We start from the raw sequence: 57671 nt of genomic DNA, 5'->3' as shown, positions 1-57671 counted from the left end.
CGTTCAACACCCAGATTGTATTGCTCACCTGCACACGCCACCCTTGATGCCATCAGTAGTGGCTGAAGCGATGATTGGTGCATTAAACCAGTCCATGGACTCATGGGATCAATCGTCTTCTGCTACCTATGTTGAACAGAAAGTGATTGATTGGATGTGTGATAAATACGAACTCGGCGCTCAGGCGGATGGTATTTTCACCAGTGGTGGCACGCAAAGCAACCAAATGGGTTTAATGTTAGCCCGTGACTGGATTGCCGATAAATTGAGTGGTCATTCTATTCAAAAGCTGGGCTTACCTGAGTATGCCGATAAGCTGCGTATTGTGTGCTCGAAAAAATCGCATTTCACCGTGCAAAAATCGGCCTCTTGGATGGGGTTGGGCGAGAAAGCCATTTTGGCGGTTGATGCGAATCCAAACGGGACAATGGATGTCACCAAACTGGAAGCGGTTGTTGCACAAGCGAAAGCGGAAGGTCTTATTCCTTTTGCTATTGTTGGAACAGCAGGCACAACGGATCACGGTGCGATTGATGATCTGTCGACGATCGCGGATGTAGCACAGCAACATGATCTCTGGATGCATGTGGATGGAGCATACGGCGGCGCATTGGTTCTAAGTAGCCATAAAGCACGTTTGCAAGGCGTTGAGCGTGCGCACTCGGTCAGCGTCGACTTCCATAAATTGTTCTTCCAAACGATCAGTTGTGGCGCGGTGTTGCTCAAAGATAAAAGTCACTTCAAGTATCTACTGCATCATGCGGATTACCTTAACCGTGAACATGATGAACTGCCAAACTTGGTGGATAAATCTATTTCTACGACCAAGCGTTTTGATGCATTGAAAGTGTTTATGACAATGCAAAACGTAGGCCCTAAGGCTTTGGGTGAAATGTACGATCATCTGCTAGAACAAACACTGCAAGTGGCAGATTTAGTTCAGCATCACGATGCTTTTGAACTCTTGGCTGAGCCTGCTCTCTCCACCGTGTTATTCCGTTCCGTGGATAAACAAGTGGTAGATTTTGACGAGTTGAACAAAGCGTTGCGTTTAGAAGCATTGACACGTGGTGTCGCGGTGTTGGGCGAGACGATTGTGGATGGCAAAACAGCGCTTAAATTCACCATTTTAAACCCATGCTTACAACTGTCAGATTTCAAAGCATTACTTAATAAGATTGAAGTACTAGCCTCTGAGCTAGCCAAGGCATAAAGGAATACAAACAACCATGTCTATTTTACAAATTGGCGCGGGAGGCGTTGGCTGGGTTGTCGCACATAAGGCGGCCCAAAACAACGACATACTCGGTGATATTGTTCTTGCTTCTCGTACTCTTGAAAAGTGCGAGAAGATCATTGAATCGATCAAAGGAAAAAATAACCTTAAAGATCCAACTAAAAAACTTGAGGCACGCACCGTCAAGGCGGATGACGTAGCCTCGTTAGTTGCATTAATTAAAGAAGTCCAGCCTGATCTTGTGATCAACGCTGGCCCTCCTTGGGTAAACGTGCCAATCATGGAAGCCTGTTATCAAGCCAAGGTTTCCTATCTAGATACATCGGTTGCTGTTGACCTTTGCTCTGAAGGTCAACAAGTGCCTGAAGCGTATGATCCTCAATGGGCATTTCGTGAAAAATTTAAGCAAGCAGGTATTACCGCTATTCTCGGTGCTGGTTTTGATCCGGGCGTGGTTAGCGTGTTTGCCGCGTATGCGGTGAAGCACCTCTTTGACGAAATCGACAGTATTGATGTGATGGACATTAATGCAGGCGATCACGGCAAGAAATTTGCGACTAACTTTGATCCAGAAACCAATATGTTAGAGATTCAAGGTGACTCTTTCTATTGGGAAGAAGGGCAATGGCAGCGTGTTCCTTGCCATTCACGAATGCTAGAATTTGATTTTCCTCAGTGCGGCCAGCACAAGGTGTACTCCATGTCGCACGATGAAGTACGTTCGATGAAAGAGTTTATTCCGGCCAAACGAATTGAATTTTGGATGGGTTTTGGCGATCGTTATCTCAACTATTTCAATTGCATGCGTGATATTGGTTTATTGAGCCCAAACCCATTGACGCTGCAAGATGGTACTGTGGTTCAACCACTTCAAGTGCTTAAAGCGATGTTGCCAGACCCAACCTCTTTGGCCCCTGGTTACAAAGGCCTGACTTGCATTGGTACTTGGGTGCAAGGTTGGAAGGACGGTAAACAGCGCAGTGTCTTTATCTACAATAATGCAGACCATGAAGTGGCATACCATGATGTAGAGCATCAAGCCATCGCTTACACCACGGGCGTTCCTGCCATTACTGCGGCATTGCAGTATTTCCAAGGGCATTGGGCACAAGCGGGCGTGTTTAACTTAGAACAGCTTGACCCTGATCTGTTTTTAGAAACGATGCCGAAATTAGGTTTGGATTGGCATGTTCAAGAGCTCGATATCGGGCAACCAGAGATTAAAATTCTAAAATAAGAGTTTTCGATAGTTAAGCCGATGCAGATGTGTCGGCTTTCTTCAATTTGAGAGTGATAAATAGATGCAAAAAAGCGAACTCCAAACGCCCTATTTTATGATTGATGAATCACAGTTGATCGCGAACCTAGAAATCGCGAAGCAGCTCAAAGAGATGTCGGGCGTCAAACTCGTCTTGGCTTTAAAATGCTTCTCTACTTGGGGAGTGTTTGACATCATCAAACCTTACTTAGATGGCACCACCAGCAGTGGCCCATTTGAAGTAAAATTAGGTTACGAAACGTTTGGTGGTGAAACACACGCCTATAGCGTTGGCTACAGTGAAGCTGATGTTAAAGAAGTGGCCGATATTTGCGACAAAATGATTTTTAATTCGCAATCCCAGTTGGCCGCTTATCGTCATTTAGTTGAAGGCAAGGCATCATTGGGTTTACGTTTAAACCCCGGCGTAAGTTACGCTGGGCAAGATCTTGCCAATCCCGCACGTCAGTTTTCTCGTTTAGGTGTTCAAACAGACCATATTGATAACTCAGTGTTCGATACTATCAATGGCGTGATGTTCCATATGAACTGTGAGAACAAAGATGCTGATGCGTTCATTGCGTTATTAGATTCGATCTCTGAGCGTTTTGGCCAATATCTGGATAAGTTAGATTGGATCAGCCTAGGCGGTGGTGTGTTCTTCACTTGGCCTGGTTATCCGCTAGAAAAATTAGCATTAGCGCTTAAGGCCTTTTCAGAAAAGCATCAGGTTCAGCTTTATCTTGAACCGGGTGAGGCGATCATCACGAAAACGGCTGATTTAGTGGTGACTGTCGTCGATATCGTTGAAAATGGCATGAAAACAGCGATTGTTGATTCGGCAACTGAAGCGCATCGTTTAGACACACTGATTTACAAAGAGCCTGCGGCTATCTTAGAAGCGAGTGCGAACGGTGAACATGAGTATGTCATTGGCTCGTGTTCTTGCTTAGCGGGTGATCAATTTTGTGTGGCTTCATTTGAACAGCCATTATCGATTGGCCAGCGGTTGCATATCATGGATAGCGCGGGCTATACCATGGTGAAATTGAATTGGTTTAATGGCCTTAAAATGCCTTCCGTGTATTGTCAACGCAGTACAGGAGAGCTTCAGAAACTGAATGAATTTGGCTATGAAGACTTTAAACGTTCATTATCTCAATGGTCGGTAAACTGATGACAATAGGCCTCACCATACAGTGGGTGAGGCCTATTTTTGTAAAATCACACCTTAGAGTTTAAAGCTTTTCATTCTTTCGTCTAATTGGCGTGAAAGAGCGGCCAAGGTTTCACTCTCTTCTGCCAAATAGTTTGCCGATTGTGACATCTCCAATGCCGAATCGTTAATACCACTGACGTTACGGTTCATTTCTTCGGCCACTGCACTTTGTTCTTCTGCCGCAGTGGCGATTTGAATTGCTTTATCACTCACATGCTGAATATGACTGACGATCAAGGAAAGATCGCTGCCTGCATTTTCTGCCCGCTCCACACTGTTATAAGCGAGATCTTGGCTTTTTTGCATCGCGTTTGATGTACTAACGGCCAGTTGCTGTAAGCGGTTAATGGTGGTTTGGATTTGGTCAGTGGAATGATGGGTACGGCTAGCTAAATTTCTGACCTCGTCGGCGACCACTGCGAATCCTCTACCTTGTTCTCCAGCACGTGCGGCTTCAATCGCTGCATTTAGTGCAAGTAAATTGGTTTGTTCAGAAATGCCGCTGATCACTGTGGTAACTTCACTGATTTGCATCACGCCTTCTTTGAGTTTGTGCACTTGCTCAGTAGCCACTTCCAGCTCTTTTGAGAGCGCTTTAATGCTGTCCACACTGGAATGTACGTCTTTATCGCCTAAGCCGGCTTCTTTGCTGGCATCCAATGTGTCTCTTGCTGTCTCTTCTGCATGGCCTGCAACATCGGCAACTGTCGCACTCATTTCATTCATCGCGGTTGCGAGCTGACTTAATTGGTCACGTTGACTGGTCACCGCTTGGCTAGTTTCTTCCGCAGAAGAAGCGATGCGAATGGCGGCCTCTGCAAGCAGGTTTGCTGAGGTGACCGACTCGATTAATGCTAAACGCACTGCACTTACGCTGTCATTGATACGACATGCCACAATGCCAATCTCATCTTCTCCCATTACTGGGACTTGTGCGGTTAAATCGCCACTTGCCACTTTTTTCATGACTTCTTTAATTGACTCTAACGGCATAATGATGGCTCGGCTGATGACCACCCCAAGCGTTGCCATCACAAACACAACTGCCAATGTCGCTCCTCCCATCTTGAGGATCTGTTTGTTGATTGCCTCTTCAATGTCATTGATGAGCATGCCTGAGCCGATAATCCAATGCCACGGCGCAAACCCGTGGACTGCCGATAATTTCTCTGCGGGTGTTCCACTGTTAGTCTGCCAAGGATATGTCAACGTGCCTTGTTGACCATTTTTGCCAAGTTCAACCATAGTGAACCAAAACTCGCCTTGCGTATCTTTTCCTGGGCTTCCCATCTGTTTGCCAACCAAATCAGTGCGAATCGGATGGGCAATGGTGTAACGAGACTCATCGATAGCAAAAAGATAGTTGTTGCTGTCAAAACGTGTGTTGTTGATGAGTATTTTCGCCTGTGATTTAGCTTCGTCTTCGGGGAGTGTTTTCTGAAGGTGTGAGATTTGTGAGAGGAGAGTATCGATAACTGCGTTCAACCTCGCTTCACGCTCTACGACTAAGTTACTTCTCAGCGCGCTAGTTGCAATGAACAGTAAGCTCAATAAGCCAACAATTGCAACCGCGATAATAGCGGTCAGCTTGTAGCTGACCTTAATATTTTCAAGCTTCAACATGACGTTACCACCATTAAAACAACCCAACCTTATTGCTGGGCATATTGGTTTACCTGTTGTACTTGAGGTTACCGTGATGTTGGTTACGTTGATTGCCAGAGTCACAAGGTTTGTTAATGCTCATTAGTAATCATCCGTTTATCCATCTGACGGCGTCTTCAAGTTATTCGGCATCTAGGATTTGCAGGCTTAGATTAATTATGGTTACCCGCTCTCTAATATTGGAATATGGTCGTCATTTCGCGAATGCAATTAGTTGATTTTGTTAACTGAATCACAACTTTAATCTTACTTAATAGATAGTGAGGTCGATAAAAAAGGAAGCATCAGCTTCCTTTTTTCGGGGGCGTAAACGAGATTACACTTCTAATATCACGCGCGTATCTTCACTGAGCGCTTCAAGCTCATCGGCTACGTCTTCAATTTGTATCGCAACTGGGAGCTTGATGGCTAGGTTGGCGGTAAATAAACTTGAGCTGACACCTCCGCCACCCGCAATAAAAACGCGTTGGCAATCCATATCTAAAATATTGATACCTTGATTATCAAGAAGGTGGGTGATTTCGTTGACGATGCCTGCACGGTCGTTTGCATCAATCCGCAGTTGGTAAATCGTTTCTTTTTCGTGTTGATGTACGTCAGAATCAACAATCTGCACCAGAAGATCGGGTTGTTCTCTAAATGCTTGTTGAACGATAACGGCATTTGAGGTCGGTAACTCTATTTTAATGACGGCAGCTACTTGGTTTTCAATAAAGTTCACTTTACTTATTAACCATTTTCCACCATTTTCATGAGTGATCGCGGCAAGATGTTTAATTGTGGCTGGTGTTGCACTGCCGACGAAATTGACAATAAATGTACTGTTCATAATAGGCCTCCCATAGCAAGCTAACGAAAGATAAATCGTTGATCTTGAATTCCTTTCACTTCAGTGTAGAGGCCTATCTTAGATAAGACTTGATGAGAGTCAATTTTTTACATTTACGCAGTCTTTTGCTTGTCAGTATTCATACTTGGGCCACAAAAATAGCCTTGGCTTTAGGCATTGGCCTTGTGTTTAGCCCTTTGTTTTTTAGAAACTGACTTTGAGGTTAAGGCCATAAAATTGCGAATCATAGCTAGCGCCTGAGTCCAAAGCAAACTTTGCGGCATCTTGGTTGCCAAACCAAGGCGTGCCATTAAATTCTACTTCGGCATCGCCTCCCCAAGCATTTGATACCCAGCCATGGATATGTCCAACAGGGTTGAGGAAGAAAAGTGTGACATCACCCAGAGTCGATGAACCCAACACTTCACCACCTGTGGTAACAATATCTTGTTCCGCTTCAAACATCAGCTCACCGACAACCGCACCAAAAAAGGGCGTAATAAATAAGTCTTGCCATGACGGTATCTCGGCAAACGATTCTACGCCATATTCCCAAAAGAAAGTCGACATAACACCGGAGTAAAGAAAAGATTCAAACTCATTAAATCCAGCATGTCTTGCGGCTGTGTAGTAAACGCCGCCAAAGTAGGGGTGCATAATGTAGTTGAGATAATGCTCATCTCTATCCCAAGTGGGGCCGGATGATACGTTATCTTTCCATTTACTGCCTATGCCGCTTATGCTGCGATCCTCTTCATCCCATTTAGTAATGGATGCAGGCAAAAATGTCATTAAACCAACGGTTGCTACGCTTAATCCTAAGATGGTATAGGTTTGGCCTTTGAGATAGTCCCAGTCTTTTGTATCTTGCACGGTAAGATATTTAGGCAGCGCGGGCTCTTCAAGGTTTAGCGGTTGCGACTCTGCTAAGCTTGCTAAAAATGGAGAGTTCGATTGGTAAATATTCGGATCGTCATTAAAACAAGAAATTTGATTGCAGTCGACCGTATAGGAAAACTCAATGTGTTGGTTGAAATCGTATGCAGTGGCACTAGCACAAGCCGAAAACGATAACATCAATGGTATGATGCTTTTCTTTGACACGGAGGGCTCCAAAGTTTTGTTTTTAATGATCAGAATCACAATTATCTATTAAAGCGGCGGTGATGAAAACAGCAAATTATGTAAATAAGGAAACTTATGAGAAAAATAGCATTCAAAGCGTTATATATTGCACTTTATTCTCTGCCGTATTGATTGATAGCACACCTGTAAGCGTACACAAAAGGACACCATGATATGTTGAAAATAGCAATGTTAAGCACGGGTGAGGAAGTGCTCCATGGCGATATTGTCGATACCAATGCTGCTTGGTTATCCAGTGAGTTCTTCCAGCAGGGTTTTTCGTTAGTAAAACGATCAACGGTAGGCGATAGCCAGCAAGCCTTGGTTGAAGAGTTACTGATGCTTAGTTTCAATAATGATGTATTGATCGTAAATGGCGGGCTCGGCCCAACGTCTGATGATTTAAGTGCGGCGGCGGCGGCTCAAGCGGCGGACCAAAAGTTGGTGTTGTCTGTGCTGTGGAAGCAAAAACTGGACGAATTTTTTGCGCAGCGTGGTGTTGTGATGCCAGAAAGTAACCTCAAACAAGCGATGTTACCTGAGTTCTCTGACATCATTGATAACCCAATAGGGACGGCTTGCGGCTTTAAAGTTCAGATTAATGATTGTGTTTGTTATTTCACCCCCGGAGTACCCAAAGAGTTTAAGTTGATGGTCTCTGAACAGATTTTACCTGACTTGCTAGCGACATACCCACAACAAACGGGATTAGAGTGCAGCCGTTTATTCACTCTGGGTTCATCGGAATCGGCCATTTCAGATAAGTTGGATAAATTAGTCTTACCGGAAGGGTATATACTGGGGTATCGTTCTTATCTGCCTTTTATTGAGGTGAAATTGTTTGGTCCGAAAAGTGATTTAGAACGCCGAGTAAAACTACTACAGATCATCTACCAGCATTTGGAACAACATGTTGTGAGTGTCGATGAACCTATGCTCACGCATATCGGTCATTTAATGCAAGACAAAGGATTATCGATCTCTATTGCAGAACAAGCGACCAAAGGTTGGCTCGCCAGTTGGTTGTTAAGTAACGAGCAGGTGGAAGCGTTGAGCGGTCACTGCTGGATTTTGAGCCGCAACGTTGAATCGGGCTTAGGCGATCAAGATCCACTCGCGGCGTCATTAGCGCTTGCTGGCGCAACGAAGGAAAAGTGTTCTACTTCGTTATCGCTCGTGACTGGTGTATTAAATGATGATCAATTTAGCCTAGCTTTATCGGCTCCGCAGGGAGAGTGGGGACAGATCCTCAAATTCAAGCGTCGTTACAGCGCCGATGAGCAGAGGGAGTTAATGGGGACCATCGCGGCTGATATGTTACGCCGCTATTTATCGAATAAGCCTATTTTTGCTCAGTATGGGGCATTGATCTCCGTCAAAGAGATGTTTTTACCTGCGAGCGTTATTGGCTAATTAACTCAATGTGTTAGCGTATTTTTAAATCTAAGCTGTTGATAATTAAGTGCTTTGCATTTAAATTGTATCGGGTGGTAACTGCATGATTTTTTGGCTTATTCCGTAGGTTCGGTGAGGTGCTTAGCTTATGATTATTTCGTCTAAAGACTAAGCTCATGATTTCACGCATCAGATAAAATTGTTTCAAAATTGGGTCTTTTTTACACATCTTTTCTCTGTACACTGTCAGTCCGCTCGATGAAATTCAGCAGGAGGCTGACATGTTTAACCAATCGAAAATTTTAGTTTGGTATAAAGTTGCAAGTCAAAAAGTGATCTTAGGTGAGGCATTGAGTAATGAAATGAGTGATGTTGTTTCTTTATGGCTCAACGCTCCATCAGACTTAGATACGCCTAGCTATCAAGGATATAGACTTTCATTGTTTGATGGGGATGGCAGAGAAATCGCTAACAAATCCGTATCAATGGGTACAGCTGATGGCATTCTTCTAGGAATGTATAAAGCCAGAGCATAGCTCTGGCTTTACCTTTTTAACGCGCCAATGTGTGATGCGTTAACAGTGCACTATTGGCAGATCGAGATTAGGCTCGCCTTGCTTTGGGTCGATAATTAACACCAGCAAGTTCCACGTGGCTTTTGGCTTTACAAATACAGGGCAATATTTCGTTGCGCTCTGTGTAAGCCATCGCAAAACCAACATATTCCACTTCGCCTTTAACGAGCGTGCAGCGACAGGCACCGCAGTGACCATCGCGACAGTTGTACTCTGGCTCTAGCCCCGCACTCTCCATACTTTCCAATAAAGTATTGGAAGAGTTTGATTCTATGGTTGTAACTTTGTTGATTTTAATGGTCGCCATTACAGCTCAAAGTCCTCGAAGTCATTGGCACGAACTTCATTGTCAATTTGGCCTACAAGGTAGGAGCTGATTTCTGCTTCTTGAGGTGCAACTTGTACGTTGTCTGAAGACAACCATGCATTAATCCAAGGAATTGGGTTTGATGTTGCGCCGGGGTAGGCGATATCTAAACCAACCGCTTGCATACGAACGTTGGTGATGTATTCAACGTATTGGCACAGAATGTCTTTGTTTAAACCAATCATCGAACCATCTTTAAATAGATATTCAGCCCACTCTTTTTCTTGTTCAGCAGCCGCTTTGAACAAATCAAAACACTCTTGCTTGCACTCTTCAGCGATTTGTAAGAAAGCGAAATCGTCTTGTCCATTACGCAGCAAGTTGATCATATGCTGTGTACCAGTCAGGTGCAAAGCTTCATCACGTGCAATCAACTTGATGATTTTGGCGTTACCTTCCATCAATTCGCGCTCTGCAAAGGCAAATGAGCAGGCGAAGCTGACATAGAAACGAATCGCTTCCAACGCATTGACTGACATCAAGCAAAGATAAAGTTTGCGTTTCAGGTCACCCAAGCTAATTTTGACGCTCTCACCATTAATCTGATGTGTTCCTTCACCAAAACGGTGATAGTCATTAGACAGTTGGATCAGATCATCGTAATAGTGTGCAATGTCTTTTGCGCGTTTCAATATGTGTTCATTTTCGACGATGTCATCAAACACAATACCCGGATCATTCACAATATTACGAATAATATGAGTGTATGAGCGTGAGTGGATCGTTTCTGAAAATGACCAAGTTTCAATCCATGTTTCCACTTCAGGAAGCGAAACCAGCGGTAGCAGTGCCACGTTAGGGCTGCGACCTTGGATTGAATCCAGTAGCGTTTGATATTTTAAGTTCGAGATGAAAATGTGCTTTTCATGATCTGGAAGCTTGTTGTAATCAATGCGATCACTCGATACGTCGACTTCTTCTGGACGCCAGAAGAACGAGAGCTGTTTTTCTATCAGTTTTTCAAAAATTTCAAACTTTTGCTGGTCGTAACGAGCCACGTTAACCGATTGGCCAAGAAACATCGGTTCTTTGAGTTGATCATTCTTTTTTTGAGAAAAAGTACTGTAAGCCATAAATGCCTCAATCCCTTTTAAGCTCCCCTGCGTGGGGAGCATTATTGAATACGTTGAGTGAAATAGAGTTAGATCTTACAACCGCCGCCCGCACAATCATCATCTTGTGCCTGTACTGCGTCTTTTTGATCATCCTTCGCGCCATCACGAGTGTTGTGATAGTACAAGGTTTTCACACCAAATTTATATGCCGTCAGCAGATCTTGCAGCAACTGTTTCATTGGCACTTTGCCACTTTCATAAGCGCTGGGGTCGTAGTTGGTATTAGCGGAAATCGCTTGGTCAACAAATTTCTGCATGATGCCGACTAGGTGCAGATAGCCGTTGTTAGAACCAATATTCCACAATAACTCATAGTTCTCTTTCAAATTAATGAAATCCGGCACGACTTGTTTCAAGATGCCATCTTTTGAGGCTTTTACTGAAACATAACCGCGAGGAGGCTCAATACCGTTGGTGGCATTGGAAATTTGCGAAGAGGTTTCTGAAGGCATTAACGCTGTTAACGTTGAGTTACGTAAGCCAAATTCCATGATCTCTGCGCGCAGCGCATCCCAATCATAATGCAAAGGTTCTGCGCAAATTTGGTCGACATCTTTTTTATAGGTGTCGATAGGCAGCAAGCCTTTGGCATAATTTGTTTCATGGAATAGAGGGCATCGGCCTTGTTCTTTGGCTAACGCGACTGAAGCCTTCAACAGGTAATATTGCATCGCTTCAAAAGTGCGGTGTGTCAAACCATTTGCACTACCGTCCGAATATTTCACGCCATTTTTCGCCAGATAGTAAGCGTAGTTAATCACGCCTACACCCAATGTACGGCGATTCATGGTTGACTTATAAGCGGCAGGCAGTGGGTAATCTTGATAATCCAACAGTGCATCTAGCGCACGAACCACAAGATCAGACAACTCTTCGAAATCATCCAGAGATTGAATTGAACCTAAGTTGAATGCCGAAAGCGTACATAGCGCAATCTCACCTTCATTATCTTCAACATTAGACAGCGGTTTCGTCGGCAGTGCGATCTCCAAACAGAGATTTGATTGGCGAACAGGCGCTACAGACGCATCAAACGGGCTGTGCGTATTGCAGTGGTCAACGTTCTGGATGTAGATACGGCCAGTGGAGGCACGTTCTTGCATCAATAGGGAGAACAGTTCTACCGCTTTCACCGTCTCTTTTTTAATCGAAGTGTCATTCTCATATTGAACATACAAACGTTCGAATTCGTCTTGGTTTTCGAAGAATGCGTCATACAATCCAGGCACATCAGAAGGGGAGAATAGGGTGATATTACCGCCTTGAACTAAGCGAGAATACATCAACTTATTGAGCTGAACACCATAGTCCATATGACGAACACGGTTCTCTTCAACGCCGCGGTTATTTTTCAATACCAGTAGCGACTGCACTTCACCGTGCCACAAAGGGTAGAAGACAGTGGCTGCGCCACCACGTACACCACCTTGAGAACAGCACTTCACTGCGGTTTGGAAATATTTATAAAAAGGAATACAACCCGTGTGGAATGCTTCACCACCGCGAATTTCCGAGCCTAATGCACGAATGCGGCCCGCGTTAATACCAATACCCGCACGCTGTGATACATAACGTACGATAGAGCTTGCTGTGGCATTGATTGAATCTAAGCTGTCACCACATTCAATCAACACACATGAGCTAAATTGACGGGTAGGCGTGCGCACGCCCGACATGATTGGCGTTGGCAGCGAGATTTTGAACATTGATGTTGCGTCGTAAAAACGCTTAATGTAATCGAGACGGTTTTCTTTTGGATATTTCGCGAATAAGCAAGCGGCGACCAAAATGTAGAGGAACTGGGCACTCTCATAAATTTGTTTCGTCACACGGTTTTGCACGAAGTACTTACCTTCAAGCTGTTTTACCGCGGCGTAAGAAAAATTAAGGTCACGTGCGTGATCGATATAAGTGTCGAGTTCTTCAAATTCTGCGCGAGTATAATCTTCGATAAGGTGCTTATCGTATTTGCCCATTTCAACCAAACGAGAGACATGGTTGTACAAAGTGGGTGGCTCGTATTGTCCGTAGGCTTTTTTACGCAAATGGAACACCGAAAGACGAGCCGCTAGATATTGGTAATCTGGCGTCTCTTCTGAAATCAAATCGGCAGCGGATTTGATGATAGTCTCATGGATGTCAGAGGTGGTAATACCATCGTAAAACTGAATGTGAGCTTTCAGTTCTACTTGTGATACAGAGACATTGTGCAGGTCTTCCGCAGCCCACGCGATTACACGGTGGATTTTCTCAAGATCAATTGTTTCTTTGCGTCCATCACGCTTGGTGACAGTAAGTTTTTGGTTCATTCTGCTTCATTTCCCTAACAAAACTGATTAAGGCCGTATTTTTGTAGAATTGTTGTAAATTTCATCGCGGCTTTGTGATCTGAATTTATCTATATATTGTAGTGCAAACACAACATATAGGGGTTCTTTGCTTTGCGAGTTACAAGATAGTGCTATCTGAAGCTCATTTCAAGTTACAGATCTGGGACAGCTTGTGGATAACTAGCAAAAATAAAAAAAACAGTTAGTACCCACTTACTGATGATCAAAGAGCCGATTTGATTGTAGAAAATTACCGTTTTGAGTTTGGTTTAGATGTAACCACAATCAAAAAAAAACTTCTTGATCTTTGAGGAAAAAAGGGAGCGATTTTCGATGTGGTTAAAATGGAATCTAGAGCACAAAAAACAGTCTAGAAACCGAGAAAAAATGTGCTATTCGGCTTAATTTTTAACGTGAGCAATACGCTATCGATAATGGCATATTAGATAACCACTGACTTTAAAAAAGCTGAGTATGAACGATGTAATTGACATCAACATTGCGCCCTAAACGGTAAGTATCGGTTAACGGGTTATAAAGTAGGCCTGTTATTCCTTGCTCTTGCAGGTTTGTTTTATCAATCATCTTAATCAGTTCCGATGGGCGGATGAATTTTCCATGATCATGTGTGCCTTCTGGAACAATGCGTAGCAACTTTTCTGCGCCCACGATGGCAAACAGGTAAGACTTAAAATTACGATTGAGCGTAGAAAAGAAAACATGACCGCCGGGTTTGACCAACGCAGAGCAGGCTTGAACAACGGACAATGGGTCTGGAACATGCTCAAGCATTTCCATGCAAGTGACAACATCATATGTGTGTGGGTTGTCAGCGGCGTGGTCTTCAATCGTACTTTGAATATAAGTGAGCTTTGTTCCGGTTTCTAAAGCATGTAAACGAGCGACTTCAAGCGGTTCTTTGCCCATGTCTAAGCCAGTCACTTGCGCATCTTCTTGCGCCATGCTTTCGGCTAAAATTCCGCCACCACATCCTACATCGAGCACCTTCTTGCCAAATAAGCCGTTGGCATTGACTAACACATAGTTCAATCTTAACGGGTTAATTTGATGCAGTGGCTTAAATTCACCATCCAGATCCCACCAGCGTGACGCCATCTCTTCAAACTTTTTAATTTCATTAAGATCAACGTTTTGTGCTTTAGTCATGTTAGATTCGCTCTTGCTGTCAAAATAGGCATCTTTAGTTGTGTGGGGTATTATAACCAGTTGATTATCACAGGCTACAGGTTATCTTTATTTCATTAATTTTTGGCTAAAATTTGGCCATTAATCAGCCGGGTATGGAATGAATGTGCAATTTCTCGGCACTTGATACACAACAAAGGTCACAACCTGATAAAAGGAAAGGGAAAGGGATGCCGAAGTAGTGAATTATGTGTTATATTTTTCGGCCTTGTACGTATCGAATATACGATCAAAAGATAGAGGGATAATGGCTCTATGAGCGATCTAGCTAGAGAGATCACGCCCGTAAACATTGAAGATGAGCTAAGAGGTTCATACCTAGACTACGCGATGTCCGTTATCGTGGGTCGTGCTCTTCCAGATGTGCGTGATGGCCTAAAACCAGTACACCGTCGCGTTCTATTCGCGATGAATGTGCTTGGTAACGATTGGAATAAACCATATAAAAAATCTGCCCGTGTTGTGGGCGATGTGATTGGTAAATATCACCCGCATGGTGATAGTGCTGTATACGATACGATTGTTCGTATGGCGCAGCCGTTCTCATTGCGTTACATGTTGGTCGATGGCCAAGGTAACTTTGGCTCGATCGATGGTGACTCTGCGGCAGCAATGCGTTACACCGAAGTACGCATGTCAAAAATTGCCCACGAACTGCTTGCCGATCTCGACAAAGAAACGGTCGATTATGTACCGAACTATGACGGTACAGAACAGATCCCTGCGGTTCTTCCTACGAAAATTCCTAACCTACTGGTGAATGGCTCATCCGGTATTGCAGTAGGTATGGCAACCAACATTCCACCCCATAACCTAACGGAAGTGGTTGAGGGTTGCTTGGCCTATATAAATAATGAAGACATCACCATTGATGAGTTGATGGACTACATTCCGGGCCCAGATTTCCCAACAGCAGCATTAATCAGTGGCCGCAAAGGAATTATCGACGCTTATAAAACAGGGCGCGGTAAAGTCTACATGCGCTCTAAAGCGGATATCGAAGTCGAGAAGAATGGTAAAGAAACCATTATCGTCAGAGAAATCCCTTATCAAGTAAACAAAGCACGCTTGATTGAAAAAATTGCTGAGTTGGTTAAAGAGAAAAAAGTCGAAGGCATCAGTGCACTGCGTGATGAGTCTGATAAAGACGGCATGCGTATTGTTATCGAATGTAAACGTGATGCGGTTGGTGAAGTGGTACTGAACAACCTTTACGCTCAAACACAGTTACAAACGACATTCGGCATCAACATGGTTGCGCTGGATAATGGTCAACCTAAGCTATTCAACTTGAAAGAAATGTTGAAATGCTTTGTTGATCACCGCCGTGAAGTGGTGACGCGTCGTACTATTTTTGAACTGCGTAAAGCTCGTGATCGTGCCCACATTCTAGAAGCACTGGCTCTCGCGTTAGCCAACATTGATGAAATCATCGAATTGATTCGCCGCGCAGCAACGCCAGCAGAAGCAAAAGAAGGCTTGATTGCTCGTGGTTGGGATCTTGGCAACGTAGCGTCAATGCTTGAACGTGCTGGGACCGATGCCGCTCGTCCTGAATGGCTTGAACCAGAATACGGTATCCGTGATGGCAAATATTTCTTAACTGAGCAACAAGCCCAAGCAATTCTTGAACTTCGTCTGCACAGATTGACAGGTTTAGAGCACGAAAAAATTCTTGATGAGTACAAAGCTCTTCTGGAAGAAATCGCTGAACTGATGCACATCCTTGCCAGCACTGAACGTTTGATGGAAGTGATCCGCGAAGAGCTTGAAACTGTTCGTGATGCTTTTGGTGACGCACGACGCACTGAAATTACCGCGGCAACTCACGATATCGACATGGAAGAGCTGATTGCTCGTGAAGATGTGGTAGTTACACTTTCTCATGCAGGTTATGTGAAATACCAGATCCTCAGCGATTACGAAGCACAACGCCGTGGTGGTAAAGGTAAGAGCGCGACGAAGATGAAAGAAGAAGACTACATTGAGCGTCTTCTTGTGGCGAATACTCATGACCATATTCTTTGCTTCTCGACTCGTGGTAAGACATACCGTTTGAAAGTCTATCAATTACCGCTAGCGAGCCGTACAGCGCGTGGTAAACCTATCGTTAACATTCTTCCTCTGGAAGAAGGGGAACGTATTACTGCGATTTTGCCAGTCACTGAGTTTAGTGATGATAAGTTTATCTTTATGGCGACCGGTGACGGTACAGTGAAGAAAACATCACTTTCAAGCTTTGCCAACGTGCGTTCTAACGGTTTGATCGCGGTTAACTTGCGTGAAGATGATTCTTTGATTGGTGTGGACATTACCGATGGCAACAGTGAAATTATGCTGTTTTCTAAATTTGGTAAAGTGGTTCGCTTTAAAGAATCAGAAGAAACGCCAGTATTGGATGAAAATGGTCAGCCTGTTCTTGATGAACATGGCCAGCCAGAAATTAAGTTCAAAGGTGTTCGCGCCATGGGACGCACAGCGTCCGGTGTTCGTGGTATGAAGCTAGCAGAAGGCGACCAAGTGGTATCGCTGATTGTTCCTTCAAATGACGGCGATATCTTAACAGTGACACAAAACGGCTATGGTAAACGTACAACCTTAGGGGAATATCCAACTAAAGGTCGTGCAACTCAAGGCGTTGTTTCAATCAAGGTGTCTGAGCGTAATGGTCAAGTTGTCGGCGCAGTGCAAACTGAAGAAGGCGATGAGTTCATGATGATCACCGATGCCGGTACGCTCGTTCGTACTCGCGTCGCGGAAGTGAGCCAAGTGGGACGCAATACTCAAGGTGTGACCTTGATTCGCACCGCTGAAGATGAAAACGTCGTAGGTTTACAACGTATTGAAGAAATTGAAGATGTTGAGTTACCAGAAGGTGAGGAATTGCCAGAAGGTGAAGCGAGCGTTGCAATTTTAGAAGTACAAAGTGACGCAGAAGAGACTGACTCTGAACCGAGCAGCGATTCTGAAGACGAGTAATCGTTTCACATATCCACCTTTATTCTAAGGTGATAAAGAATAAAAGCCGGAGCATTGATTGCTTCGGCTTTTTACTTCTAGCGAGCAGCCCATCCAACAAGCGAAGGATTTCCATTCAGCGTTGAAATCGTGGTGGTCTTTTTGAAAAGATCATCTGTGCCACAAATACGGCTGACTCCACATCTCTCATTCAACCTAAAATTGCCTATACTTAGCTATTGAGTTAACGTCATAAAAGTCATTAATTTAATTTTAAACGTTCTAGAAAAGATAACTTTTTAATAAATAAGAAACCATTCATTGGTTAAGATCTGTCCCCATAACATAATGGCGCTACAACTAAAAAGGATATAAAAGATGTTTGCTAATCGGTTTACCTTACAATCGCGATTAATTTTTGCAGTGTTATTACCTTGCGTTGCGTTGATTATTGTTGGAATGGCGAGCTTCAATAGCATGTCGACGATTCAACGACAGGCAGAACAGCTCTATCTCAATACGGCCGCGCCAATGCGTTCAATGGCTGAAGTTGCCTCCCGAATTCCCCGTATGCGGGTTGGTATCGATATGATGTTACTTCAAGAGACGTCGTTAAGAGATAAAAAGGGTGTCCTCACACGCGTGAAAGAGACACGTGACGAAGATATCCCTGAAATGAGGCAGTCTGTCGAGCACGCAGTTCAGTCACAAGTGGATCCAGAACAGCGTAGACAAGTTCAGCAGCTGTTGACTGACTTTGAAAAAATGGTCAGTACTCAACTTAATCCTATGTTGGCGGCATTTGAAAAGGGCGATCTAGATACGGCGCGCAACATATACCGAGATCAATATGCGGTTACCTATGGTGAACTGCGTAAAAAAGCCAATGTGATCCTCGATTCGCTACTAGAGCAGGCCAAACAGCAGAACGTCAATAGCCAAAAGAGTTATGCCCAAGGGCAAAATCACATGTTTATCATTATTGGTATTGGCGTGCTAATTTCGTTTGTCACTTCATTCTTTATTGTTATCGGCCTAAAAACGCGAGTGGCCAGCCTACAAAAATCCATTGCTTTGGCAGCTGAAAACATGGCGCTAGATGCTCGCATTGATTTAGGTGGCCAAGATGAGTTATCGAAAATTAGCGATAGTTTTAACGACTTCATTGAGAAAGTACATGTAGCGATCAAGCAAGTGGCTTCGAGTTCTTATGAATTAGCGAATACGGCTAACCAAGTTTCAGCTCGGGCACTATTAACCAAAAACAACTGCACTTCGCAACGTGATAGAACAGTTCAAGTGGCCACTGCCATTCATGAGTTAGGCGCAACGGTAGGCGAAATTGCAAACAACGCAGCTCAAGCTGCCGACGTTGCGAAACAGGCCACTCATCAGGCGGAAAATGGCACCACTGTAGTAGAGAAAGCACAAGTGCAAATTGCAGATTTGATCACTGAATTAGAGCAAGCTGCACAAGTCGTAGGCTCTTTGGCTGGTCAAGTGGTTAACATCAGCTCGATACTTGAGACTATTCGTAGCATTTCCGAGCAAACGAACTTACTTGCATTGAACGCAGCGATTGAGGCGGCGCGAGCGGGAGAGCAAGGTCGAGGTTTTGCGGTCGTTGCCGATGAGGTGCGAAATTTAGCAAGCCGTTCTGCTGCATCAACCGAAGAAATTCAAAGAGTCATTAATAACTTACAGGAAGAATCGAAACGGGCGGTTGGGGCAATGTCCCAAGGCCGAGAGCAGAGTTTGTTGGTGGTTGAACAAGCTGAAAATGCCAATAGCTCGCTAAAACAGATCCGCGTTTATATAGAGAATATTAGTGATCAGAACATTCAAGTGGCGACGGCAACGGAAGAGCAATCAAGTGTGGTCAGTGAAATCAACCGCACCGTTGAAGATATTAATCATCTCACCATGGAAACAACAACAGTAGCTGAGGAGCTCACCGTTAGTAGCGAACATTTGAAAAAAGTTTCCAAGCAACTCGATAGCCTAGTGAACAATTTTAAATTGTAATTTTGATACTTTAGGCTTAGATATTAGAAATGTGATAACTATTCCATAACTTAACACGACATAAGACATGTCTATGAAAAATGGTATTATTTTTGAGAATTTTAGTATTTTTATAGGAATCGGTTGTGGACCCTGTGATATCGCAATTAAAGAAGGATTTTTATGCGCAGATTCGCTCTCTCAAAGACGGTCCGACATCTGAATCTCAAACGACCTTAGCACTGCTCACAGAAGAAGAGTTGCAACAACTCGAACAAATGTGGGTTGAACTGGCGGTTTGGAAGCAGTCGCAGAATATCTAACTGCCCACAAATTGATTAGCGCAAATTTTCGTAATAATCCCAAATAAAAAGCCAGCAGAACAGATGCTGGCTTTTTTTGTTTATCACGTCGGCTGTTAATTATACGCGCGTGCGACACGTCCAAGTGATGACAGTTGATAATGTTCAGCGTATGCGGGGATGAAGATTGAGTGACCTTTTTTCACGGTTAGAGACTCACCATTGTCATGGGTTAAGGTCGCATCAGCATCAATGGCAAAGATAATTTCGGCACTGTTGATTTTCACGTTAACTTGCGCGGCATTGAGGTAAATCGCAAACTTAAAATCGCGGACTGGGACAGGGAACAGTAATGCTCCATTTTCTTCGATTGGTTTCAATAACAGGCTTGAAGCGGGTTTTTCTTCAAATAGCGTGCATGATGCGAGCTCTTCAATATCCATGTGTTTGGGTGTTAGGCCAGCGCGCAATACGTTGTCTGAATTGGCCATGATTTCAAGCCCGGTACCTTTCAAGTAGGCGTGTGGCGTTCTGGCGTCTAAAAACATGGCCTCACCCGGAGCTAAAGTGAGTACATTGAGCATTAATGGAGAAAATAGACCGATATCACCGGGGTACTGTTGTGCCAGCTCTAAAATGAGCCCAAAAAGATCATCACCTGAATGATGATGGGCATACGCTAATAATGCATTCACCGCATGTTCTTTTTGCTCGCCAGTTAATGATAGCAATGCACTAAAAAAGGTTTTTAAACCTTGTGATGTTGGGTTGTGTGCAAAAGCATCGACTAGGGTTGAAATCGCATTGATATTCAGCGTTTGAAATTGTTCAACAATCTCTGTGATTGGGCGAAACCCATTCATCGCTTGATAAGGGGTAAGGGCGTAAACCAATTCCGGCTTGTGGTTAGGATCTTTATAGTTGCGATGTCCGGCATTGAGTGGGATCCCCGCTTGGTTTTCTTTCTCAAAGCCAATTTCCGCTTCTTGCTTACTTGGGTGAACTTGAATCGAAAGGGCGTTCGCTGCGGCAAGTACTTTGAAAAGATAAGGTAGCTCACCAAAGGTTGTTGCAGTAGCAGCAGAAAGAAACGCTGTTTTATCTTGGTTGATCATCTCAAGCAACGAAACAGGTTCTCCATTCACATGAATTTGTGAGCATCCATTTGGGTGTGCTCCCATCCAAATTTCTGCTTGTGGAGCGTTGTTTGGGTTAGCAATATCAAACAAGTGCTGAATCGAAGTCGTGCTTCCCCACGCATAGTTTTGGATGACATTGTCCATCAAAAAGAAAGGTTGTTTGTTATTGGTCATAGTACATCTCACAAAAAATCAAAATAAAAACAAAGCAGCAGTACATAGAGTAAGCGAAATAAAAAACTCCCGAGTTAAAGCGGGAGTACAACATAAAATCAGAAGCTCAGCGTTGATGAACATCAAGCACTCTCGGGGGAGAGTGCTTGATCATTAAGCCGTTGCTTGTTGTAATTTCGCTTGGCGCATTTTTTTCAGAGTGATACAAACAACACCTGTCACTACAGCACCGGTTGCCATGCAAAGCAAAGCTAGCAAAGGCTTATTCATGGCACCGAGCAATGCTACTACAGGACCGCCGTGGGCAACACTGTTTGTAATGCCAAAAGTGAACGCCATAACCGCTGCAACCATCGACCCCAAGATGTTTGCTGGAATGACTGACATCGGATCTTGTGCGGCAAATGGAATTGCCCCTTCAGAGATACCAACCAAGCCCATTGCACCGGAAGCTTTACCTGCTTCAATTTCAGAGGCTTCAAACAAGTTCAGTTTACGGCCCAAAACGGTTGCTAAAGCCATGCCGAGTGGCGCGACTGGAATGGCACACGCCATTGCACCCATAAATTGAGTTTGACCGCTGGCAATCATACCAACAGAGAAGAGGAATGCCACTTTGTTAAATGGGCCACCCATATCAAAGCCAGCCATGCCGCCGAGCACAATACCGAGCAGTATCACGTTACCTGAGCTCATGCTCGTAAGTAGTGCGGTTAAGCCATCCATCAAGCTTGCAATCGGCGCGCCGATAACAAAAATAAAGAGCCCAGAGATAAAGAGTGAGCCTGCGATGGGTGCAATCATGATTGGCACAAGTGGTTGAATAAACTTGTGAAAATGGATGCTTGTTAACCATTTGATGAAATAACCGACTAAAAGGCCAGCAATAATGGCACCGATAAAACCTGTACCAGCATCTGCGCCGTAGAATGACCCGTTGTTAGCGATCCAACCACCAATTAAGCCAGGAGTCAGAGCGGGGCGATCGGCGATCGCATACGCGATGTAACCTGCAAGAATGGGGATCATCAACGTAAAAGCAACCACACCGACGTTCAGCACTTGATTCCACATACTGCCGTCAGGAATGGCCATACCAGCTTCGGTTGGCTCGCCGCCAATAGCGAGTGCTAAAGCAATCAACAAACCGCCAGTAACAACGAATGGGATCATATGCGATACACCATTCATCAAATAGCGGTATAAATCGGAGCGAGCTTGCGCCGCTTTGCCTTTCCCATCTAAAGTCTTGGCACTGGCATCGGCTTGATATTTTGGTGCGCTGAGGGCTTTTTCAATCAACCCTTTTGCATCACGAATCGGCGCTTTAACACCAGTTTCAATCAGTTTTTTACCCGCAAAGCGCACCATGTCAACTTGCTTGTCGCAAGCCACGATGATCGCATCAGCTTTAGCGATCTCTTCATCCGTTGGGCTATTTTTCACCCCAATCGAACCGTTGGTTTCGACTTTAATTTGATAACCCATCGTGGCGGCCCCTTTTTCCAGCGCTTCAGCGGCAAGATAAGTGTGTGCAACACCGGCTGGGCAGCCCGTTACGCCAATCAAAAAGCCTTTATTGGCTTCAACATCGGTTGCTTTTTCGGTTTTTTGTAGCAACAAATCTAGCGCTGCTTGCTCTGTTTTTGCGTCTAAGAAACGTTCAATGAACCCTTCTTCAATCAGCTTGGAAGAGAGCTCTGCCAGCACTTCAATATGATGATTTGAACCACCATCAGGCGAGGCTATCATGAAAAATAATTTAGAAGGCAAGCCATCTTCCGCGCCATATTCGATACCGCTTTTGCTGATGCCTATCACAACTGCAGGCGAGATAACGGCGGAACTTTTGGCATGAGGCAGCGCGACACCATCTTCAAATCCAGTGTTACCAAGCTCTTCACGAGCATAGATATCGGCTAAAAACTGCGATTTATCGCTGATGCGTCCTTGTTCTAACAGTACATCGACCAGCTCTGAGAAAACGCCATCTTTTGATGTTGCTTTCAAATCAAGCAGGATCAAGTTCTCATTAATGAGTTGAGTGATCATGTTTCGTCCCCTATATGGTTTTTATCCCCTTCGCACGTAGAACTGAGCCATGTTGGCTGCAACTTCAAACTGTTTGGGGATATTGTTATTGCGCACCGCGCTTTTTGTTGGAGATATTGTGAGCTCCTCGGGTGAACAGTGGTAGTGTACGAAACTGGCATTTACTGGATTATTGTAACCTATGGCTGCAAACGTGATCAGGCTCTTATTTTGGTTTTAGGGTGATAATTTGAATTTATGATTAATTTTTTTATTTTAATTCAATTAGATAAATTGATTATTTTGCTTTTTCGATCGGAGTTATCGAATGCGTAATGATTGGTGATTCATGAGGTATTGGATTATAGTTGCCTCGTTTATTGATGGGTATAGGGTGAATTTTGTGATCCCAGTATTTAAAAATGTGATTGAAGTGCTGCTCTCGGAGCGAGAAAGTTTTAATCGAATATGGTTTGCTGGGGACAAAATAACGCCGCCAGCGTTCAGTTACCAAGTCAATTTCCCTCGTCTAGAATTGGTTTTAAGCGGCGTGTATAGCAACGAAATCGAAGAGATTGAACACGGTATCAGTAAGGTCAACATCTTATCTGGTGATGCGCTTTATATACCTCCGAACTGCTGGAATAAACCTGATTGGCAAGAGAGCTGTTCGGTCTTGAGTTTGCTATTTGGCCGTCGTCAAATGGGGTTTAGTTTGGTCAGTAAACACAAAGGCGAGAGTGGTTTTTATGATGTTCAGAAACACAGTATCCCAACGCGTACTGGGCACGCGATTGATCACATGCTCGAAGGGCTAAATGCATTAGCACGTGAGCCTCAGAAAAGCCCAATGGACGAACATTTGTTGTTGGCTCTGTTGAGTTACAGCGCCACAATGCTTGATCAACCGACCGCTTCTCCTAAAAAGCGCAGTGAAGATTTATATCAAGGTATCTGCATCTATATCCAAGAAAATTTTCATCGCAATATTTGCCGTGACAGCATCGCACAGCGGTTTAATATCTCTGCCAACCATTTATCGCGCATGTTTCGCCAACAAGGACACATGACTCTTGCTGATTACATCACTTGGGTAAGAATTGAACGGGCAAAATTTATGTTGAAGAAATACACCTTTCGTTTAGCCGAAGTGGCCACGCGCTGTGGATTTCAAGATGTGAATTATTTTTTCCGCGTATTTAAAAGCAAAGCGGGTATGACTCCATCTGAATATCGAACTCTGTCGCAATAAAGCTATTCATTTTGTATTGGGTCGCACGGCTTAGCCATCACGTGCAGCAAAATGGCTTTAAGGGTTTCTTCTCTTTTTGCCGTAAGTAGCCATTGACGATGTTCCTCTTCCAGCAACCAACGAGTTAACTGCGTGACCGGTTTAATCACGGTTCGCGGCGCTGATGTCGGCAGTAATAAGGTGATGATCAGCGACACATCGCCGGATTTTTCTGACCATGATAGCGGGTTTGCTAACCAGTGAACCGCCAGTGTTGGCTGGGCAACTCGTGCGTGAATGATATGGGGTAGCGCTATTCCACGGCCAATAATGGTCGGGGAGATGGCTTCTCTTTTTTCCAGCGCATGCAAAATATCATGGCAATGTGCGGGCATGATCTGCTTAGCAATCGTGTCGAGTGCCTCTGATTTGCTAACCACTGAGCCTAATGTGGCGTAATGCCACTGTAGCGAAAAAGGCAGTTGAAAAGCTAGGTGGGTGGCGAACGCCAATTCCGCTTTAGCATTTTGTTTGTGTGATGTTGAAATAAGCAGTGTGTGCTCGCGCAAATACTCTGTCATCACCATACAGGCCAACTCGGCATCGAGCCCTTCAATGGCAATTTGGCATACATCTCCCGGGTTTGAACCAAGGCTTAACACTTGCAGTGTATGGTTAAGCATTGCCTTGTTGTCACGCGTGATGTTAAACAGCACCACCACCGAGCGAAAATGGCGGTTGAGATCTTTCAATTCATTTAATTGCCAGCTGACTAGACCGCCTGCTTTTAAAACAAACGTGATGCGCGTTGTGATCATCGGCGGTTACAAATGACGATCTAAAACAGATTGCACGTTCGTCAACACTTCTTCAATGGACACCTGAACCGTTTTGCAACCAACAAAACGTTCACGCTGTTCAATGTCGATATCTGAAGCGATGAGGATCAGATCCGCGTTGACAATATCTGCCACTGTCAGTGGGTTCTCGACACCCATTGCGCCTTGGGTTTCGACTTTGATTGAGATATTACGCTTATTCGCTTCTTTTTTGAGTGCGTCTGCGGCCATATAGGTGTGCGCGATGCCTGTTGGACAAGCGGTTACTGCGATAATTTTCATAACGAAAGATAATAGAGAAATGATGAGTGAGTATAAGGAGGATGAAAGCGTGACTCAACCGAAGTTTACGCTAAGCCAGCACCCTAATGGCTGTAGCACTCAGGCTACTCGGCTTTGCACATAAACTTTGCACTGGCCGTAGAATAGGGAAGCCCATCATAAAAAATGGTGCTGCACAGATAGTAAATGTGACGTTTTTGTTTGATAAGATGCGCTTCGACTTGTAACGGTACATTCAGTGGAATAGGGTGCAGATAACGTACGTTTAGCTCTGCCGTCATCGCATAAATGCACTGTGCAAACAGACAATGCGTCATGGCAGCGTCATGTAAGGTGCTGATAAGTCCACCCTGCATGACCCCTTGATAGCCTTGCATCTTTTCTGTTGCTACAATCTGTGCGCATACGCTCCCCGTTTCTGTTTGGTTAAATTGCAGTGTGTGCGTTTCAGAAAAGAACGGGGCACAACACACCGCGCAGTGGCAATGTTGTATGGGAGGTTGAATGTTCATAAGTTCACCAAACTGTTTTTAAATGATTAGGAGAAGAAAATGGCAAGACCCAAAAAAATTCGTCGTGTTTGTGGTCAAGCGGCGTATGCGTGCTTCAAACCCAACGGTGTCAAATTATCTGAATTGAACACAGTAGATTTACTGCCAGAAGAACTTGAAGCGTTGCGTTTGGCTGATAAAGAGGGGCTTAGCCAATTGCAAGCGGCCACGCAGATGTGCATATCGCGACAAACCTTTGGTAATATCGTTAACCAAGCAAGAGCGAAAGTCGCGACTTGCTTGGTGGAAGGTCATGCGTTGATGTTGGTTGAGCGCTAACGCTCGTGATCAGGTTCTTGAATTTGATACAACACCTTCTGATGCTCATCACAAACGTCTACGCAGTTACATTCTCTTTCAATATCGATATTTGCTAATCCACCACAACTGCCTTGCAGCGAGCGGCGGCGAAACAAAACACCGATCGCCATCAAGACAATAATGCCAATGAAAAACGCAAAGGTTATAACATAAGTCATTATTTTCCCTCGACAATCGCTTTTACTTTCAGCACTTTCTTCAACGCTTCTATGGTAGTTGGTGACAGCATTCTGGGTGCCAGTTTGTTATGTTTACCCACTTTCTTCGATCCACATTGACTAGCACAACGTTTCTTCGATTTATTGGCTGAAGGCTTGCCAAAAGAGACGTCGGTGACGGGCAGAAGATGGTTTGGATGAAGTGATGTTAATTGGCTGCCTCTTGGTGCGTAATATACCTCAATCTTCTTTTCTAAAATTGCTGCTAACATATTTTGTCCGATATTGCGGACGATAACAGCGTCCACTCTATTCTCTCTTAGCAGTGCCAGTAGCTGTTTTTTGTGGCCACAACTGCCCTCGGTTTTCGTAACGTCAATACGTTGGCTAGTGGCGGTGGTATCGTCCACAATCATCAATTGAGGCGCTTTGGCAAAGTGATTAAAAGGCGAGTTTTGATCACAAGGGATGGCATAAATCATCATGGCTCCTAAAGTTTATCGGGTTCTTGTATTTAAAATACACCTTATTATTGGCATATGCCAATAATAAAAATGACAATGTAAGAGTTCATTAATTAAAAGTCGTGGTGCTGTTTGGTAAATCGAGACCCGATATGGCGTAAAAATACGCGAATAAATTGCAGGCGTATGTAACAAGCCTCACCTACACTTTGTGAGCAGTCAAATGAAAGTTAAATCTATTGCATATTGGAAACTTGCAGGTGTAAACGTTAACATCTGGTGTTTTGAGAGGTATGATCTCTTTCGTGGTGGATCGCACTTTTAAAAAGAGAAATAGGTCTCGATGTTACATTGCGTTACGTATGATTACTTAGTTTTGCAATAGTTATCAAACTATTCACAAGAAACTGCATGAAAATGCGATTTCAAAACTGAAATTTTAACTGGTTCACATTAATTGTTTGTTTTACTACTATACTTTGAAAGGTAAACGTTTTCACTGCTATTTCTCAGAGTTAACGTTTCTCCCCCTACACAATGTAATAACAACACTAACAAATAGGACTTGTTCAATGAGAAAGTTAACTACTTTAGCCATGCTTGCGGCTGGTATGAGTTTCGGCACTCAAGTCATGGCTGACACAACGATCGGTGTGACCGTTTATAAGTACGATGATAACTTTATGTCAGTTGTTCGCCAAGCGATTGAAAAACAGGCAAATAATGACGGCAATACCAAGGTTTTGATGAATGACTCACAAAACAGCCAATCAATGCAAAATGACCAAGTGGATGTCATGTTGGCTCGTGGCGTGAAAGCACTGGCGATCAACCTTGTCGACCCTGCAGCTGCACCAAGTATTATTCAAAAAGCGAAAATGGATGATGTTCCTATCGTTTTTTACAACAAAGAACCGAGTGCTAAAGCGCTCGCTTCATATGACAAAGCCTATTATGTGGGTACAGATTCAAAAGAGTCGGGCATCATCCAAGGCGATCTCATTGCGCAACACTGGAAAGCCAATCCTGCTTGGGATAAAAACGGTGACGGTGTACTGCAGTATGTAATGCTGAAAGGCGAACCAGGTCACCCAGATGCGGAAGCTCGTACTTCTTATTCTGTGAAAACCATTAACGAAAATGGCATCAAAACAGAAGAGCTACACATGGATACTGGTATGTGGGATACCGCCATGGCGAAAGATAAAATGGATGCTTGGTTATCTGGCCCCAACGGTAGCAAAATCGAAGTCGTGATTGCCAATAATGATGGTATGGCGATGGGTGCGATTGAAGCGTTACGTGGTGCGGGTGCGAAAGTACCAGTATTCGGTGTTGATGCGTTAGCAGAAGCATTAGCATTAGTTAAATCTGGCGACATGGCAGGCACTGTGCTTAATGATGCAGATTCACAAGCGAAAGCGACATTTGAACTTGCACGTAATTTAGCCAACGGCAAAGCTGCAACCGAAGGCACTCAATGGGAAATGGCCAATAAGATTGTTCGTGTTCCTTATGTTGGTGTGGATAAATCGACACTCGAGTAACCTAAAGTTCAAGGGGGAAGTCATTCCCCCTTTACTCCCTAACTTATAGGGTGTTTATACAATCAATAATAAATAATTGCTGATTAAATTTTATTTAATATTGAATGGTATTAATCAAAGAATAAATAAGTGATGCCATGGTAAATCAAGAGCATGAATTTCTGTTAGAAATGACAGGAGTGAGTAAAGAGTTTCCCGGGGTTAAGGCATTAGATAAAGTTAATTTGAAAGTTCGACCACACTCTATTCATGCGTTAATGGGAGAGAATGGTGCAGGTAAGTCGACGCTATTAAAATGCCTTTTTGGAATTTATGATAAAAACGAAGGTGATATTATATTTTTAGGCGAACATGTGAATTTTCAATCGTCTAAGCAAGCTTTGGAAGCGGGTGTTTCCATGGTCCACCAAGAGCTTAACCAAGTATTACAATGTTCTGTAATGGATAATATTTGGCTAGGGCGTTACCCAAAGAAAGGACTCTTTGTCGATCACGATAAAATGTATCGCGATACCAAAGAGATCTTTGATGAACTCGATATTGATATAGACCCGAAAATTAAAGTGGCTAAATTATCGGTATCACAAAGGCAGATGGTCGAAATAGCGAAAGCGTTTTCTTATAACGCGCGCATTGTGATCATGGATGAACCCACGTCCTCTTTGACTGAAAAAGAGGTATCGCATCTTTTTACTATCATTAACAAGTTGAAAGAAAAAGGCTGTGGCGTGGTGTACATCTCTCACAAAATGGAAGAAATATTTACTATTTGTGATGAGATAACCATCTTGCGTGATGGGCAATGGGTTGATACGAGGCCGTTGAAAGGGCTCGATATGGACAAAATCATTTCGATGATGGTTGGCCGTGAATTAACACAGCGCTTTCCCACAAAGACCAATGTGCCAAAAGAAATTATCCTCGAAATCAAAAATTTAACAGCACTGAACCAACCCTCTATTCAGGATATTTCGTTTGATCTCAGAGAAGGTGAAATCTTAGGTGTGGCTGGGCTCGTCGGTTCAAGACGCACTGATATTGTGGAAACCATTTTTGGGGTTCGTGAGCGTAGTAACGGCCACATTATGTTACATGGCCGAGAGATGAAAAACCGTGATGCGCATGAAGCGATCAATAGTGGTTTTGCGTTGGTGACAGAAGAGCGTCGTTCAACCGGCATTTACAGTAATTTAGATATTACCTTTAACTCTTTGGTTGCCAATGTGGATGAATACAAAACCAAATTAGGTTTACTGAGTAATAAAAAAATGAGGAGTGATACACAGTGGGTAATTGACTCTATGAGTGTAAAAACACCTTCTCATGAAACATCAATCGGTTCTTTGTCTGGTGGTAATCAGCAGAAAGTCATTATTGGCCGTTGGTTGTTAACTCAGCCAGAAATATTAATGCTTGATGAGCCGACTCGGGGCATTGATGTCGGAGCAAAGTTTGAAATTTATCAATTGATATTGGAATTAGCGAAAAAGAATAAAGGGATTATTATTATCTCTTCCGAAATGCCAGAGTTGTTAGGCATTACCGATAGAATATTGGTGATGAGTAATGGCCGAGCTGCGGGAATCGTTAATACTAAAGACACTTCACAGAATGAAATATTAGAGCTGGCCTCTCGTTACCTCTAGGGAAATTATTATGGATTCAGTTAAAACATTTGCAATGAAGCACCTAAAGGAAGGTGCGATCTATGCGGTTCTATTTATTCTTCTGGCAATTATTATTATTCAGGAGCCATCATTTTTAAGTTTACGCAACTTTAGTAATATATTAACGCAATCTTCAGTGCGCGTTATTATTGCATTGGGTGTGGCGGGGCTGATTGTAACGCAAGGAACCGACCTTTCTGCTGGACGTCAAGTGGGTTTAGCCGCTGTAATTTCGGCAACACTTTTACAATCAATTGATAACGTCAACAAAGTATTCCCCAGCATTGGTGACGTGCCGATTGTGGCTGTGATTCTTTGTGTGTGCGCGATCGGCGCGATCATCGGTTTAGTGAACGGTGTGATTGTTGCTTATTTAAAAGTAACGCCGTTTATCGCCACATTAGGCACCATGATCATCGTCTACGGGATTAACTCTCTCTACTACGATTCGGTGGGTGCATCTCCAATTGCAGGTTTTGATGAGCGTTTCTCTTCATTCACTCAAGGTTTTATTCGATTTGGGGATTTTAGGTTTTCGTACATAACCTTCTACGCCATTATCGCGATTATCTTTACATGGATTTTGTGGAATAAGACCGTTTTTGGTAAGAACATTTTCGCGGTCGGTGGTAACCCAGAAGCTGCAAAAGTTTCTGGTGTTAATGTGCCACTGACGCTACTGAAAGTGTATGCTTTATCGGGTGTGTTCTATGCGTTTGGCGGTATGTTGGAAGCTGGCCGTATCGGCAGTGCGACCAATAACCTTGGCTTCCTGTACGAGTTGGATGCGATTGCAGCCTGTGTTGTGGGTGGCGTGTCATTTGCTGGCGGTGTCGGAAGCATTGCGGGTGTGGTCACGGGTGTGCTTATCTTCACTGTGATCAACTATGGTATGACCTACATTGGCGTGAGCCCTTACTGGCAGTACATCATTAAAGGCGGCATTATTATTTTCGCTGTCGCGTTGGACTCAATGAAGTACGCGAATAAGAAATAGCCGCCTAAGAGCAAAAATACAATTTTCGACATTTAATCGCCGAAAATTGTCGAAATAAAATAAACAAAGAGCGCTTTTATCGGCGCTCTTTTGCTATTGCCCAGTAGGAAGCGTACGTTTTTCAAAATAGCGCACAATCTCCTCGATCAATATTTTGATACGTGACGGTTGGTGGTCACGATTGGGATAGAGCAGATGCAAGTCCGAGCCTGTGGCCAGATCGTGTGAACTAAAACTTTGCCGATAATCTTCCAAGAGAAGAACGAGTTTCCCTGCATTGAGGTCGGGTTGAATATCGAGTTGTGATTTGAGTGCAATACCTGCGCCTTCGAGTGCCCACTGACGAATCACTTCGCCATCATTAGACAAACGTGATGGTTTGATCAGAATATCTTGAACGACATCTCCTTTAAGAAAAGACCAACGCGTTAATGATTCACTTTTGCGTAGCATACCCAAGCAAGCATGCTGTTTGAGATCCTCTGGGTGCGTCGGTTGACCATGACACGCTAAATATGCGGGTGAGGCACAAAGAACGCGGCGACTTGTTGCTAATTTTCTGGAAACCAATTGACTATCTTTGAGTGTGCCGTAACGCAATACCAAATCAAGTTTTGTTTCATATATCCCTAACACACTGTCACTAAAGGTAATCTGAGGCACAATTTTAGGATGTCTTGCTAAGAAGGAGTCGAGCAGTGGCAGCAAATGTTGTCGCCCGAGATCTTTGGGTGCTGAAATTTTTATATTGCCTTCCAAGTGTGTTTTCTCGGCGAATAGCGAAGACTCGACTTCAGTGATGTTGGCTAAGGTTTGTAAACATAATGGATAGAAACGTTCGCCGGCTTCCGTCAATGCAATTTTACGTGTGGTTCTTTGCAGCAATTTCACGCCATAGTGGCGTTCAAGCTCTTGCAGTTTTAGTGTGACTGAAGCGGCGGACATATTGATGGCTTTTGCGGCGGCCGCCAACCCTTGTTGCTCAACAATGGCAACAAAGACCTCCATGTTCAATAATTTGTTCATTAAGATTCTATATCGCAGTTATTGTTAAGTAATCCTAAATACTCTTTTTAATTATAGCTAGATTATTTAGTGATTCTTTTGTTATAGCCTATGGATAACAACCCAATACAGAGCGATTGAATGATGAGTAGCTTATTTTCCCCGATACAAATCGGTCCACTTTCTTTGAATAACCGGCTGGTAATGGCCCCGATGACGCGGGCTCGGACAAGTCAACCGGGTAATGTTCCCAACGACATCATGGCGCAATATTATGCTCAGCGAGCGAGTGCTGGTCTGATTATTACTGAAGCAACACAAATATCAGACGATAGCCAAGGATACTCATTTACTCCTGGCATATACACGCCAGAACAAATAGTGGGTTGGCAGCAGGTCACTCAAGCCGTGCATGATCGCGGAGGAAAAATAGTGAATCAGCTATGGCATGTAGGGCGAGTATCGCATCCTGTTTTTCAACAAGGTCAAAAGCCGATGGCTCCTTCAGCTATTGCTCCAGTCGATACCAAAGTCTGGATTGCACAGCCGGGGAGTGCCGGTGAGATGATGGAATGCGTTGAACCAAGAGCAATGACATTGCAAGAGATTAACCAAGTGGTACGCGATTTTGCTAATGCTGCACACAATGCGATTGCGGCTGGCTTTGATGGCGTCGAAATTCATGGTGGTAATGGCTATTTGATCGATCAGTTTTTGCGAACCAATTCGAATCATCGCACTGATCAATATGGTGGCAGCAGAGAAAACCGCTTACGTTTTCTTATGGAAGTTGTGAGTGCAATCATTGATAAGGTTGGCGCTGACAAAGTTGGAGTTCGCTTGGCGCCTTACATCACATTTAAAGATATGAACTGCCCAGATATCGTCCCAACGATTTTACAAGCGGCGGAGCAATTACAGAAACTCGGTATTGCGTATCTGCATTTGTCAGAAGCTGATTGGGATGATGCTCCACAAATCCCTGAAGATTTTCGCCGACATTTACGTGAGCTGTTCATCAATACCATTATTGTTGCAGGCCGATATGACGTTGAGCGAGCAAACCAAATCTTGGAAAATGGCTACGCTGACTTAGTCGCATTTGGGCGTCCCTTTATTGCGAATCCAGACTTAGTCGAGCGTTTGAAAATGAACCGTACATTATCGGCATTTGATCCAAGTTGCTTATTTGGTGGAGGTACTAAGGGATATACAGATTATCCAAACCATTCTTAAATCGACATAGCCAGCAGTCGTTTGTTCTATGATTCTGCTGGCTTTTTTACAACTGGTTGGCCGTTATAAAGCAATGAGCCATTAACGCGCGCCAAAATGATACGCTAAAAGTAATAAGGCCACAGAATAAACATCCATGTGAATGCTGAAAATATCAACGCGATCAGTACGGCAGCTGAACCGATGTCTTTGGCGCGGCCACTGAGTTCGTGCCATTCGCTACCGACGCGGTCAACCACGGCTTCCACGGCGGAATTCATCAACTCCACAATCACAACTAAGACTAAGCAACCAATCATCATGATTTGCTCAATTTTAGTGACAGGCAAAACGAAAGTAATGGTAATCAACAAAATTGAAGTGACAGTTTCTTGTCGAATAGCGGCTTCGTTTAGCCACGCGGCTTTCAGCCCTTGTATTGAATAACCTGTGGCATAAAACAGACGCTTTATACCCGTACGACCTGGTTTCATAAAATGAACAACCTAATAATGAATAACTATGACAATGGGCATGAGTGAATTACGTGTAGACGTAAAATAGCCTTCGCCCCGCACCCTCATGTTAAAAAAGAGAATCAATGACGTCAGTTCACGGATTCTCTTAAGTGGCCCGATATTAAACGCCCACCACGGGTAGTACAAGAGTAAAGCAAGCGCCTCCGAACACACTTTTAGCCACCGATACTTGGCCGTTGTGGCGTAAAACGATCTGTTTGACGATGGCCAAACCTAATCCGAAGCCTGATTGTCGCTCTCCACGTGAGAGATCCGCGCTGTAAAAAGCATCAAAAATGAATGGCCAGTGCTGCGGGTCAATCCCTTCTCCATCATCATGGATATCAATTTGTACTGCTTGACCTGCGTTGATCACGGAGGTTTCAACGGCTATTTTGCTTTTGGCGTATTTCTGAGCATTACCCAATAAATTATCCAGAGCTCTTTTGAGAAGGTATGGATCGACTTGTAAAGTGGCGACTTGTGCTAATGGCAGCAACTGGATCTCGACTACGCTGTTGCTGCGCCATTTATCTAGTATTGGTTCGAGCCAGTAATTGAGCTGAATTGTCTGCATATTGAGTTCGTTTTCTGGCCTTTCAACTTTCGCGTAGTAAAGAAGTTCATCGACCATCGTTTCCATCTCTTCGGTATCTTCGATGATACTGGCGACTTTCGCCGCTTGTTTTGGTGTCAGAGATTCATCGGCCAACATTTCTGCTTGCCATTGGATCCGAAAGATAGGGGTGCGTAACTCATGAGCTACGGCATTACTCAGCGCTTTATTGCTGAGCACCAAAGCGGAAATTTTGCTCGCCATGTAGTTAAAGCTTTTGTTTAAAGAGCCGACTTTATCGCCGCTTTTGATGGAGGCGCGAGCGGTCAGATCACCAGCGGCAAAGGCTAAGGTCACTTTTTCCAATTCACGCACTCGCCGACTGATGAACCAGATCAGCAACACACAGTACAGTGCAAAGCCGACGACAAGCAGCAAAAGTGAGAGATTATCTGCGAAGAAAATGGCTTGCCTCAGTGGTGATTCTTCATCGGGTTTAAAGCTGTAAATTGGTGAGGTGGATGTAAGGCGCAGCCATAAAAAACGGTCATCATCGTAGTAGGTGTAGGCATTGGGGGCGGTGGTAAAGAAAAACGCTCGCACATCCGAGGGTAAGATCTTTTCTGTATGCGTCTCTATCAGTTGTCGTGTTTTATCGGCATATTCTTTTAGTACATTTAAGGTGCTGGCTTCACCTTCATGCTGATAAATACGAGTGACCAAGTCATGAAATGCTTCAGCTTGATAATCTTCAAGTACATAATCGTAGTCAGTACCAAGCTGGTAAACGACCAGTTCAATGGTAATGAGTGTCGCTAAAAAAAAGAGCAATAAACCAACAAAAGATTCAACGTAGATACGACGCATACAGGTTTCTTCTAAAATACGTGGTCATTACCACGTGTCTGGTACAAAAAGGTATCCTTTCCCTCGGACCGTAATAATGCGTTTCGGTGTGGAAGAATCATCACCGAGTTTTTTACGCAACATGACAATCTTGTTATCGACGGTTCTATCAAGCCCATCGTATTCAATCCCGCGTAACGCTTTGGTTAATACATCCCGTGATAGGACTTGATCTGGTGTTGATGCCAGTAGCCACAGCAAGTCGAATTCGCTGTCGGTCATCGCTACGGCCTCACCATTCATTTCACACAGATGTCGAGATTGATTGAGAGACAAGGCCCCAAACTCAAGCACGGTTTTCGCGGTTTGAATTGGTTCGTTGTCGACTCTGCGCAATAGCATACGCATTCTTGCAAGCAAGACGCGTGGTTTAATCGGCTTTGTCACAAAATCATCGGCACCAATTTCCAGTGCTGCAACGTGATCAAAATCGTCATCACTGGCGGTTAGCATCAATATCTTACCGTTGTACATAGGACGGATCTGTCTACAAATTGTCAGCCCATCTTCACCGGGTAGCATTAAATCCAGTAACACGATATCTGGTTGTTGCTCTAAAATGACCGCGCTCGCTTTGGCACCTTCAGCAAGGGCAATGACGCTAATATCTTGACTTTCAAAGTATTCTGTTAACATTTCTCTGAGTTTTAGATCATCTTCAACGATGATTAAAGAGTGTCTATCCGTCATGGAGACTCCTAGATAGGTACGATGAACGACATGACAATCGCTGACATTGGAAAAATTTGAAGTGCATAGTAAAGCAAAGACCCAGCATTTTCGCTAGGTCTTTGTATGGTTGGATGAGTTTCTATTGATACAATTTCTTGTTATTCAACTGCTTTGGTTGGTGAAGAGCGAAGTTTGTTCGCCAGCATCACCACAAGTGGGCTAGTCAACATCACAACTGCAAGCACGGTAAACACGAAAGTGATCGGACGTTCCCACAAGAAGCTTAACTCCCCATCGCTGATCATCAACGCGCGGCGAAGGTTCTCTTCCATTAATCCACCCAAAATAAAGCCAAGCAGCAGTGGTGCCAGCGGGAAGTTGGCTAACCGTAGAGCAATCGCCCCCATCGCGACGATCAACATTACGTAAACATCCATAGTGTTAAACGAAACCAAATAAACACCGGTGATTGAGAAGAACAAAATCATCGGCAGCAATACGGTTCTTGGCACCGCCAATAGCCTTGAAATATATGGAATAAGCGGCAAGTTAAGGATGATCAGTACAATATTACCGAGATACATTGAGATGATGACAGACCAAAAGACATCAGGGTGATCAACAAATAAACGAGGACCAGGTTGAATGCCGTAAGAGAGCAGGGCTCCAAGCATGATCGCTGTGGTGCCAGAGCCGGGAATGCCGAGTGTCAACAGCGGAACAAAAGATCCGCTAGAGGCGGCGTTATTGGCAGACTCTGGTGCAACAAGCCCACGCAAAGACCCTTTACCGAACTCTTCTTTTTTATCTTTGGGCGCTAAGCTGCGCTCCATACCATAACTCAAAAATGCGGCGATGGTTGCGCCAGCGCCGGGCAACACGCCAGTGAAAAAACCTAAAATGGAAGCACGGATTGAAACGGGAGCCGCTTCTTTAAATTCTGCTTTGGTGATTTTCATACTGCCCAAGTTGCTGATTTTATTCTGTTCATCTGTACGCGTGTCGTTTTCTGGTTTTAAAATACCCATTAATGTCTCGCCTAAAGCGAATGTCGCCATCGCCAGCAAGAGGAAGCTAAAACCGTCCATTAAATCAGTTAAGCCAAAGGTAAAACGTTCCACACCTACGCCTTTATCAATACCAACGGTAGAGAGCATCAAGCCAAGAACAACCATCATCCATGCTTTAAGGACTTGTCCTTTGCCAGCAAAGGCGGCGACCGCCGATAGACCGAGTAGCATCAACGCAAAATAGTCAGAGGATTGAAAACTCAGTGACACGCTGGCCAGTGCAGGCGCTGCGACCAAGAGCATAATCGCTGACAAGGTTCCGCCTGTAAAAGAGGCGTAAGCGGCGATGGCTAACGCTTTACCAGCTTGGCCTTTTTGCGCCATGGGGTAGCCATCAAACGCGGTGACCACGGTTGCCGAGCATCCGGGAGCATTAATCAAAATGGAGGAAGTGGAGCCGCCAAAAATAGCGCCGTAATAAACGCCGGCCATTAAAATCAAACCTGAAGATGGTTCAAGGCCATAGGTGATCGGGATCATCAACGCGATGGCCGAAATAGGGCCAAGCCCGGGCAACATGCCGATAAAAGTACCAACGAAACAGCCCACAATCACCATGAAGATGTTCATTGGCATCATGGCGGTAGAAAGCCCTTGTAAAATTCCATCTAACATAATCAGTTCCTACCAGAGTGTGAAAATAACGCCGGGCTCAAGGTAGATGTCCAAACCTTGAGTAAGCAGCAGATAAAACGCGATGACAAAGGGAAAAGAAGCACCAAATAACACTGATTTGCGTCTTTCACCCAAAATATAAAAGCCAGCGAGTAGAAAGAAACTGGTGGCCAGTACGAAGCCTAAATAGGTTAGACCAAGTCCGTACAGCGCCATCAACACTAAAAAACCAATCAACAATTTCCAGTTGAAGTGCAATACCGCGCCGCTTTGTTTATCGGGCTGCCCTAACACCAGCATTAACAAAGAGAGGCCAATTCCAGCGTAAGTCAGCAGAGTCGGCAAGGTTTGGGCGTTAAACGGTTCATATTCATCACCGGGAAACATCGGTATTTGAGTCGTTTGATAGCCGTAGCAAAGGCTAAGAACAAGGAAGATCAACGCGCCAACGCGATCGCGGCACAGTAAATATTCTTTGCTGAAAAATTTGGTTGGCAGATCCGACATATCCAACTCCATGGTAAAAATAGGGGAGAAAAGAGCCGTGTAGCAGCGAGTTAATGAATTGATTAACTAAGGGCAAAGGGATAGGTGTATGGAGGTTTTCCTATCCATATTTGCCTGATAAACAAAGGAGTATTGAGCATAACTGCGCACGGCAAAAGTGTTGCTAGCGGGGACAAGGCAAGGAACTGTCCCCTTAGCGACCTTACTTCAGGAAACCGAGCTCACGCATCAGATCACCCATCTCTTTTTCTTGGGCTTCTAAGAAGGCGTAAAACTCTTTATCCGCTTGATAGTTATCGATCCAACCATTACGGTCGCGTACCACTTTCCATTCATCGGTGGTGTACATTTTCGCTAATGCTGCGTTCCACTGATCAATCTTCTCTTGGCTGATCCCTGGGGCTGCGAAGAAGCCGCGCCAGTTAGCAAAGACGGTTGGGTTGCCATAGTCAGTTAATGTTGGAATATTCGGGGCAGATTCCAAACGTTTAGGGGCGGTGATCGCCAAAATTTTCACTTGGCCAGACTTGGACATTTCAAGCACTTCACCTAAGCCTGTTGAAAGCAGTTGTGTTTCACCAGAAAGCAGTGCCGCCATGGCTTTGCCACCCGCGTCATAGGCGATGTAGCGAACTTCTTTTGGATCCAACCCTTGCCCTTTGAAAGCGGCTGCGGCGACTAAGTGATCCATACTGCCACGAGCAGAACCGCCAGCGACTTTGACTTTACGCGGGTTGTCTTTGAAATCGGCAACCGCATCTTCCCACGTTTTGTATTTTGAATCGCCCGCAGCAACGATAGCGCCATAATCAGAAACGGTGGCGGCAATCGGTGTTAAATCGCGGAAGGATTGTGGAAAAACACCGGATAAAGAACGAACAACAATCGGTGTAGAGTTGACCATCAAGGTATCTTCTTGGCGGTCTGCGGTTTCAATTAGGTGTGCAATCGCTTTACCACCACCGCCACCGGATAAGTTTTGGTAAGACACATTGCCGACAATGTCGGTTTTCATCAGTACATCACCTGTACCACGAGCCGTCATGTCCCAACCACCACCCGCGCCACCGGGTACTAAAATGTGAAGTTTCTCAATATCAGCGGCGAAGCTGCTAACAGAAAAGGTTGCAGCCAGTATGGATGCAGTGAGGGTTGGTTTGAACTGCTTAAACATATTCACGTTCCTTATGTAGGGCGCATCTTCATCTTTACCTTGGAGCGTTTGTGATTGAATGCTACAGGCGGAGATAGGGTGCTTATCGTTGTTATCATGACTGCATCAATGATCTAATGCAGATACGTTAAGTTAATAACCTGTTACAGGTTTGTCTCTAATGCGTAGATAAAAACAATATAGGGCATAAAAACGTTTTTGTTCATAAAGTTCACAGCGTTATTTTGCTGCGTTGTGTGACGAGTCTTCGTTAGCGTCTTGTCTCACTATCTACTAGCAGTAATCGGGTGTTATTCATTGCAAATTGCGCAGCTGAGGCGTCATTACCTTGTTGAAGTAAGGTCGTGATACTGGGCAGCAGTAAGAAAAAGATCAAAGGTTCGGGATATTGGGCTTGCCATTGATGACGCTCATCTAACACATGCCCTTCGAAGTAGACGGTGAGTACCACACTGTCCGATGAAAAGTGCGATCCATGGAACCGCCCTAAAGTATGCGTCGAGCCCCATATTGAACTCAGTGGTCGCTCCGATGTGCTTTTAAGATAGAGATCAACCGCTACACTTTGCGATTGAGAACCTTGCGGTTGAGAATATCGATGAACCGTTAAGCGCTCACCCGAATACTTGCCTTGCTGGAAAGGCAAATAACCTAAGTTGTTCGGTGTTACACGGCCATCGTTTGCACACATTTGAACCGAATCGGACATTTGCTGGCTGCTGTACAATTCACAAGCAAATTGAGCAACAAGTTGCTGTACTGCGCTTTGAAATAAGCGAGCATCAAATGAGTGCTCTTGCTCAAGGTGTAAATTTAATTCAGGAAAAACAATAGGTAACTGGTTTGTTAGCGCGTTGAGATCATTGATCGTAACCGATTGATTCTGCTCTATTGCCGTGCGAATAATATTTGGGTTGTCTGCCAATGAAAGATCATTTTCAGAATAGATCGCCTCACTCAGTAGTGGGTAGCTGCGCGGATTTTTCGGTTTACTGTTGTAAGCAATGCATCCAGATAAGAGCAACGAGCAGGCGAGAGCGTAACCAAAAGGAGAGTGCGTGATTCTTTTGCAAATATTCATAAGTGACGGCCGTGTCATCGGTAATGGGTTGCACTGCTTATTCTATCTGCGAAATCGACACTTTTCTCTTTTCAAGCTCACAGAGTTTTCTCTTCTTCTGGTTCAAATTTAATCATTAAGTTTCTTATACATTAGTCTAATGTGTCGACAATTTTATTGATTATCGATGGTTTTATGGTCTATTTTAACAATAAGTTTTAATGATTGTTAACACATGTAAATGTGTGAGTGCTTTGCGTCTCAGCATGAATCCAACCTGTGAGCGATAACAAGATGAATAGTGCACTAACACTAAACAGTACTGATACAAAATCACACGCTGTTGAACGAGAAAAAGAGAACACCAAATCGGAAAACCTTACGGAGTATCTGATTGAGGCGATTGTTGAAGGGCGTATAGCACCGGGCAGCAAGATTTCAGAACCCGAACTCGCCAAACGTTTTCAAGTCAGCCGTGGGCCACTGCGTGAAGCGATAATGCGTGTGGAAGGCTTGGGGTTGATCGAACGTGTTTCACATGTGGGCGCGCGAGTCATTGAGTTGTCACCCGGTAAGTTGGTAGAGCTTTATGCAGTACGCGAAGCGTTAGAGGGTATGGCGGCAAGGTTAGCGGCGCGCAACATTTCGCCCTCTGAATTACAAGGGCTAGAGGCATTATTGTCGACACATTCGAATCATATTGAGCAAGTTGAAGGGGCTTCCTACTTTCATCAACACGGTGATTTTGACTTTCATTACCGCATCATCAAAGCCAGCCGTAATCATAAATTAGTGACTTTATTGTGTGATGAGCTCTATCACTTACTGCGCATGTATCGTTATCAATCGCCACGCTCACATTCACGTCCGAAGGAGGCGTTGGATGAGCACAAATACATTCTACAAGCGATCAAAAACGGCGATGAAGAACTGGCTGAGATGTTGATGCGACGCCATATTTCGGGCAGTCGAATCTTGATTGAACAGCAGATAGTAAAAGAGTAAGCCACAGGGCGGTGGGTAGAAAATAATCATGCCTGCAATGAAGCAAACCAAGAACCACGCATAGAGCGGCCTTGAATAAGGGCGATAACCAAGCGACTGATTAGGAGAATCTCATGAGCTTAAGTCAGGGGGCGAAATTTAGACTCGCTGTTCAACAAAATGATCCACTGCAGATTGTCGGCACGATCAATCCCTATTGCGCAATGATGGCCAAACGTTTAGGCCACCAAGCCATTTATCTGTCGGGTGGTGGCATCGCTAACGCTTCGTATGGTTTGCCCGATTTAGGTATCACCACATTAAATGACGTGCTGGTGGATGTTGAGCGCATCACCAATGCGTGTGATTTGCCTTTGTTGGTGGATATTGATACCGGTTTTGGCGGCGCATTTAGCATTGCTCGCACTATCAAAGCGATGGAAAAAGCGGGCGCTGCTGCCGTGCATATGGAAGATCAAGTTGCGCAGAAACGCTGCGGGCACCGCCCTAATAAAGCGATCGTCAGCCAGCAAGAGATGGTTGATCGCGTAAAAGTCGCGGTAGATGCACGAGTGAACCCAGAGTTTGTGATCATGGCGCGTACCGATGCGTTAGCGGTGGAAGGTATTGATAGCGCCATTGAACGTGCCATTGCTTGCGTGCAGGCCGGAGCCGATATGATTTTCCCCGAAGCGATGACCACTCTTGAGCAGTACGATCGTTTCTCCACCGCGTTAAGCGCAGCTTGTGGTAAGTCAGTGCCGATTTTAGCCAACATTACTGAGTTTGGTCAGACGCCGCTCTACCCATGTGCAGAACTTGCTCAAGTGAAAGTGGATATGGTGCTTTACCCATTGAGTGCGTTTCGTGCGATGAATAAAGCGGCTGAGAATGTCTATCGCCATTTATTAGAGCAGGGCAACCAACAAGCTTTGCTCGATAGCATGCAAACCCGTAGCGAGCTGTATGACTATCTCAATTACCACGATTACGAAGATAAGCTCGACGAGCTTTTTTCATCAAAGGAATAATAAAAACAAAGGAAAAGGAGTTCAACATGTCAAACGCACCACTGGGCGGCGCAGGTCTGCGCGGTCAAAGCGCGGGAGTCACCGCTTTATGTACTGTCGGAAAAACTGGGACGGGTCTAACTTATCGAGGTTATGACATCACCGATCTTGCCAACCATGCACAGTTTGAAGAGGTCGCTCATCTGTTATTGATTGGCCATTTACCTAATCAAAGTGAACTTGACCAGTACAAAACCCGCTTAATGGGATTACGAGGTTTACCGCAGCCGTTAAAAGCCGCGCTAGAGCTGCTGCCAGCCAGTACACATCCAATGGACGTAATGCGCACTGGCTGTTCAGTTTTAGGCAACCTTGAAACTGAGCACAGTTTTGCTGAGCAGTTGAGTGCGACCGAACGGATGTTGGCACTTTTCCCCGCTATTATCTGTTATTGGTATCGTTTCAGCCACCAAGGCATCCGGATTGAGACTGAAGATCAAAGCGAAGCATGCATTGGTGGCTACTTCTTAAAAATGCTGACAGGAAAAGCACCGAGCGAGCTGCACAAGCAGGTGATGCATTGCTCATTGATTCTGTACGCAGAGCACGAGTTTAATGCATCAACGTTTGCCGCGCGCGTCTGTGCATCTACGCTGTCAGATATTCACTCTTGCGTAACTGGGGCGATTGGCACACTGCGCGGCCCGTTGCATGGTGGAGCCAATGAAGCGGCGATGGCGATGATTGAACGCTGGCAAACACCGGACGAAGCTGAGGCCAATATTCTGCAAATGTTGACTAATAAAGACAAAATTATGGGCTTTGGTCATGCCATTTATCGTGAAAGTGACCCGCGTAACGCATTGATCAAACGTTGGTCAAAAGCGTTATCTGAAGCGTCGGGCGACACGCATTTGTACGCGGTATCAGAACGTGTTGAAGCAGTGATGAAACGTGAGAAAGGCCTATTTTGTAATGCGGATTTCTTCCACGCTTCGGCCTACCATTTTATGGGTATTCCTACGCCATTATTTACCCCTATTTTTGTGATGAGTCGATTAACCGGCTGGGCCGCTCATGTGTTTGAGCAGCGCGCTAATAACCGAATTATTCGCCCAAGTGCCGATTATGACGGCCCTGAACATCAAGAGTGGATACCAATAGAGCAGCGTTAATGGGATGAAATCAAGCCATGCTCCTTTGGTGTATGGTTTGATGGTAGGTAAAACCTAGCTCGCTAGACGATGTTTTGAATAGACAATGTTTCGAATAGACAGTTTTATGGGTGGAATTGATGAGTCATCAAACGATCAACAGCCAATACAAAAAAGTATTACCAGTGACCGCGCTGGAGTATTTTGATGCACGAGAAGCGGTCAATGATATCCAAGCCGGAGCGTATGATCGGCTGCCTTATACCTCACGAATACTGGCGGAAAACTTAGTCCGCCGCTGTGAGCCGCACACATTGGTTGATTCGCTGAAACAGCTGATTGAGCGTAAGCGCGATCTCGACTTCCCGTGGTATCCGGCGCGTGTGGTGTGCCACGACATTTTAGGGCAAACCGCTTTAGTGGACTTGGCGGGGTTAAGAGACGCGATCGCTCAGCAAGGTGGTGACCCATCCAAAGTAAACCCTGTGGTGGAAACGCAACTGATTGTCGATCATTCACTTGCGGTTGAACATGCCGGCTTCGAAGCTGACGCGTTTGAAAAAAACCGTGCGATTGAAGATCGCCGCAATGAAGATCGCTTTCACTTCATCGAATGGTGCAAAACCGCCTTTGAAAATGTCAGCGTTATTCCGGCAGGCAATGGCATCATGCACCAGATTAACTTAGAAAAAATGTCGCCCGTCATCCAAGTGAAAAACGGTTTAGCATTTCCAGATACTTGTGTCGGTACTGACAGCCATACTCCTCATGTCGATTCATTAGGCGTGCTGGCGATTGGTGTCGGTGGGTTAGAAGCCGAAACGGTGATGTTAGGTCGCCCTTCGATGATGCGTCTGCCCGATATTGTCGGCGTTAAACTAACCGGTCAACGCCAAGCGGGGATCACCGCGACCGACATTGTGCTTGCCATTACGGAGTTCTTGCGAAATCAGCGCGTGGTGTCTTGTTATCTAGAGTTTTTCGGAGAAGGCGCTCGCGCATTGACGATTGGCGATCGCGCAACGCTTTCCAATATGACACCTGAATATGGTGCAACCGCAGGCATGTTCTATATTGATGAGCAAACCATCAACTACCTCAAACTCACGGGTCGAGACACACAGCAAGTAGCCTTGGTTGAACAGTACGCTAAGCAAACTGGCTTATGGGCCGATGATTTGATTGAAGCGCAATACGAACGGGTGCTGGAGTTTGATCTCTCAAGTGTACAGCGTAATTTAGCCGGGCCTTCGAATCCTCATCGCCGTTTGCCGACAAGCGAACTGACCGAGCGCGGTATTGCGGGGGCGTGGCAAACCAAAGAAGGCGAATTACCTGATGGCGCAGTGATCATCGCCGCCATTACTTCGTGCACCAATACCAGTAATCCGCGCAATGTCGTGGCCGCCGCGTTGCTGGCGAAAAAGGCTAATCAATTGGGTTTGGTTCGCAAACCTTGGGTCAAAACCTCTTTTGCACCGGGCTCAAAAGTAGCCAAACTTTATTTAGAGGAAGCCGGCCTGCTGCCTGAGTTAGAACAGCTCGGTTTTGGCATCGTCGCTTATGCATGCACTACCTGTAATGGTATGAGTGGCGCGCTTGATTCTATGATTGAGCAGCAAATCATTGAATGCGATCTCTATACGACGGCTGTGCTATCAGGTAACCGAAACTTTGATGGCCGCATTCATCCCTATGCGAAACAGGCTTTTCTTGCCTCTCCGCCATTGGTGGTGGCGTATGCACTTGCGGGTACGATTCGTTTTGATATTGAAAAAGACGCGTTGGGAATAGATGCGCAAGGCAAGCCGATTTACCTCAATGACTTATGGCCAACCGATGAAGAGATCGATGATGTGGTGGCGCGTCATGTTAAGCCCGAACAGTTCAAACAAATCTACATTCAGATGTTTAAATTAGATGAGCACATGGTCAAACAAAAGCCACTTTATGATTGGCGCCCCATGAGCACTTATATCCGTCGTCCGCCTTATTGGGAAGGTGCGTTAGCGGGTGAACGTCGGCTGTCAGCCATGCGACCTTTGGCGATTTTAGGTGACAACATCACTACGGATCATTTATCGCCATCGAACGCAATTTTAGCGACCAGTGCCGCTGGGGAATATTTGCTCAAAATGGGCGTTCCGGAGCAAGATTTTAACTCCTATGCCACGCATCGTGGTGACCATCTGACCGCGCAACGCGCCACTTTTGCTAACCCCAAACTGTTCAATGAGATGGTGCAAGAGGAGGGCAAAGTAAAGCAAGGCTCGTTGGCGCGTATTGAACCTGAAGGCTTGGTTACCCGCATGTGGGAAGTGATAGAGACTTATATAGATCGTAAGCAGCCATTGATCATTATTGCTGGGGCCGATTATGGGCAAGGTTCGTCACGTGATTGGGCGGCGAAAGGTGTACGTTTGGCGGGAGTTGAAGCCATTGTTGCCGAGGGGTTTGAACGGATCCATCGCACGAATTTAGTCGGGATGGGTGTTCTGCCACTGCAATTTAAAACGGGAACGGACCGCCACACACTTAAACTCGATGGTACTGAGCTTTATGATGTGGTGGGAGATATTAAGCCGGGCATCGACTTAACCTTGGTGATCACTCGTACGCAAGGCGCAAATAAGGGCGAACAGCAGAAGGTTACGGTGACTTGTCGTTTAGACACGGCTGATGAAGTCAGTGTGTATCAGGCTGGTGGCGTATTGCAGCGTTTTGCGCAAGATTTTCTGGCTCAATGACGCTAAGGATAAAGGAGTATCACGTGAGTAACTCATTAAAAATTCCGGCGATGTATATGCGCGGCGGCACCAGTAAGGGCGTGTTTTTTCGGCTTGAAGATTTACCCAAAGAGGCTCAGCAAGCGGGAGAGGCGCGAGATCAACTGCTGTTGCGTGTCATTGGTAGCCCCGATCCTTATGGCAAACAAATTGATGGCATGGGCGGCGCAAGTTCTAGCACCAGCAAAGCAGTGATTCTCTCCAAAAGTGAGCAAGCCGATCACGATGTCGATTATCTATTCGGCCAAGTTTCGATAGACAAAGCGTTCGTAGATTGGAGCGGCAACTGCGGTAACCTTTCTGCGGCAGTAGGGCCATTTGCGATTCACAGCGGTTTTATCGACCCAGAACGGATCCCTAATAACGGTGTAGTGACGGTTCGCGTTTGGCAAGCCAACATTGGCAAAACCATTCTTATTCATGTGCCAATTGAACAGGGTGAAGTGCAAGAGTGTGGTGATTTCGAACTTGATGGGGTGACTTTTCCCGCCGCCGAAATTGCGGTTGATTTTCTCGATCCTGCCGATGATAGCGGTGTGATGTTCCCAACCGGAAATGTGCTCGACCAACTGCAAATCCCCGGCATGGGAACCTTGAATGCAACGCTCATTAATGCGGGCATTCCGACGATTTTTATCGATGCACACGACATCGGTTATCAAGGTACTGAGCTGCAAGAGGCGATCAACAATGATGATCATGCCTTGGCGATGTTTGAAGCGATTCGCGCTTATGGCGCTGTGAAAATGGGTTTGATTGAGCATATTGAACAAGCCCAACTGCGCCAACATACGCCTAAAGTAGCGTTTGTGGCAAAAGCGCAATCCTATTTGTCATCCAGTGGTAAAGCAGTATCGGCGAACGATGTCGATATTGTGGTGCGCGCGCTGTCTATGGGAAAACTGCATCATGCGATGATGGGAACGGCCGCCGTGGCCATCGCTTCAGCGACCAGTGTCCCTGGGACGTTAGTGAATATGTTGGCGGGCGGTGGAGCAAAAGAATCGGTCACTTTTGGTCATCCATCCGGTACGCTGAAAGTGGGCGCTAAAGCCGTTTTACGAGAGGGTCATTGGGGAATAGAGAAAGCCAGTATGAGCCGCAGCGCGCGGGTGTTAATGGAAGGTTGGGTGCGAGTCCATCGTTAAGCCTCAAATCATGTTAAGGGAAATGTTATGTCGGCATATTTAAAGGAATATCAATGGGCTCAATCTGAACCTGAATCATTTTGGCAGGCTCAAGCTCGGCAGATTGAGTGGTTTGAGTTTCCCCAAACTATCTTACAAAAAGATGAGCATGGCATTGAACGCTGGTTTACCGATGGTGTGCTCAATACCTGTTGGTTGGCGCTAGATTTCCATTGTGAACAGGGGCGAGGTGAGCAAACCGCGCTGATTTATGATTCCCCAGTAACCGGAAGAAAGCGTCAATACAGCTATACGCAATTACGAGATCAGGTAGCGAAAGTGGCGGGAATGTTGGCAATGCAAGGTGTTGCTAAAGGCGATCGGGTGATCATTTATATGCCAATGATCCCGGAAGCAGTGATGGCGATGCTCGCTTGTGCACGGCTTGGCGCGATTCACTCTGTCGTTTTTGGCGGTTTTGCACCCAATGAATTAGCGGTACGTATTGAAGATGCTGAACCGAAGGTGATCATGACGGCATCTTGCGGTATCGAAATCAATAAGATTTTACCCTACAAACCCTTAGTTGACCGTGCCATTTTAGACAGCAAATGGAAGCCGGAAAAAGTGGTGGTGTTACAACGCTCGGAGCATGTGGCTGACTTAAATAATGAGCGAGATCTAGAGTGGAATCGAGCCGTTAAAGAAGCGACGCCACATGATTGTGTGCCGGTTTTGGCGACCGATCCGCTTTATATTCTTTACACATCAGGTACGACAGGCAAACCCAAAGGGGTGGTGCGCGACAACGGTGGTCATGCAGTCGCGATGAAGTACTCCATGTCAACCATCTACAATATGCCTCAACAAGGTGTTTTTTGGGCTGCGTCGGACGTGGGGTGGGTAGTCGGTCACTCTTACATTGTTTATGCGCCGTTGCTTCACGGTTGCACCACTATTTTGTATGAAGGTAAACCGGTACGCACACCCGATCCGGCTGCATTTTGGCGAGTGTGCCAAGAGTATAAGGTGGACGTACTTTTTTCTGCGCCTACCGCCTTTCGCGCCATCAAAAAAGAAGATCCCAATGGCGATCTACTCAAACATTATGATTTATCCACTTTAACCACTATTTTTATGGCCGGAGAGCGTCTTGACCCGCCGACACTTGAATGGGTAGAACAGCACACTCAAAAGCCAGTAGTTGACCATTGGTGGCAAACCGAAACTGGTTGGGCGATTGCTGGTAATCCGATAGGGCTTGAGTCTATGCCAATTAAAGCGGGGTCAGCAACGAAACCGATTCCTGGCTATCAGGTTGAGATTCTCAATGAGCTAGGTGAAGTGATGCCTGCCAATCAACAAGGGTTTGTGGCGTTGAAACGCCCCTTACCACCAAGTTGTTTAGCGACGGTATGGCGTGATCACGAACGATTTGAGTCCAGTTACCTTGCTCAATTTGACGGTTACTATGTTTCTGGTGATGGTGGCTATTTGGATGGAGAAGGTTATCTCTTCATCATGGGGCGAATTGATGATGTGATAAACGTTGCAGGCCATCGTTTATCTACGGGGGAGATGGAAGAAATCGTCGGTGCTCATCCTGCGGTTGCCGAATGTGCTGTAGTTGGAGTGTATGACGAGCTGAAAGGGCAGTTGCCGCTAGGGTTGGTGGTGCTTAAAGATGGCGTTAAGGTGGATGAGCGCGAGTTGGAACAAGAACTTGTTAACAAAGTGCGTAGTGAAATTGGTGCGGTAGCGTGCTTTAAGCATGCGTTAATTGTTGATCGTTTACCCAAAACGCGCTCTGGTAAAATTCTGCGCCGAGTCATTCGACAAATTGCCGATGGCGAAGAGTATGCTGTCCCTTCAACAATTGATGACCCAATGAGCTTGAGTGAGTTAGAAAAAGCGCTCCATCACTAGCGGCTACCCTATATAGTTGACGATTAATCGAGGCGCCTCAGATGAATGAGGCGTTTTTATTGCCAATTTGCAATCCGCATTTTATTTGTTTCTCTTAGTTCATCTGTCTTAGTTCTAAGACGAGATTAGCGCTCAATCGACCAAAAACACTACGCATGAAGATATATTTTTTAATCACTATCTTATAGAATCACGGCCAAAGCTTTATTCATTCAGAGCGCGAAATATGTCGTTAGTTATCATAACTCCTGCTTGTGATCGTGATTTACCGCAACTGAATCAGTTGATGTATGACCTTCATCATGAGCATCACCTTGCTTGCCCTGAGCATTTCAAAACAGCAGAAGAGATTGAACAAGAAAAAAGTATTGCTCGTTATTTAGATGATCCGGAATGTTTGGTTTACGTTGCCAAAATAGACAGTCAAATTGTGGGATTTATATCGGGTCACTTTTGCGAGTTAATTTCAAGCGTGAGCAAAGCGGTACCAATGGGCAGTATTGATGAGCTTTACGTTGAGCCACAATATCGTCAGCAGCATATCGCACAGCAGTTGTTTCAAAAAATGGAGCAGACATTAAAAGAGTACGGTATTACCCAAGTATTTGTCGAAGTGTGGGATTTTAACCAAGGAGCGCAATCTTTTTATCAACGTTCTGGTTTTTCATCGCATATACATTGGTTAAGAAAGTCAATCGATAGCAAGTAATTCGATAATAATAATCATGGATTTTTAATGTGTTAAAACAGTTTTCATTGTTGAGTGTCTGTTTGCTGTCGTTGTTCTGGTCAAGTGTTGGTGTCGCTCAACAACCCGTAACGCTACCAGATAATATTCGTGGTGCCCTATGCCTAGTTAAAGCCGATCATAAGATCGTGCTCGTTAACGAGGTGATCACCAAGCAGATTTCATTGCCAGGAGGGACGATATCTCCCGGTGAATCTCCAGAATTGGCCGCGCAAAGAGAAACATGGGAAGAAACGGGCCTTGTTGTAACGGTAGGGCGCACGTTGGGGTATACGGATACGGCTGTCGTTTACAGCTGTCGCAGTGATTCCGATGTGATTGCTTTTGAGTCAAAAAATAGCCGTAATGGACATGAGTTGCCTATTTGGTTTGCTCCTCATTATGGTGTCGAGGTTGCTAGCGCAATGCTGATCGATCCGTATCGTATTGATGCAAGTCAGTATCGTTACCCTGAGCAATGGGATCGGATCAAAACCATGTATCAAGAAGCGGATAGTCAACCCGTGATTTATGTAGAGAATCTGGTTTCTGCTGCGCCTCGGTTTCACCAAATCGAATTAGGCTGGATGATGAAATTGCAGAATACGGTTGCGGAATGGCCGTATACGCTGAGTTCGTCGATTTATCAAATCGCAGTATGGATCACCAAATTGACGGATCCTTTATTGCTGATAGTTTTATTTCCAGTGATTGCCTGTTATCTGGGTAAAGAGTCTGTTTATAAGATATTTTTTGTGGTTACCGTGAGTTCATTATTGTCATTGGTGGCTCAGCAAGGATTTGCATTACCAAGACCTCATGCTTATATACCATTGTTGGAACTTTGCCAAAGTTACGGGTACGGTTTTCCAAGTTTACCGATTGCAGTTTGGTTTGGTGTAGGGATATCACTATTGCGAGCTTTTGATCATCTCGATTTCAACCGAATGTTTGTGGGTTTTATCGTGTTGATGGGGCTATTAATGTTAGCCAAATTCTATATTGGGGAAGCCTTCATCAGCGATATGGTGATAGGTGGATTGTTGGGCGCTCTGGTCGCGTGGCATATTGTTCGTTTAGATGAACAATCTTATACCGACGTCAGAATACTGCTGGGTTCGCGTGGGGTATGGTGGGGTTTAACGATCACGGTTGCACTGCTGGTTATGATCTGGCCCTTGCCTAGTTTCACCGCTTGGTTAGCCATTTTGCTGACGGCATCGGCTTTAGTTATGACAAAGGGCACTGAACCACTACACATCACTCTTCAACGAATGTGGCTGATGATCATTTTGTTATTAGCACTCAATCAAGTGGTGTTATTTGGTGCCACGCTCGTTTCATACAGCAGTATTTTCTCTTTAATGGTTGAGACGCTCCGCTTGCCATTACTCATGCTCATCTTTGCATGGTTCATGAGAAAATGCTGTGCTTAACCTGGTTGTTTAGTCAACATCCCGATTAAAGACGCCTCGACTGAGGCGTCTTTAATGCCTATTCGTGAGACTCACCGAGTACAAATTTTTCTATAGCAACTGCCACACCATCGTCGTCGTTACTGAGTGTAATATAGTCGGCTAGCTGCTTCGTTTGTTCCATCGCATTTGCCATTGCAATTCCAAGTCCTGCGTATTGCAGCATGTGATGATCATTTTCAGCATCTCCCATACAAATAATGTGTTTAGCCTCGATCCCCAAGTGCTCGGCAATCGCTTTGACACCGACGCCTTTATTACTCTGTGTGTTTAAGAATTCAAGAAAGAATGGTGCACTTTGTACAATGGTAAACTGTTGATAGAGTTCCGGAGGAAGTTGTTCAATGGCTTTTTGTAGCAAGCTCGGCTCTGCCACAATCATTGCTTTGATGATGGGATGATCATCTTCAAGCTGTTCAAAATCCATTTCCGTGATCGGCAGTCCGTTGATTCTTGCTTCAAGCTCGGTATATTCACTGATTTTAGGCGTGATCAGACCATGAACTTGGCTAAAGGCGTGCGTATTCACGTTAAGTTGGTTAGCAAGGTTAGCGACTAATTTTGCAGAGCGGCCATCGATAATTTTGTGATGAATAATTTCACCACTGCCAATGTTTTGAACCATTGAGCCATTGTAGTAAAGGACAAAATCCTCATTTGAGTTTAAATGCAGTTCTTGCAACTTATCGCGCATGCCATCAATGGGACGTCCAGACGCCAGCACCACTTTTACGCCTTTTTCACGAGCTTTGGCTATAGCCTGTTTTGTTCTGGCTGTGATCTGTTTTTGGCTATTGAGAAGAGTACCGTCCATATCTAAAGCGATGAGTTTATACATGACTTACCTAAATTAAGTGAAGAAGAAAGCCAGCAGCTTATGCAAGTTGAGATGTGATCGCCACTGATTTAGTCAAATTTTTACGCACGTGATGGGTTTAGTTTGACCTAAGGCAAGGCATCTATTAAGGTCAGCGACCTGCATTTTTTGATATTGAGTTAGGCTGAGTTTACGTTGTACAAAATTAATGAAATGTTTGAGACCATTCAAGGTGAAGGCGTGCATACCGGCGTTCCTGCGGTTTTTATTCGTTTGCAAGAATGCCCAGTGGGATGCGCTTGGTGCGATACAAAGCAGACGTGGGATGCAACGCCGCAAGATGAACGCCCAATCAATGATGTGCTAGCCAAAACCCAAGATAGCCCAACTTGGTGCTCAGTCAGTGCAGAAGAGATGGTGTCGCTCTATAAAACACAGGGTTATCATGCTAAACATATTGTAATTACGGGCGGTGAACCGTGTATTTATGATCTGCGTCCACTTGCGCAAGCATTTGAGGCAATCGGATGTCACATTCAAATTGAAACCAGCGGCACATTCCCGGTTCAAACCTCGGCAAACACATGGGTGACAGTGTCACCAAAAGTTGCAATGAAGGGCAAACTGCCTGTACTCGATTCAGCTCTGTTAAGAGCAAATGAGATCAAGCACCCCGTCGCAACGGCTAAAGATATTGAACAGCTAGATACGTTATTGCTGCGAGCGCAAGTTCCTGATTCAACAGTGATTGCTTTACAGCCTATTAGTCAGAAAGAGCGGGCAACCCAATTGTGCATTGAAACATGTATTGCGAGGAACTGGCGTTTATCGATTCAAACGCATAAATATTTAAGTATTGCCTGAGGAGAGGAAAATGAAAAAAGCCGTTGTGGTATTTAGTGGTGGCCAAGATTCAACAACCTGTTTGGTTCAGGCATTAAAAGAGTTTGATGAAGTGCACGCCATCACCTTTGATTATGGCCAACGCCATAAACTCGAGATTGAGGTTGCCAGCACCTTAGCGAAAAAGTTAGGTGTAGCTGCACATAAAGTCATGGATGTCAGCTTACTCAATGAGTTGGCGATCAGTTCACTTACTCGTGACGATATTCCAGTATCACACGAGTTACAAGAGAATGGGTTACCGAACTCGTTTGTGCCGGGGCGTAACATTCTGTTTTTGACCCTTGCGGGTATTTACGCGTATCAAATAGGTGCAGATGAGGTAATTACCGGTGTTTGTGAAACCGATTTTTCTGGCTATCCGGATTGCCGAAATGATTTTGTTAAAGCAATGAACAGTGCTTTGGTGCAAGGGATGGATCGCCCATTCAACATTCGTACTCCTTTAATGTGGCTAAACAAAGCAGAAACTTGGGCATTGGCGGATCAACATGATGCTCTCGAACTCATAAGACACGAAACACTGACTTGTTATAACGGTATTATTGGTGATGGTTGTGGCGATTGCCCATCATGTGAGCTACGTAAAGCGGGTTTAAACGATTATTTAGTAAACAAAGCGTTTGTGATGAATGCGCTTCACCAAAAGCAATCTGTAACTTTATGATGTATCTAATAATCAACGTATAGATCAAGTGAAATTTAAACGGGTGTTCTAGTGTTTGCGAATGGAATAGCGTGCAAATAGAACACCCATTATTTAGCTCAAGGTACTAAATAGTTCAAGGTACTAAAGGTACATTTTGGCCAAATCTGCAGGTTCTACTTCTTTACCTTCTAAGCTTGCATTCCAGTTGGTGCCAATTAACACACCATCTTCATCAAGGGTAATCAACCAATCTTCTACGAAAATATCGAGAGGGATTTCTAACACTTCGAAGTCAGACCACTCTTCAACGTTGTGAGTTTGTGCATCTTCTTTGGTTGACCAAAAGGGCATAACTTCACTACTTTCAAATTCTGTCGAGTCGCATGCCAGCCAACCATCTTCATTTTTTAAGCCCCATACTAGTTGGGTCTCTTTTGTTTGTTCAATAAACAATTCTAAGTTTGCTTGAAGGTCAGCAGTTAATTTGCTCATTATCTTTATCTCATAAGGTGATGACGCGCAAGGATAGCATTTTGTGCTAGTAAACTCATTACAATTTTAGACAGAAAAAAGGGGCGAAAACGCCCCAATCCTCGATAAATATCGATTTCAACGCTCGCGTTTGGTGAAAATGGTCCACTCTTCTTTCACCGAACCTTTGTGGCCGACGACAGTGGCGACAACTTTTCTATTCATCGCATGGCTAATATCATCATCACCATTTTCTGTCAGTTCAGTATCACCAAAACCAACAATACGGACACGAGTATGGCTAATGCCGTAACTAACAAGCGCCTTCTCGACATTATAAGCTCGGTTTTTCGATAACTCTAAGTTATAACCTGGATTCCCAACCTTACTGGCATAACCTTGTAATTCAATCGAAGCTGAAGGGTATTGCTTGAGAAAATTGGCCATTGACCGTATTTGACTTAGAAACACAGGGTTGACTATTGCTGAATCATTCGCAAACAGAATTCTAAGCTGGAGTTGCTCTTCGGTTTTAATGAAAGTGCCACAACCATCATTATCGATCTCTGACTTCAATGGTGTTTCGGGGCACAAATCTCTGGCATTAATCACGCCGTCAAAATCATCGTCACGTAAATCGTCTATTTGATCAGCGAGTGGCATATCAATATATGGATAACCATCTCTAGCAGATGAAGCCGTCGAGGTGATAAAGAGTAAGCTCGCTATCATTGGCCATAAGTATTTCAACATGTTAGTACTCCACCGCATCATGCCACTCTTTGGGTGTATCCACTCTCAACGAACTCAACAATGACCCAGTTGCATTCATAACACGGTATTTTGCATACTGTTCATCGTATTTGGCATCGAGATAACCTTTTCTTGCTTCGAAAAGCTCATTTTCAGTATTCAACACATCCAATAGTGTTCGCTTGCCGAGCTTATATTGTTTTTCATAAGCAATAACCGTATCTGAAGCAGAATCAACATGATCGGCTAAAAATTCTTTCTGTTGTAATGTCAAATCGAGAGCGCTCCAAGATAAACGCAACCCCTCTTCAACACTACGATAAGTCCGATCTCTTAAATCTTTCGCTTTGTTCATTTGGTAGGCTGCACTGTCGGTGCGCGCAGAATCTGAACCACCATTGTACAGGTTGTAACGCATCCTAATCATGGCCGAGAATTCATCGCTGCTACCTTCTATCCCACCGGCATCATCACGCCATGTTTGTGCAGCTTCGAAAGATAACGTTGGGTAATTTGTTCCCTGAGTTTGTTTATATTGAAACTTTGCGGAATCAACATCGGCTTGCGCTACTTTGATGACCGGGTGATCTTGGTAGGCTTTTTCTAAAGCGTCATCAACGGTAAAAGGCAAAGCAGAATGGTCTGCTCTAGGGAAAATTAAATCTTGAGGAGGTTGACCTACCAACCGTTTAAACTGGGTATGTATATCAAACAGATTATTCTGTGCAGCTAAAAGATTGCCATGGGCTTTAGCTAAACGAGCTTCAACCTGAGAAAGATCAGCGGTTGAACCAATGCCTGATTCCACACGCTTTTGTATATCACGATATATTTTCTTATGTACTGAGAGGTTGCTTTCAGAAAGTGTCAGTATTTCAAACGCTTTCGTTGCATCGAGATACACCTTAGTGACCTCTAATGCGATATCTTGAGCGTCAGCTAAGAGTTGGAAACGAACCGATTCGGCATCAGCCGAAGTACGATCAATATCGTTTAAAGTCGAAGAACCATCCCAAATTAGTTGGGTTAAGGTAATGGTGGCTTCTTTACGAGTAAGTTCATTTTCAGTACCAGAGGCTAAATCAACCGCTTCGTAGCCAATACCAGCATCGAGATCGATCCTTGGAAGGTAAGCACCAGAAGAGGCTTCGCTATTATAGCGCTTACTCACATATTCGTTATATGCACTTTTAATATTTGGATTGGTTGCAAGCGTTATTGACACCGCTTGCTCAAGAGTCTGGCTATATACAGAGATCGGGAAGCTGAGTGCGATGGCGTAGCTCAACGTTTTCATGTTCATCCAATTCACTTGGGCACTCCTCTAGGGACTTCTACTTCTTTTAAGCCGCAATAGTACGGCATTAGCTGTTGCATTATCGAGACGCTTGATGGAAAAACGCAACAAAATAACATTAAATTCTCATCAGTAAACAGCAACATATTCATTACATTCGTGATTTTAGCAAAGAATCATACACCAAATCATCAATTAACATTTATTAAACATTGTTGATTGTTCTTATAATAAAGTACATCTTTAGTGTGATATTGATTCAAACTATAAATGTGTGACTTAAGTCTCCACCTACGTCACATAAGAAGGTGTAAAAATGGTTTTTCCTTTGTATTACAGGTGTTAAATGCTAATTTATTACCATTAGAAATGACAAATTACGTAGCAAAGATGTAGGAATGTAAACAGTCGCATCGTTGTGAATTCGGAAGTTATTAGAGGCATTATATGGAACTTGGTTCTTTTTCTTTAGGTACAACATTAACTTTCGGTCAGATGATCGTTGTGGATGCAAATGGCAATGTACGGGTGCTTCAGCCAGGAGAAAAAATCTTGCCTGGTGAAATAATCATCAGTGCCAGTAACGCTACCCCAAACGATGTAGGCAATAATAATGATGTACAAATATCAAGAGTTAACGCCGATGGTCGCAACGTAGATATAACTAATGACATCAATGAAATTTTCGCAGCATTAGAGCAAGGCCAAGACCCAACACAGCTAGGCGAAGATCTTGCAACTGCAGCGGGTGAATCGAACGGTTCAAGCCCGACGGGTTCAGTCAGCATCGCTCGCGACGCTTCGGAAACCATAGCCGCAACAGAATTCTCCACGTCAGCACTCACCGCGCTAGGCCTCTCTGAAACACAAAGTTTAACGCTATTAGAAGGCTATTCTCAAAGTGTTTTAGGGTCAATTGTGACGGTCGGCTCTGTAGATGACGCGAAGAACGACGTCCTCAATACCGATGAAGACACCGCGGGCAGCATCAACGTGCTGGATAATGACACCTTCGGTGACAACGCGAGTGTGACTGGCGTGACTCAAGGTGCGAACGGCACCGTGACCTTCAATGCTGATGGCACCGTGACCTACACACCAAATGAGGACTACCACGGCAGCGACAGCTTCACTTACACAGTGACGACGGCGGCGGGCAATGTTGAAACGGCGACCGTGAATGTGACGGTCGGCTCTGTAGATGACGCGAAGAACGACGTCCTCAATACCGATGAAGACACCGCGGGCAGCATCAACGTGCTGGATAATGACACCTTCGGTGACAACGCGAGTGTGACTGGCGTGACT

The 57671-nt window shown here is 44.7% G+C and carries 51 protein-coding genes (1 of these 51 running past the window's edge); 25 read left to right on the top strand and 26 right to left on the bottom strand.

Features of this window, described 5'->3' with window-relative positions:
* The 3 genes from AACV32_RS05330 to nspC all read left to right on the top strand — a co-directional run.
* Positions 1-1213, top strand: the 3' portion of a protein-coding gene (locus AACV32_RS05330; protein WP_026028561.1) for a pyridoxal phosphate-dependent class III aminotransferase. 1676 nt of this gene lie to the left of the window's left edge; 1213 of the gene's 2889 nt are visible here — the last part of the coding sequence; the start codon falls outside the window, past its left edge; the stop codon is at positions 1211-1213.
* A 16-nt stretch (positions 1214-1229) separates the two neighbouring features.
* The gene (locus AACV32_RS05325; RefSeq protein WP_017044304.1) at positions 1230-2474 is read left to right on the top strand and encodes a carboxynorspermidine synthase; all 1245 of its coding nucleotides are present in this window, start codon (positions 1230-1232) and stop codon (positions 2472-2474) included.
* A 64-nt stretch (positions 2475-2538) separates the two neighbouring features.
* Entirely contained in the window at positions 2539-3672 is a 1134-nt protein-coding gene (gene nspC / locus AACV32_RS05320; RefSeq protein WP_170894728.1) for a carboxynorspermidine decarboxylase, read from the top strand.
* Positions 3673-3726: 54 nt separating this feature from the next.
* On the opposite strand, the gene AACV32_RS05315 is transcribed toward nspC, so the two are convergent.
* The 3 genes from AACV32_RS05315 to AACV32_RS05305 all read right to left on the bottom strand — a co-directional run bounded on the left by AACV32_RS05315 (position 3727) and on the right by AACV32_RS05305 (position 7351).
* On the bottom strand, positions 3727-5337 hold the full coding sequence (locus AACV32_RS05315; RefSeq protein ID WP_026028013.1) for a methyl-accepting chemotaxis protein: 1611 nt from the start codon (positions 5335-5337) through the stop codon (positions 3727-3729).
* Between the two features lie 358 nt (positions 5338-5695).
* On the bottom strand, positions 5696-6208 hold the full coding sequence (locus tag AACV32_RS05310) for a glycine cleavage system protein R (protein WP_017049837.1): 513 nt from the start codon (positions 6206-6208) through the stop codon (positions 5696-5698).
* A 204-nt stretch (positions 6209-6412) separates the two neighbouring features.
* Positions 6413-7351 carry a DUF3943 domain-containing protein gene (locus AACV32_RS05305; protein ID WP_017044301.1) on the bottom strand — a complete coding sequence of 313 codons (939 nt, stop codon included), beginning with the start codon at positions 7349-7351 and terminating at the stop codon, positions 6413-6415.
* A 156-nt stretch (positions 7352-7507) separates the two neighbouring features.
* On the opposite strand from AACV32_RS05305, the gene AACV32_RS05300 reads away from it, so the two are divergent.
* Together AACV32_RS05300 and AACV32_RS05295 are read left to right on the top strand one after the other, a co-directional pair.
* Complete coding sequence (locus AACV32_RS05300) at positions 7508-8746, top strand: CinA family nicotinamide mononucleotide deamidase-related protein (RefSeq protein WP_017049836.1); 1239 nt, start codon at positions 7508-7510, stop codon at positions 8744-8746.
* 263 nt (positions 8747-9009) lie between these two features.
* Complete coding sequence (locus tag AACV32_RS05295; RefSeq protein WP_013857001.1) at positions 9010-9264, top strand: hypothetical protein; 255 nt, start codon at positions 9010-9012, stop codon at positions 9262-9264.
* A 67-nt stretch (positions 9265-9331) separates the two neighbouring features.
* Here AACV32_RS05295 and yfaE read toward each other — a convergent pair whose 3' ends face one another.
* The 4 genes from yfaE to ubiG all read right to left on the bottom strand — a co-directional run bounded on the left by yfaE (position 9332) and on the right by ubiG (position 14282).
* Complete coding sequence (yfaE, locus tag AACV32_RS05290) at positions 9332-9610, bottom strand: class I ribonucleotide reductase maintenance protein YfaE (RefSeq protein WP_013857000.1); 279 nt, start codon at positions 9608-9610, stop codon at positions 9332-9334.
* Entirely contained in the window at positions 9610-10743 is a 1134-nt protein-coding gene (gene nrdB, locus AACV32_RS05285) for a class Ia ribonucleoside-diphosphate reductase subunit beta (RefSeq protein ID WP_010318364.1), read from the bottom strand. Before nrdB ends, yfaE begins: the two co-directional genes overlap by 1 nt.
* Before the next feature lie 68 nt (positions 10744-10811).
* A complete protein-coding gene (gene nrdA / locus AACV32_RS05280; RefSeq protein ID WP_017046168.1) occupies positions 10812-13094 on the bottom strand; it encodes a class 1a ribonucleoside-diphosphate reductase subunit alpha in 2283 nt (760 codons plus the stop codon).
* A gap of 480 nt (positions 13095-13574) precedes the next feature.
* Positions 13575-14282 carry a bifunctional 2-polyprenyl-6-hydroxyphenol methylase/3-demethylubiquinol 3-O-methyltransferase UbiG gene (gene ubiG, locus AACV32_RS05275; protein WP_017049835.1) on the bottom strand — a complete coding sequence of 236 codons (708 nt, stop codon included), beginning with the start codon at positions 14280-14282 and terminating at the stop codon, positions 13575-13577.
* A 294-nt stretch (positions 14283-14576) separates the two neighbouring features.
* On the opposite strand from ubiG, the gene gyrA reads away from it, so the two are divergent.
* The 3 genes from gyrA (at position 14577) to AACV32_RS05260 (ending at position 19606) form a co-directional block, all read left to right on the top strand.
* Positions 14577-17300, top strand: coding sequence for a DNA topoisomerase (ATP-hydrolyzing) subunit A (gene gyrA / locus AACV32_RS05270; RefSeq protein ID WP_017049834.1), 2724 nt, complete (start codon positions 14577-14579; stop codon positions 17298-17300).
* Positions 17301-17657: 357 nt separating this feature from the next.
* Positions 17658-19304 (top strand): methyl-accepting chemotaxis protein, encoded by a 1647-nt coding sequence (locus AACV32_RS05265; protein ID WP_017046166.1) that lies wholly within the window; start codon positions 17658-17660, stop codon positions 19302-19304.
* Positions 19305-19429: 125 nt separating this feature from the next.
* On the top strand, positions 19430-19606 hold the full coding sequence (locus AACV32_RS05260) for a hypothetical protein (protein ID WP_017042466.1): 177 nt from the start codon (positions 19430-19432) through the stop codon (positions 19604-19606).
* Positions 19607-19701: 95 nt separating this feature from the next.
* Here AACV32_RS05260 and manA read toward each other — a convergent pair whose 3' ends face one another.
* On the bottom strand, positions 19702-20898 hold the full coding sequence (gene manA, locus AACV32_RS05255; RefSeq protein ID WP_038171769.1) for a mannose-6-phosphate isomerase, class I: 1197 nt from the start codon (positions 20896-20898) through the stop codon (positions 19702-19704).
* Positions 20899-21051: 153 nt separating this feature from the next.
* The gene (locus tag AACV32_RS05250; protein WP_017049832.1) at positions 21052-22950 is read right to left on the bottom strand and encodes a PTS fructose transporter subunit IIABC; all 1899 of its coding nucleotides are present in this window, start codon (positions 22948-22950) and stop codon (positions 21052-21054) included.
* 328 nt (positions 22951-23278) lie between these two features.
* Here AACV32_RS05250 and AACV32_RS05245 point away from each other — a divergent pair, with 328 nt between their 5' ends.
* Positions 23279-24181 carry a helix-turn-helix transcriptional regulator gene (locus AACV32_RS05245; protein WP_017049831.1) on the top strand — a complete coding sequence of 301 codons (903 nt, stop codon included), beginning with the start codon at positions 23279-23281 and terminating at the stop codon, positions 24179-24181.
* A gap of 2 nt (positions 24182-24183) precedes the next feature.
* Here the strand turns inward: AACV32_RS05245 and AACV32_RS05240 are convergent, their stop codons facing one another.
* The 3 genes from AACV32_RS05240 to AACV32_RS05230 all read right to left on the bottom strand — a co-directional run bounded on the left by AACV32_RS05240 (position 24184) and on the right by AACV32_RS05230 (position 25793).
* Entirely contained in the window at positions 24184-24978 is a 795-nt protein-coding gene (locus tag AACV32_RS05240) for a PTS sugar transporter subunit IIA (protein WP_017049830.1), read from the bottom strand.
* A gap of 6 nt (positions 24979-24984) precedes the next feature.
* Positions 24985-25281, bottom strand: a complete 297-nt coding sequence (locus AACV32_RS05235) for a PTS fructose transporter subunit IIB (RefSeq protein WP_013856969.1) — start codon at positions 25279-25281, stop codon at positions 24985-24987.
* 104 nt (positions 25282-25385) lie between these two features.
* Positions 25386-25793, bottom strand: a complete 408-nt coding sequence (locus AACV32_RS05230; RefSeq protein ID WP_017046160.1) for a PaaI family thioesterase — start codon at positions 25791-25793, stop codon at positions 25386-25388.
* Positions 25794-25832: 39 nt separating this feature from the next.
* On the opposite strand from AACV32_RS05230, the gene AACV32_RS05225 reads away from it, so the two are divergent.
* The gene (locus AACV32_RS05225; protein ID WP_170894727.1) at positions 25833-26111 is read left to right on the top strand and encodes a DUF134 domain-containing protein; all 279 of its coding nucleotides are present in this window, start codon (positions 25833-25835) and stop codon (positions 26109-26111) included.
* Here AACV32_RS05225 and nqrM read toward each other — a convergent pair.
* Together nqrM and AACV32_RS05215 are read right to left on the bottom strand one after the other, a co-directional pair.
* Positions 26108-26311: a (Na+)-NQR maturation NqrM gene (nqrM, locus tag AACV32_RS05220; protein WP_013856966.1), complete on the bottom strand. Its 204-nt coding sequence runs from the start codon at positions 26309-26311 to the stop codon at positions 26108-26110. The genes AACV32_RS05225 and nqrM overlap by 4 nt on opposite strands.
* Positions 26311-26796, bottom strand: a complete 486-nt coding sequence (locus AACV32_RS05215) for a NifB/NifX family molybdenum-iron cluster-binding protein (protein ID WP_013856965.1) — start codon at positions 26794-26796, stop codon at positions 26311-26313. Before AACV32_RS05215 ends, nqrM begins: the two co-directional genes overlap by 1 nt.
* 551 nt (positions 26797-27347) lie before the next feature.
* Between AACV32_RS05215 and mglB the strand changes: the two genes are divergently transcribed.
* From mglB to mglC, 3 genes are all read left to right on the top strand, one after another.
* A complete protein-coding gene (gene mglB, locus AACV32_RS05210; RefSeq protein ID WP_026027227.1) occupies positions 27348-28322 on the top strand; it encodes a galactose/glucose ABC transporter substrate-binding protein MglB in 975 nt (324 codons plus the stop codon).
* Positions 28323-28459: 137 nt separating this feature from the next.
* Complete coding sequence (gene mglA, locus AACV32_RS05205; protein WP_013856963.1) at positions 28460-29968, top strand: galactose/methyl galactoside ABC transporter ATP-binding protein MglA; 1509 nt, start codon at positions 28460-28462, stop codon at positions 29966-29968.
* Between the two features lie 10 nt (positions 29969-29978).
* Positions 29979-30986 (top strand): galactose/methyl galactoside ABC transporter permease MglC, encoded by a 1008-nt coding sequence (mglC, locus tag AACV32_RS05200; RefSeq protein ID WP_013856962.1) that lies wholly within the window; start codon positions 29979-29981, stop codon positions 30984-30986.
* Positions 30987-31079: 93 nt separating this feature from the next.
* On the opposite strand, the gene AACV32_RS05195 is transcribed toward mglC, so the two are convergent.
* Entirely contained in the window at positions 31080-32012 is a 933-nt protein-coding gene (locus AACV32_RS05195) for a LysR family transcriptional regulator (RefSeq protein WP_047689171.1), read from the bottom strand.
* A gap of 123 nt (positions 32013-32135) precedes the next feature.
* On the opposite strand from AACV32_RS05195, the gene AACV32_RS05190 reads away from it, so the two are divergent.
* Entirely contained in the window at positions 32136-33227 is a 1092-nt protein-coding gene (locus AACV32_RS05190) for an alkene reductase (protein ID WP_212752681.1), read from the top strand.
* A gap of 104 nt (positions 33228-33331) precedes the next feature.
* Here AACV32_RS05190 and AACV32_RS05185 read toward each other — a convergent pair whose 3' ends face one another.
* The 7 genes from AACV32_RS05185 to AACV32_RS05155 all read right to left on the bottom strand — a co-directional run bounded on the left by AACV32_RS05185 (position 33332) and on the right by AACV32_RS05155 (position 40305).
* Positions 33332-33700: a diacylglycerol kinase gene (locus AACV32_RS05185; protein WP_013856959.1), complete on the bottom strand. Its 369-nt coding sequence runs from the start codon at positions 33698-33700 to the stop codon at positions 33332-33334.
* 145 nt (positions 33701-33845) lie between these two features.
* Positions 33846-35147 carry an ATP-binding protein gene (locus AACV32_RS05180; protein WP_170894725.1) on the bottom strand — a complete coding sequence of 434 codons (1302 nt, stop codon included), beginning with the start codon at positions 35145-35147 and terminating at the stop codon, positions 33846-33848.
* Positions 35148-35174: 27 nt separating this feature from the next.
* The gene (locus AACV32_RS05175; RefSeq protein ID WP_170894724.1) at positions 35175-35876 is read right to left on the bottom strand and encodes a response regulator; all 702 of its coding nucleotides are present in this window, start codon (positions 35874-35876) and stop codon (positions 35175-35177) included.
* 140 nt (positions 35877-36016) lie between these two features.
* Positions 36017-37543, bottom strand: coding sequence for a tripartite tricarboxylate transporter permease (locus AACV32_RS05170; protein WP_017046152.1), 1527 nt, complete (start codon positions 37541-37543; stop codon positions 36017-36019).
* A gap of 9 nt (positions 37544-37552) precedes the next feature.
* Positions 37553-38050 (bottom strand): tripartite tricarboxylate transporter TctB family protein, encoded by a 498-nt coding sequence (locus AACV32_RS05165; protein WP_010318351.1) that lies wholly within the window; start codon positions 38048-38050, stop codon positions 37553-37555.
* A 202-nt stretch (positions 38051-38252) separates the two neighbouring features.
* Entirely contained in the window at positions 38253-39224 is a 972-nt protein-coding gene (locus tag AACV32_RS05160; RefSeq protein ID WP_017046151.1) for a tripartite tricarboxylate transporter substrate binding protein, read from the bottom strand.
* A gap of 250 nt (positions 39225-39474) precedes the next feature.
* Positions 39475-40305, bottom strand: a complete 831-nt coding sequence (locus tag AACV32_RS05155) for a hypothetical protein (protein ID WP_017049823.1) — start codon at positions 40303-40305, stop codon at positions 39475-39477.
* 273 nt (positions 40306-40578) lie between these two features.
* On the opposite strand from AACV32_RS05155, the gene AACV32_RS05150 reads away from it, so the two are divergent.
* The 8 genes from AACV32_RS05150 (at position 40579) to AACV32_RS05115 (ending at position 51434) form a co-directional block, all read left to right on the top strand.
* Entirely contained in the window at positions 40579-41289 is a 711-nt protein-coding gene (locus AACV32_RS05150; RefSeq protein ID WP_026028009.1) for a GntR family transcriptional regulator, read from the top strand.
* Positions 41290-41402: 113 nt separating this feature from the next.
* Positions 41403-42299 carry a methylisocitrate lyase gene (gene prpB / locus AACV32_RS05145; protein ID WP_017049822.1) on the top strand — a complete coding sequence of 299 codons (897 nt, stop codon included), beginning with the start codon at positions 41403-41405 and terminating at the stop codon, positions 42297-42299.
* A 26-nt stretch (positions 42300-42325) separates the two neighbouring features.
* On the top strand, positions 42326-43453 hold the full coding sequence (gene prpC, locus AACV32_RS05140) for a bifunctional 2-methylcitrate synthase/citrate synthase (RefSeq protein WP_017046148.1): 1128 nt from the start codon (positions 42326-42328) through the stop codon (positions 43451-43453).
* Positions 43454-43572: 119 nt separating this feature from the next.
* Positions 43573-46179 carry a Fe/S-dependent 2-methylisocitrate dehydratase AcnD gene (acnD, locus tag AACV32_RS05135; RefSeq protein ID WP_170894723.1) on the top strand — a complete coding sequence of 869 codons (2607 nt, stop codon included), beginning with the start codon at positions 43573-43575 and terminating at the stop codon, positions 46177-46179.
* Positions 46176-47366: a 2-methylaconitate cis-trans isomerase PrpF gene (prpF, locus tag AACV32_RS05130; protein ID WP_017047670.1), complete on the top strand. Its 1191-nt coding sequence runs from the start codon at positions 46176-46178 to the stop codon at positions 47364-47366. The genes acnD and prpF overlap by 4 nt, the downstream gene beginning before the upstream one ends.
* 27 nt (positions 47367-47393) lie before the next feature.
* A complete protein-coding gene (locus AACV32_RS05125; RefSeq protein ID WP_017047669.1) occupies positions 47394-49271 on the top strand; it encodes a propionyl-CoA synthetase in 1878 nt (625 codons plus the stop codon).
* Between the two features lie 226 nt (positions 49272-49497).
* Positions 49498-49980: a GNAT family N-acetyltransferase gene (locus AACV32_RS05120; RefSeq protein WP_017046144.1), complete on the top strand. Its 483-nt coding sequence runs from the start codon at positions 49498-49500 to the stop codon at positions 49978-49980.
* A 29-nt stretch (positions 49981-50009) separates the two neighbouring features.
* Positions 50010-51434: a bifunctional NUDIX hydrolase/phosphatase PAP2 family protein gene (locus AACV32_RS05115; RefSeq protein WP_170894722.1), complete on the top strand. Its 1425-nt coding sequence runs from the start codon at positions 50010-50012 to the stop codon at positions 51432-51434.
* Between the two features lie 58 nt (positions 51435-51492).
* On the opposite strand, the gene yidA is transcribed toward AACV32_RS05115, so the two are convergent.
* Complete coding sequence (gene yidA, locus AACV32_RS05110) at positions 51493-52311, bottom strand: sugar-phosphatase (protein WP_017046142.1); 819 nt, start codon at positions 52309-52311, stop codon at positions 51493-51495.
* Positions 52312-52485: 174 nt separating this feature from the next.
* Between yidA and queE the strand changes: the two genes are divergently transcribed.
* Entirely contained in the window at positions 52486-53154 is a 669-nt protein-coding gene (gene queE, locus AACV32_RS05105) for a 7-carboxy-7-deazaguanine synthase QueE (protein WP_017046141.1), read from the top strand.
* Positions 53155-53164: 10 nt separating this feature from the next.
* Positions 53165-53860 carry a 7-cyano-7-deazaguanine synthase QueC gene (queC, locus tag AACV32_RS05100; protein ID WP_170894721.1) on the top strand — a complete coding sequence of 232 codons (696 nt, stop codon included), beginning with the start codon at positions 53165-53167 and terminating at the stop codon, positions 53858-53860.
* A gap of 123 nt (positions 53861-53983) precedes the next feature.
* Here queC and AACV32_RS05095 read toward each other — a convergent pair whose 3' ends face one another.
* The 3 genes from AACV32_RS05095 to AACV32_RS05085 all read right to left on the bottom strand — a co-directional run bounded on the left by AACV32_RS05095 (position 53984) and on the right by AACV32_RS05085 (position 56378).
* Positions 53984-54334, bottom strand: a complete 351-nt coding sequence (locus tag AACV32_RS05095) for a DUF2750 domain-containing protein (protein WP_013856942.1) — start codon at positions 54332-54334, stop codon at positions 53984-53986.
* Positions 54335-54451: 117 nt separating this feature from the next.
* On the bottom strand, positions 54452-55087 hold the full coding sequence (locus AACV32_RS05090) for an OmpA family protein (protein WP_017046139.1): 636 nt from the start codon (positions 55085-55087) through the stop codon (positions 54452-54454).
* Positions 55068-56378, bottom strand: coding sequence for a TolC family outer membrane protein (locus AACV32_RS05085; RefSeq protein WP_013856940.1), 1311 nt, complete (start codon positions 56376-56378; stop codon positions 55068-55070). The genes AACV32_RS05090 and AACV32_RS05085 overlap by 20 nt, the downstream gene beginning before the upstream one ends.
* 432 nt (positions 56379-56810) lie before the next feature.
* Between AACV32_RS05085 and AACV32_RS05080 the strand changes: the two genes are divergently transcribed.
* Positions 56811-57671, top strand: an 861-nt coding sequence (locus tag AACV32_RS05080; protein ID WP_249339477.1) for a retention module-containing protein, incomplete at its 3' end; no start/stop codon positions are given.

Source organism: Vibrio sp. B7, from assembly GCF_963888765.1.
GTDB classification, from domain to species: Bacteria; Pseudomonadota; Gammaproteobacteria; order Enterobacterales; family Vibrionaceae; genus Vibrio; species Vibrio anguillarum.
The sequence above is the reverse complement of the archived record's forward strand: the minus strand, read 5'-3'. Positions and strand labels throughout refer to the sequence as shown.

Coding starts and splice junctions, on each gene's coding strand:
- AACV32_RS05325 (WP_017044304.1), top strand. CDS start 1,230: ATGTCTATTTTACAAATTGGCGCGGGAGGCGTTGGCTGGGTTGTCGCA.
- nspC (WP_170894728.1), top strand. CDS start 2,539: ATGCAAAAAAGCGAACTCCAAACGCCCTATTTTATGATTGATGAATCA.
- AACV32_RS05315 (WP_026028013.1), bottom strand. CDS start 5,337: ATGTTGAAGCTTGAAAATATTAAGGTCAGCTACAAGCTGACCGCTATT.
- AACV32_RS05310 (WP_017049837.1), bottom strand. CDS start 6,208: ATGAACAGTACATTTATTGTCAATTTCGTCGGCAGTGCAACACCAGCC.
- AACV32_RS05300 (WP_017049836.1), top strand. CDS start 7,508: ATGTTGAAAATAGCAATGTTAAGCACGGGTGAGGAAGTGCTCCATGGC.
- AACV32_RS05295 (WP_013857001.1), top strand. CDS start 9,010: ATGTTTAACCAATCGAAAATTTTAGTTTGGTATAAAGTTGCAAGTCAA.
- yfaE (WP_013857000.1), bottom strand. CDS start 9,610: ATGGCGACCATTAAAATCAACAAAGTTACAACCATAGAATCAAACTCT.
- nrdB (WP_010318364.1), bottom strand. CDS start 10,743: ATGGCTTACAGTACTTTTTCTCAAAAAAAGAATGATCAACTCAAAGAA.
- nrdA (WP_017046168.1), bottom strand. CDS start 13,094: ATGAACCAAAAACTTACTGTCACCAAGCGTGATGGACGCAAAGAAACA.
- ubiG (WP_017049835.1), bottom strand. CDS start 14,282: ATGACTAAAGCACAAAACGTTGATCTTAATGAAATTAAAAAGTTTGAA.
- gyrA (WP_017049834.1), top strand. CDS start 14,577: ATGAGCGATCTAGCTAGAGAGATCACGCCCGTAAACATTGAAGATGAG.
- AACV32_RS05265 (WP_017046166.1), top strand. CDS start 17,658: ATGTTTGCTAATCGGTTTACCTTACAATCGCGATTAATTTTTGCAGTG.
- manA (WP_038171769.1), bottom strand. CDS start 20,898: ATGACCAATAACAAACAACCTTTCTTTTTGATGGACAATGTCATCCAA.
- AACV32_RS05250 (WP_017049832.1), bottom strand. CDS start 22,950: ATGATCACTCAACTCATTAATGAGAACTTGATCCTGCTTGATTTGAAA.
- AACV32_RS05245 (WP_017049831.1), top strand. CDS start 23,279: ATGAGGTATTGGATTATAGTTGCCTCGTTTATTGATGGGTATAGGGTG.
- AACV32_RS05240 (WP_017049830.1), bottom strand. CDS start 24,978: ATGATCACAACGCGCATCACGTTTGTTTTAAAAGCAGGCGGTCTAGTC.
- AACV32_RS05235 (WP_013856969.1), bottom strand. CDS start 25,281: ATGAAAATTATCGCAGTAACCGCTTGTCCAACAGGCATCGCGCACACC.
- AACV32_RS05230 (WP_017046160.1), bottom strand. CDS start 25,793: ATGAACATTCAACCTCCCATACAACATTGCCACTGCGCGGTGTGTTGT.
- AACV32_RS05225 (WP_170894727.1), top strand. CDS start 25,833: ATGGCAAGACCCAAAAAAATTCGTCGTGTTTGTGGTCAAGCGGCGTAT.
- nqrM (WP_013856966.1), bottom strand. CDS start 26,311: ATGACTTATGTTATAACCTTTGCGTTTTTCATTGGCATTATTGTCTTG.
- AACV32_RS05215 (WP_013856965.1), bottom strand. CDS start 26,796: ATGATGATTTATGCCATCCCTTGTGATCAAAACTCGCCTTTTAATCAC.
- mglB (WP_026027227.1), top strand. CDS start 27,348: ATGAGAAAGTTAACTACTTTAGCCATGCTTGCGGCTGGTATGAGTTTC.
- mglA (WP_013856963.1), top strand. CDS start 28,460: ATGGTAAATCAAGAGCATGAATTTCTGTTAGAAATGACAGGAGTGAGT.
- mglC (WP_013856962.1), top strand. CDS start 29,979: ATGGATTCAGTTAAAACATTTGCAATGAAGCACCTAAAGGAAGGTGCG.
- AACV32_RS05195 (WP_047689171.1), bottom strand. CDS start 32,012: ATGAACAAATTATTGAACATGGAGGTCTTTGTTGCCATTGTTGAGCAA.
- AACV32_RS05190 (WP_212752681.1), top strand. CDS start 32,136: ATGAGTAGCTTATTTTCCCCGATACAAATCGGTCCACTTTCTTTGAAT.
- AACV32_RS05185 (WP_013856959.1), bottom strand. CDS start 33,700: ATGAAACCAGGTCGTACGGGTATAAAGCGTCTGTTTTATGCCACAGGT.
- AACV32_RS05180 (WP_170894725.1), bottom strand. CDS start 35,147: ATGCGTCGTATCTACGTTGAATCTTTTGTTGGTTTATTGCTCTTTTTT.
- AACV32_RS05175 (WP_170894724.1), bottom strand. CDS start 35,876: ATGACGGATAGACACTCTTTAATCATCGTTGAAGATGATCTAAAACTC.
- AACV32_RS05170 (WP_017046152.1), bottom strand. CDS start 37,543: ATGTTAGATGGAATTTTACAAGGGCTTTCTACCGCCATGATGCCAATG.
- AACV32_RS05165 (WP_010318351.1), bottom strand. CDS start 38,050: ATGTCGGATCTGCCAACCAAATTTTTCAGCAAAGAATATTTACTGTGC.
- AACV32_RS05160 (WP_017046151.1), bottom strand. CDS start 39,224: ATGTTTAAGCAGTTCAAACCAACCCTCACTGCATCCATACTGGCTGCA.
- AACV32_RS05155 (WP_017049823.1), bottom strand. CDS start 40,305: ATGAATATTTGCAAAAGAATCACGCACTCTCCTTTTGGTTACGCTCTC.
- AACV32_RS05150 (WP_026028009.1), top strand. CDS start 40,579: ATGAATAGTGCACTAACACTAAACAGTACTGATACAAAATCACACGCT.
- prpB (WP_017049822.1), top strand. CDS start 41,403: ATGAGCTTAAGTCAGGGGGCGAAATTTAGACTCGCTGTTCAACAAAAT.
- prpC (WP_017046148.1), top strand. CDS start 42,326: ATGTCAAACGCACCACTGGGCGGCGCAGGTCTGCGCGGTCAAAGCGCG.
- acnD (WP_170894723.1), top strand. CDS start 43,573: ATGAGTCATCAAACGATCAACAGCCAATACAAAAAAGTATTACCAGTG.
- prpF (WP_017047670.1), top strand. CDS start 46,176: ATGACGCTAAGGATAAAGGAGTATCACGTGAGTAACTCATTAAAAATT.
- AACV32_RS05125 (WP_017047669.1), top strand. CDS start 47,394: ATGTCGGCATATTTAAAGGAATATCAATGGGCTCAATCTGAACCTGAA.
- AACV32_RS05120 (WP_017046144.1), top strand. CDS start 49,498: ATGTCGTTAGTTATCATAACTCCTGCTTGTGATCGTGATTTACCGCAA.
- yidA (WP_017046142.1), bottom strand. CDS start 52,311: ATGTATAAACTCATCGCTTTAGATATGGACGGTACTCTTCTCAATAGC.
- queC (WP_170894721.1), top strand. CDS start 53,165: ATGAAAAAAGCCGTTGTGGTATTTAGTGGTGGCCAAGATTCAACAACC.
- AACV32_RS05095 (WP_013856942.1), bottom strand. CDS start 54,334: ATGAGCAAATTAACTGCTGACCTTCAAGCAAACTTAGAATTGTTTATT.
- AACV32_RS05090 (WP_017046139.1), bottom strand. CDS start 55,087: ATGATGCGGTGGAGTACTAACATGTTGAAATACTTATGGCCAATGATA.